Genomic DNA, 56,981 nt, shown 5'->3' on the forward strand with positions numbered 1-56,981 from the left:
GAACAAGTACTGCTCAACCTGCTGAAAAACGCCGCACAAGCGATTCACCAGCGTGAAGATGACAGCGAGCCGGGGCGCATTATTCTGCGCACCAAACTCAATCCGCCGTGGGCCGAGATTCAGGTCGAGGACAACGGCATCGGCATGAGCGAGAGTGTGCGCAAACGCACCTTCGAGCCGTTCTTCACCACCAAGGAAATCGGTCAGGGCACCGGGCTTGGCTTGTCGGTGTCGTACTTCATCATCACCAACAATCACAAAGGCCAGATGGAAGTGCAGTCGGCGCCCGGTCAGGGCACATGCTTCACCCTGCGCCTGCCGCTGGCGCCACCACCGGCCATCGCGGCTGAAATCAATCAACTACCGAGGTAACCCATGGGCTTTCGCTTGTCGAAGATTTACACGCGCACCGGCGACAAAGGCGAAACCGGCCTGGGCGACGGCCGCCGCGTACCGAAGGATCACCCGCGCATCGAAGCGATTGGTGAAGTCGATACGCTGAACAGTCAGGTCGGCGTGTTGCTGGCCGGGCTACTTGCCGAGCGCGAGGCCACTCCGGGGCTGAATGAATTGATCGAGGTGTTGGCGCCTTGTCAGCATCGCTTGTTTGATTTGGGCGGGGAGTTGGCGATGCCGCAATATCAGGCGCTGAACGCGGCGGAAATCGAGCGTCTGGAAGCGGCGATCGACGTCTGGAATGAGGAGTTGGGGCCGCTGGAGAATTTCATTCTGCCGGGTGGTTCGATGCTGATTGCGCAGGCGCATGTGTGCCGCAGCCTGGCGCGGAGTGCCGAGCGGCGCTGTCAGCATCTGAATGCGATCGAGCCATTGGACGGGGTTGGCCTGGCGTATATCAATCGGTTGTCGGATTTGTTGTTTGTGGCGGCGCGGTTGATTGCGCGGCGACAGGGGATTGCGGAGATTTTGTGGCAACCGGCGGCTAAACCTTAGCTTTGCAGTGATTGGAAGGACGCCTTCGCGAGCAAGCCCGCTCCCACATTTGATTGCATTCCAAATGAAGGAACACGATCAACTGTGGGAGCGGGCTTGCTCGCGAAGAGGCCAGTAGCCTCAATACACAATCAGGCCTCAGGCCAGAACGCGCGAATCCCCGCCACACCCTGCGCCCCAACACCCCAAGCCTTCTCGCGCTCCGCCGGGCCAACCCCGCCCAACAGAAACACCGGCTTACTGAAGCCTTCGATCAACGCCCCAGCCTGCTCCCAACCCAACGGCTGCGCATCCGGGTGCGTCAACGTCGGCTGCACCGGCGACAGCGTCACAAAATCCACGCCCATCTGCTCCGCCAACGCCAATTCCTCAGCGTTGTGGCACGACGCCGCCAACCAGCGCTCAGCCGGCAACGGCCGCCCCGCCGCTGCGTATTTACGCAATTGCGCTGAAGTGATGTGCCAACCCGCCGACGGGAAATCACCGAGCCATTCAAATGGCCCTTTGATCATCAATTGCGCCTTGCCAGCGCAGAGACCGGCGGCGTCCACCGCCAGATCACGGTACTTCGGGTCGTAACCGTTCGGTGCGCGCAGCTGGATGAGCTTGATCCCGCCAGCAATCGCCTTCTGAATCCCGCGCAGCAAGGCCGGGGTTTCCAGGTCTTCCGGGGTGATCAGGTATTCGCCCGGCAAACGCGCGGCGGCGACGATGGGCTGGTTGGCGGCCGGGAACTCGTAGTTCGGCAAATCTTTCGCGGTCACCCAGGCCAATGGCTGGCCTTCGGCACCGTGCGGTTCGCCGGTGAACGCCGAGACTTCCCAGACATCCAGCGACACCTGCTTGTCCGGGTAATCGTGACGCACTTTGATCAGCGGTCGGACGGCGCCAACGACGATGCCCAGCTCTTCTTTCAGCTCACGGGCCAGTGCGCTTTCGACGGTTTCGTCCGCCTCGACCTTGCCGCCGGGAAACTCCCACAGCCCACCCTGATGCTGGGAGTCAGCGCGGCGGGCGATGAGGATTTTGCCGCTGTCGTCACGGATGACGGCGGCGGCGACGTGTACACGTTTCACGGATTCAACTCCTCCAGTCCAGCCTGTTGCCACGCTTTGAAGGCGGGCCATTGGTAGACGGTTTCAACATAGGCTTCGTCGGCGGCCGGCAGTTTTACCTGATAGGTGCGCAGGCGCACGGCGATCGGTGCAAAAAAGGCATCAGCCAGACTGACGCGACCGAACAGGTACGGCCCGCTCTCGGTGGCGGCGTCACGGCATTCGGCCCACAGCGCGAGCATGCGTTCGATATCGACCTTCACTTCTGGCGGCACCGGGTTGAGCGGCGCGTCATGACTGAGGTTGAACGGCATGTGATTGCGCATGGCGAAGAAGCCGCTGTGCATTTGTGCGCAGGCGGATCGGGCCTGAGCGCGGGCGAAAATGTCGCTCGGCCAGAGTTGCTCGGACGGGAACTGTTCGGCCAGGTATTCGGCGATGGCCAACGAATCGGCAACCGTGCCGCGTGAGGTTTGCAGCAGCGGCACTTTGGCGGTCGGCGAATGCTTGAGCAGCCGCTCGCGGGTGTCGGGCTTGCCGAGCTTGATCAGTTCTTCGGTGTAAGGAGCGCCGGTCAGTTCAAGCGCCAAGGCAGCGCGCAGAGACCAGGAGGAAAGCAGTTTGTCGCCGATGATCAGGTGCAAGGACATGGTGTGGCGCCTTTTCGTCAGAGGAAAGCTTCAAAACTTGCTGTGTCTGAACCATCGCTTTCGCGGGCAAGCCCGCTCCCACAGTGATTGAGGTCGTTCACAAACGTTGTGTACACCCCAAAACCTGTGGGAGCGGGCTTGCTCGCGAAGAGGTCGGCCCATTCAACATTGATGTTGCCTGACAGGTCGCCATCGCGAACAGGCTCACTCCTACAGGGGATCTGTGGCGTTCACAAAACTACTGTGGGAGCCAGCCTGCTGGCGATGCAGGCGACTCGGTCTCAGGTTAGATCAAGTGCGGTATTCAGCGTTGATCTTCACATACTCATGCGACAGGTCAGTGGTCCAGATGGTTTCGCTGCATTCGCCGCGACCCAGTTCGATGCGGATGGTGATTTCTTCCTGTTGCATCACTGCCGAGCCTTGCGCCTCAGTGTAGGTCGCCGCGCGCGCGCCACGGCTGGCGATGCACACGTCGCCGAGGAACACGTCGATTTTGCTCACGTCCAGATCCGGCACGCCGGCACGACCGACGGCCGCCAGAATACGGCCCCAGTTCGGGTCGGAGGCGAACAGTGCAGTCTTGATCAACGGCGAGTGCGCCACGGTGTAGCCAACGTCCAGGCATTCCTGATGATTGCCACCGCCATTCACTTCAACAGTGACAAACTTGGTCGCGCCTTCGCCGTCACGCACGATGGCTTGGGCCACGTCCATGCACACTTCGAACACCGCTTGCTTCAACTTGGCGAACAGCTCGCCTTCGGCACGGGTGATTTCCGGCAGTGCAGCCTTGCCGGTAGCGATCAGCATGCAGCAGTCGTTGGTCGAGGTGTCGCCGTCGATGGTGATGCGATTGAACGACTTGTTGGCGCCGTCGAGCATCAGGTTGTGCAGCACGTCGCGGGAGACTTTGGCGTCAGTGGCGATGTAACCGAGCATGGTCGCCATGTTCGGACGGATCATGCCCGCGCCTTTGCTGATGCCGGTGACGGTGATGGTCACGCCGTCATGCTGGAACTGGCGGCTGGCACCTTTTGGCAAGGTGTCAGTGGTCATGATGCCGGTGGCAGCGGCTTCCCAGTTGTTTTCCGAGAGATCGTCCAGCGCAGCTTGCAGCGCGCCTTCGATCTTCTCGACCGGCAGCGGCTCGCCGATCACACCGGTGGAGTACGGCAGAATCTGGCTGGCATCGACGCCAGTCAGCTCAGCCAGTCTGGCGGTGGTGCGCTCGGCAGCGGCCAGGCCCGGCTCGCCGGTGCCCGCGTTGGCGTTGCCGGTGTTGGTCAGCAGATAACGCACGGCGTTCTGTACGCGTTGCTTCGCCAGAATCACCGGCGCGGCACAAAAGGCGTTCAACGTGAACACGCCGGCCACGGTCGAACCTTCAGCGCAGCGCATCACAACGACATCTTTGCGCCCAGGGCGCTTGATGCCGGCCGAGGCAATACCGAGTTCAAAACCGGCAACCGGGTGCAACGTTGGCAAAGGACCAAGACCAACAGCCATGAATGCGCTCCTTACTCAATGATGTCAGCACCGCCACGCGCAGCGACGGTGGTTTAAATGGCAAAACGCCGCGACGGCATAAGCCGGTCGCGGCGCGGGTATTTCAGCAGTGATAACGGGTTTTACTGGATCTGCCCGTGGCAATGCTTGAATTTCTTGCCCGAACCGCAGTAGCACAGTTCGTTGCGGCCCAGCTTCTGTTCGTTGCGAACCGGGGCGGCGGCGAGGGCCACATCGACCTCTTCACCGAGCAGTTCCGGTTGCTCCAGACCTGGCGCTTCAGCGTGTTCGAACTGCATGCGGGCGGCCAGTGCTTCGGCTTCCTGACGCAGACGTTGCTCTTCGGCTTCCGGATCTTCGCGGCGAACCTGAACGTGCGAGAGCACACGGATCGAGTCGCGCTTGATCGAATCGAGCAGCTCGGAGAACAGCGTGAACGACTCCCGCTTGTACTCTTGCTTCGGGTTCTTCTGGGCGTAGCCACGCAGGTGGATACCGTGACGCAGGTGATCCATGGTCGACAGGTGGTCTTTCCACAGGTCATCCAGCACGCGCAGAACGATTTGCTTCTCGAAGGAGCGCAGTGCATCGGCACCGGCCTGATCTTCTTTCTCGTTGTACGCCGCCATCAGCTCGGTCATGAGCTTCTCGCGCAGGGTTTCTTCGTAGAGGTGATCGTCTTCGTCGAGCCATTGCTGAATCGGCAGTGTCACGCCGAAATCGCTGGCAATCGACGCTTCCAGACCGGCAACGTCCCACTGTTCCGGCAGCGATTGCGGCGGAATGTGTGCGCTGACGGTGGCGTTGAGCACGTCCTGACGGAAGTCGGCGATGGTTTCACCGATGTTGTCAGCGGCCAGCAACGTGTTACGCATGTGATAAATCACTTTACGCTGTTCGTTGTTGACGTCGTCGAACTCGAGCAGTTGCTTACGAATGTCGAAGTTACGGCCTTCAACCTTGCGCTGCGCCTTCTCGATCGCGTTGGTCACCATACGGTGCTCGATCGCTTCGCCCGGCTGCATGCCCAGGGCTTTCATGAAGTTCTTCACCCGGTCAGAGGCGAAGATACGCATCAGGCTGTCTTCCAGCGACAGGTAGAAGCGGCTGGAACCGGCATCACCCTGACGACCGGCACGACCACGCAACTGGTTGTCGATACGGCGCGATTCGTGACGCTCGGAAGCAATCACCTGCAGACCACCGGATTCCAGCACTTGCTGGTGACGCTTCTGCCAGTCGGCCTTGATCTGGGCAATTTGCTCAGGGGTCGGGTCTTCCAGCGAAGCGACTTCCACTTCCCAGTTGCCGCCCAACAGAATGTCGGTACCACGACCGGCCATGTTGGTGGCGATGGTCAGCGCGCCCGGACGACCGGCCTGCGCAATGATTTCAGCTTCTTTTTCGTGGAACTTGGCGTTGAGAACCTTGTGTTCGATGCCTTCCTTCTCGAGCAATGCAGACATGTGCTCGGAGGTTTCGATGGTGGCAGTACCCACCAGCACCGGACGACCGGCAGCCATGCTTTCTTTGATGTCTGCAACGATTGCCGTGTACTTCTCTTCGGCAGTCAGGAACACCAGGTCGTTGTAGTCCTTGCGCGCCAATGGCTTGTTCGGCGGAATGACCATGACCGACAGACCGTAGATCTGATGGAATTCGAACGCTTCGGTGTCAGCGGTACCGGTCATGCCGGACAGCTTGGTGTACAGACGGAAGTAGTTCTGGAACGTGGTCGAGGCCAGGGTCTGGCTCTCGGCCTGAATGTTCAGACCTTCTTTGGCTTCGATGGCCTGGTGCAGACCTTCGGACAGACGGCGACCCGGCATGGTACGACCGGTGTGTTCGTCGACCAGTACGACCTGGCCGTCCTGCACGATGTATTCGATGTTGCGGTTGAACAGTTTGTGCGCACGCAGACCAGCATAGACGTGGGTCAGCAGGCCCAGGTTATGCGCCGAGTACAGGCTCTCGCCTTCAGCCAGCAGGCCGACGCCGGTGAGCATGTCTTCGATGTACTGGTGACCGGCTTCGTTGAGTTCGACCTGACGGGTCTTCTCGTCAACGGTGTAGTGACCAGCCTTGGTGACTTCGCCTTCAACTTCTTCAACGTGCAGTTCCAGCTGCGGGATCAGTTTATTGATCTCCATGTACAGCTTGGAGCTATCCTCGGCCTGACCGGAAATGATCAGCGGGGTACGCGCTTCGTCGATGAGGATGGAGTCGACTTCGTCGATCACGGCAAAATTGAGTTCGCGCTGGAATTTTTCTTCCATGCTGAACGCCATGTTGTCGCGCAGGTAGTCGAAACCGAATTCGTTGTTGGTGCCGTAGGTGATGTCGGCAGCGTAGGCGATGCGCTTCTCTTCCGGCGGCTGGAACGGCGTCACGACGCCGACGGTCAGGCCGAGGAATTCATACAGCGGACGCATCCAGTTGGCGTCACGGCGGGCCAGGTAGTCGTTCACCGTCACAACGTGCACGCCCTTGCCGGACAGTGCGTTGAGGTAAACGCCCAGTGTTGCCACCAGGGTCTTGCCTTCACCGGTACGCATTTCCGCGATCTGACCTTCATGCAAGGTCATGCCGCCGATCAGCTGAACGTCGAAGTGACGCATACCCATGACACGCTTACCGGCTTCGCGGGCGACCGCAAAGGCTTCTGGTAGCAGTTTGTCGAGGGTTTCCCCTTTGGCGATGCGGGCCTTGAACTCGTCGGTCTTGGCGCGCAATTGATCGTCCGAAAGGGCCACCATTTGCTCTTCGAAGGCATTGACGAGCTGCACCGTCTTGAGCATGCGTTTGACTTCACGCTCGTTCTTGCTTCCAAAAAGTTTCTTTAACAAAGGCGCAAACATATCGGCAGGATCTTCCACACTAAAGGGATGGAGGGCGGCCCCGTGAGTCGCCCGAGCAGCCCTCATGGCCGCATGCGAACGAGCATTCTACCCGGAAACGGTGGTGAGGAAAGTGGCGATGTTCCACGATGCTGGCACTGCGCTTTGACGGGGCTCACTTAAAATAGGGGCGTTTTGCTCAACTTCAAGTCGTACGGAAAAGAAGTTAGTTGTTGATTTAATGGGTAAAGCAGGGGCAATTGCAATGGGCGAGTGAAAAGTCCGCTTTCTGCTACCATGGCGTTTCTGTTACTTCAGGTGTTCGATCATGGCATTTCGCCCTCTTACGGCCAGAGCACCCGCCGTTCTGCTTCGCGAAGCCAAACCGCTCAAGGCCATCCTCGGCCATGCCCAACGACTGGGGCATTTGCAACGCCTGCTCGAAAGCCAACTGCAACCCGCCGCCCGCGAGCATTGCCATGTGGCGTCGTGGCGTGAGGGCAGTCTGTTGCTGATTGTCACCGATGGTCATTGGGCCACGCGTCTGCGTTACCAGCAAAAGCGTTTGCAGCGCCAGTTACAGATGTTTGATGAGTTCGCCAGTTTGACGCGGATTCTGTTCAAGGTGCAGCCGCCGACGATTCAGCGCGCGGTGGTGGGTAATACCATGGATTTGTCGACGGATGCCGCGGCGACGATTCAGGCGACGGCGGACGGGATCAGTGATCCGGGGTTGCGCGCGGCGCTGGAACGGCTGGCGGCACACGCTAAAGACAAATCCTGACTTCTATTCTGAATCTTCATGCAATTCCAATGTGGGAGCGGGCTTGCTCGCGAAAGCGGTGTGTCATTCAACCTATGTGGCGTCTGACACGACCTCTTCGCGAGCAAGCCCGCTCCCACATTTAGATCTCCAACAGTTCAGGATCAGCGGCGTTTGCTGCCGCCTAATAAAGAGCCCATCAGGCCGCGCACCAGTTGTTTGCCGAGGTTGTTCGCGGCTTGGCGCATGGCGGATTTCAGTGCTTGCCCGGCGGCGGTGCCGAGGAATTCTCCGGCTCTGTCGGCGAGGCTTGGCTCTTCAGCCGCAGGTTTTCCGGCAGGTGTCTCAGCCTCCGGCGCCAGGCCTTTGCGACCCATGAGGATTTCATACGCCGACTCGCGATCAATCGGCTTGTCATACCGTCCCTTGAAAGGCGAGCCGGCGATCAGCGTGGTGCGTTCGGTCTCAGTCAACGGCCCGATCCGCGATTGCGGAGGTGCTACCAGCACACGCTGCACCATCTCTGGCGTGCCCTTCTCCGCCAGCGTGCCGACCAGCGCCTCGCCGATCCCCAGCTCCGTCAGCACCGACAACGTATCGAACGCCGGATTCGGCCGGAAGCCGTCCGCCACCGCGCGCAGGGATTTCTGTTCCTTGGCGGTGAACGCGCGCAAGCCGTGCTGGATGCGCAAACCGAGCTGCGCCAACACGTCATCGGGCAAATCCGCCGGCGACTGCGTGACGAAATACACGCCAACGCCTTTCGAACGGATCAAGCGCACCACCTGCTCCAGCCGCTCCTGCAAAGCCTTCGGCGTATCGCCAAACAACAAATGCGCCTCATCGAAAAACAGCGCCAGCAGCGGTTTGTCGGCGTCACCGCGCTCTGGCAACTGCTCGAACAGTTCGGCCAGCAGCCACAGCAGGAACGTCGCGTAAACCTTCGGCGCTTCATGCACCAGACGACTGGCGTCGAGCAAATGAATACGCCCTCGGCCATCAGCGGCCGGTTGCAGGATGTCTTCGAGTTGCAGCGCCGGCTCACCGAACAAGGCCTCCGCGCCTTGCTGCTCGAGAGTCGCCAAACGGCGCAACAGCGCCTGACTGGAACCGGTGGTCATCAGCGCGGCGTCTTCGCCCAACAGCTGCGGATTTTCCTTGAGGTGATTGAGCAGCGCTTTCAGATCTTTCAGATCCAGCAACAACAACCCTTCGCGGTCAGCGACCTTGAACGCCGCGTACAGCGCCGACTGCTGACTGTCGGTGAGTTCCAGCAGGCTGCCGATCAGCAGCGGGCCCATTTCACTCAGCGTGGTGCGCAGTGGATGACCGGATTCACCGTGGATATCCCACAAGGTCACTGGATAAGCCTGCGGCGTGTAATTGAGCCACGGCATACCGGCGATGCGCTCGGCGATCTTGCCCTGCGGGTTGGCGGCGGCACCGAGGCCGCACAGATCGCCCTTGATGTCAGCGGCGAACACCGCCACGCCGGCGTCACTGAACGCTTCAGCCAGACGCTGCAAGGTCACGGTTTTACCGGTACCAGTCGCGCCGGCGATCAGCCCGTGACGGTTCGCCAGGCGCATGGCCTGGCCAATCGGTTGCCCGGTGAGATCGGCGCCGATTACGAGTTGCGATGAGTCAGGCATTTTGTCACCCATGGTTAATCTTTGATTCGCTTTGGCCGATAGATAAAACGTGAACCTGGCTGAAAAGTCGGTAGGACATTTCCCTAAGGAGAGACGGAAATATTCACGTGTACTCACCCTTGCCCATAGTGCGCGCCTTTATAAAAGCACGCCCAGGACATTAAGACCTTAGCGGAACCCCAAGCCATGAACAAAAATCTGCGCTTCAGCCATAAAATTTTGCTTGCCGCCGCCCTCATCGTCATCGCCGCTTTCGCCTCGTTTACGCTGTACAACGACTGGTTGCAGCGCAACGCGATCCGCGATGACCTGAACAACTATCTCAACGAGATGGGCGAAGTCACTGCCGGAAACATTCAAACCTGGCTCAACGGTCGCATCCTGCTGATCGAAAACGCCGCCCAGAACATCTCGATCAACCCCGAGCCCGCCAACGTCGCCAGCCTGCTGGAACAGAAAACCCTGACCTCGACGTTCATGGCCACCTACCTCGGCGACGCCACCGGCCACTTCACCATCCGCCCGGACACGAAGATGCCAGAGGGTTTCGATCCACGGGTGCGCCCTTGGTATAAAGGTGCCGAAGGCAGCAGCACCTCGACCCTGACCGAACCGTACATCGATGCGGCCACAGGCCAGTTGATCATCTCCATCGCCACCGCCTCGAAAAAGGCCGGCCAAAGCGTCGGCGTGGTCGGCGGCGATCTGAGCCTGCAATCGCTCATCGACACCCTCGCCGCCCGAGATTTTGACGGCATGGGTTATGTGTTTTTGGTCAGCGCCGACGGCAAGATCCTCGTGCACCCGGACAAGGCCTTGGTGATGAAATCACTGAAAGACGCCTTCCCGCAGGACACCCCGCGCATCAGCGGCGACTTCAGCGAAGTCACCGTCGATGGCAAAACCCGCATCGTCACTTTCGCGCCGATCAAAGGTTTGCCGTCGGTGAACTGGTACATCGGCCTGTCGGTAGACAAAGATCAAGCGTTCGCCATGCTCAGCGAATTCCGCACCTCGGCGGTGATTGCGACGGTGATCGCCGTGGCAATCATCCTCGCCCTGCTCGGCATGCTCATCCGCATTCTGATCCAGCCGCTGCACGTGATGACCCGCGCCATGGAAGACATCGCCGACGGCGAAGGCGACCTGACCAAGCGCCTGACCATCGTCAATAACGATGAGTTTGGTGTGTTGGGGACTGCGTTCAACCGTTTCGTCGAGCGCATTCATGGCTCGATCCGCGAAGTGTCGTCGGCCACTGGGCAGGTCAATGAAGTTGCGTTGCGCGTGGTCGCCGCGTCGAACTCGTCGATGTACAACTCGGATCAACAAGCCTCGCGCACCAGCAGCGTCGCCGCGGCGATCAATCAACTGGGTGCCGCCGCTCAGGAAATCGCCCGCAATGCCGCGCAGGCTTCGAACCAGGCCAGCGATGCGCGTGGCCTCGCCGAAGACGGCCAGCAAGTGGTGGATCGCAGCATCAAGGCGATGAATCAGCTGTCGAGCATGCTCAGTGCCTCGAGCAGCAATATCGAATCGCTGAACAGCAAAACCGTGAACATCGGCCAGATCCTTGAAGTGATCACCAGCATTTCCCAGCAAACCAACCTGCTGGCGCTCAACGCGGCGATCGAAGCGGCGCGTGCCGGTGAGGCCGGGCGTGGCTTTGCGGTGGTGGCGGATGAAGTGCGCAACCTCGCGCATCGCACGCAGGAATCGGCGCAGCAGGTGCAGACGATGATCGAGGAGCTGCAAGTCGGCGCCCGAGAGTCGGTGAGCACCATGAGCGAGAGTCAGCGTCACAGTCAGGACAGCGTCGAGATTGCCAACCTTGCCGGCGAGCGTTTGAACAGCGTGACCTTGCGGATTGGCGAGATCGACGGGATGAACCAGTCAGTGGCGACGGCGACAGAAGAGCAGACGGCGGTGGTTGAGTCGATCAACGTTGATATCACCGAGATCAATACGCTGAACCAGGAAGGGGTGGAAAACCTGCAGGCGACGTTGCGGGCGTGCTCGGATCTGGAACAGCAGGCTTCGCGGTTGAAGCAGTTGGTGGGTAGTTTCAGGATTTAAGATCAAGAGCTTACCCCCTCACCCCAACCCTCTCCCCCAGGGGGGCGAGGGGGAAAGGGAGCAGATCTTCAAGCCTTTCAAAACCTGAGCTCGACTCAGGTCTCTCACGTCGGCGTACCTCCAACATCCACCCCAATCAGTCCCCTCTCCCTCCGGGAGGGGTGAGGGGCTCTTCAAAACCTGAGTTCACCTCAGGTCTCTCAAGTCGGCGTACCTCCAGCATCCACCTCGGTCAGTCCCCTCTCCCTCGGGAGAGGGTTAGGGTGAGGGGCCGCTTCAGCGCGGATTCCGACCGAACCATCCATTGCGCACATAGGTCAACCAAGGGAGTACCACGCAGCGGAGGGTTGTTCACCGTGCACATCGCCGACATCACCATGTTTTACGCCCCGGCCAGCGGTGGCGTGCGCACGTATCTGGATGCCAAACATCGTCGTTTGGGCTTCAAACCCGGCATTCGCCACAGCCTGCTGATCCCCGGCGCCCGCTTCGGCGAACACGACGGCGTTTACACGGTTCCCGCCCCCGCCCTGCCCTTCGGCAAAGGCTATCGCTTCCCGCTGCGCCTCGCGCCGTGGCGAAACGTCCTGCAGGATTTGCAACCCGATCTGATCGAAGTCGGCGATCCCTACCTCACCGCATGGGCCGCACTGGATGCCCGACGGCAACTGGATGTGCCGGTGATCGGCTTTTATCACTCGGATCTGCCGCTGCTGGTCGGCAATCGCATGGGCCATTGGGTTACGCCGAATGTCGAAGCGTATGTCACCAAGCTTTACGGCAACTTCGACCGCGTGCTCGCGCCAAGTCAGGTAATGGCCGACAAGCTCACCGGCCTCGGCGTGCGCAATGTCTTCGTGCAACCGCTGGGCGTCGATCTGCAAACCTTTTACCCCGAGGCCCGCGACCCGAATCTGCGCGCAGAACTGGGCATCGCCGACGACACCCACCTGCTGATCTACGCCGGGCGCGGTTCAAAAGAGAAAAACCTGCCAGTGCTGCTCAAATGCATGCAACGCCTCGGCCCGCGCTATCACTTGCTGCTGGTCGGCTCGTCGATGCCCGCCGTGGTGCCGGACAATGTCAGCGTGATTGATCAATTCTGCCCGGCACCTCGCGTCGCACAATTGATGGCCAGCGCCGATGCGCTGATCCATGCCGGCGATCAGGAAACCTTCGGCCTGGTGATTCTCGAAGCCATGGCCTGCGGCATTCCGGTGGTGGCGGTGGCGGCCGGGGCATTTGAAGAGATCGTCAACGAATCCTGCGGTTTGCTCTGCACACCGAATAATCCACAGGCGATGGCCAATGCCGTGCGCGAAGTGTTCAGTCGCGGCACTGTGAAACTGGGCGAGCAAGCGCGACAGCACGTTGAACAGCATTACGCGTGGGACACGGTGGTCGACAGTCTGCTCGGCCACTATCATGCCGTCCTCGGCCATGCGCTGCCCAAGGTGGCCAATGGCTGAAGCGCTGAATCGCCCCGCCGTGTTGTTGGTGCTGCATGACGTGGCACCGTCGACGTGGGCGGATTACCAACCGTTTGTCGAAGCCGTCGACGCACTGGGCAGCGTGCCGATGACCTGGCTGGTCGTCCCCGATTTCCATCGGCGCAACGCCCTCAACGAACATCCGGCGTTTTGCCGACTGCTCGATGAGCGTGTTGCCCGAGGCGATGAGTTGGCCTTGCACGGTTTTTTCCATGACGATCAGGAACCCGGCCCAACCAGTCCGCGCGACTGGTTCATGCGCCGCGTTTACACCCACGAAGGCGAGTTCTATCGTTTATCCCGCGAAACCGCCCTCGCCCGTCTGCGCGATGGCATCGAAGTGTTCCAGCGCCACGACTGGCCGTTGCACGGTTTCGTCGCCCCGGCGTGGTTGATGAGCGACGGCACCCGCCAAGCCCTGCGTGAATTACCGCTGAGCTACACCAGTGATCCACAGCATCTTTATCACTTGCCGGGTTTCTCCGCCATCGACGCGCCGGGGCTGGTCTGGAGTGCCCGCAGCGCCTGGCGTCGCGGTTTATCGAAGATTGTCAGCGAACAGCGGCAACAGCGTTGGCGCCAGGCGCCGGTGATTCGGCTAGGCTTGCACCCAGTGGACATGCGCCACGGTTTTTCCCGCGATTACTGGCTGCACACCTTGCAGCGACTACTGAATGAAGGACGCGTACCGATGACCAAAATCCACTGGCTCGCCCAACAGCGCGGTCAATCGGGATCCGCTGCATGAGTCGCGGCATTCTGTTGTTGATCGGCCTGCTCGCGGCGGTGCTGATTCCGGTGGTGCTCGGTGGCGGCGAAACCTGGGCGCGCCTGCAAAGTTTTCCACTGTTATGGCTGTTGATCATGTTCGGCATGATCCTGCTCTGCTGGGGCATCAATACCCTGCGCCTGCGCTTGTTACTCGGCGATCAGCGCGACCGCGTCACGCCGCTGAAAAGCCTCGGCGTGGTGATGGCCGCCGAGTTCGCTTATTGCGCCACGCCCGGAGGCAGCGGTGGGCCGCTGACCATCATGGCGTTGCTCGCCCGCTGCGGTGTGCGTCCGGCCCGTGGTAGCGCGGTGTTTGCCATGGATCAACTCAGCGATTTGCTGTTCTTTCTCTGCGCCCTCAGTGGAATTCTGATTTATGCGTTGTTTCAACATCTGAGTGATCGCCTGGAGTGGTTGCTGACAGTCAGCGCGATTTCGTTGTTTGGCGGGTTGTTCAGTTGCGTGTTGATTGCGCGTTATCACCGCGCGTTGATTCGCTTGAGTGGCCGCTTGTTGGTGAGGATGAACGTTAAACCGGGCACTCGCCGCCGCTGGGCGCGCAAGTTGCTGCACTTTCTCGCGGCGTTTACCGATACGTTGAAGTTGCCCTGGCAAACCCTGATCAAAGTGTTCGCGCTGACATGTGTGCATTGGTTGCTGCGTTACAGCGTGCTGTATCTGGCGTTGCGCGGACTGGGCGCAGACTTGCAGTGGGCCTGGAGTTTTCTGGTGCAGATGCTGTCGCTGGGGGCCGGGCAGTTCAGTTTATTGCCGGGTGGCGCGGGGGCGGCGGAATTGACTTCGGCGGCACTGTTGGCGCCGATGGTGGGGAAATCCACCGCAGCGGCGGCGATTCTGATTTGGCGGGTGGTGACGTATTACTTTTATCTGCTGGTGGGGGGGCCGGTGTTTTTGATGATGTTGGGGCGGCCGTTGTTGCGCAAATTGATGAAAGTGCCGCAGACGTAAAAAGATCGTCCGATCGCGGCCCGAGCCTGCGGCAGCTCCTACAGGGATCGGGTTTCAAACATCGTTTTGTTTATCGTCGGACTCTTGCAACTGTTCCCACAACTCGGCCGCACCGGGAAACTCGGTGCCATCTTCCGGGGTCATGTCCTCGGGGTCGTAGCGACTCAAACAACCTTCGCCCAACGTCGCCGGCGCTTTGGAAGTGGCTTTGTCCAGTGGATCACTCATGTAAGTTTCCTCGGGGCTTAAACGACAAAGGGTCTGAGCGATTGAACGCCCAGACCCTTGGTTTTTCAAGCCTGCGTGTGTTCGATCAGAACACCACAGTCTTGTTGCCGTGCACCAGCACGCGATCTTCGAGGTGATAACGCAGGCCGCGGGCCAGCACCATCTTCTCGACGTCACGGCCGAAACGCACCATGTCTTCGATGCTGTCGCTGTGGCTGACGCGCACCACGTCCTGCTCGATGATCGGGCCGGCGTCCAGCTCTTCGGTCACGTAGTGGCAGGTCGCGCCAATCAGTTTCACGCCGCGCAGCGACGCCTGGTGGTACGGCTTGGCACCGACGAACGACGGCAGGAAGCTGTGGTGAATGTTGATCACCTTGTGCGCGTATTCGCGGCACATGTCCGGCGGCAGGATTTGCATGTAGCGCGCCAGCACCACTACTTCAGCGTCGTGCTGTTTGACCAGACGCGACACTTCGTCGAACGCCGGTTGCTTGTCCTGCGGATTGACCGGGACGTGGTAATACGGGATGCCGTGCCACTCGACCATGCTGCGCAGGTCGTCGTGGTTGGAAATCACGCAGGAGATTTCGCAATCCAGCTCATCGCTGTGCCAGCGGTGCAGCAAGTCCGCCAGGCAGTGCGATTCGCGGCTGGCCATCAGCACTACGCGCTTCTTCTGCTCGGTGTCGGTGATGCGCCAGTCCATCGAGAACTCTTCGGCGATCGGCGCAAACTTCTCGCGCAATACTTCAATACCGAATGGCAGCGAATCGGCACGAATTTCGTGACGCATGAAGAACCAACCCACCTGATTATCCGAGTGGTGGCTCGCTTCGGTGATCCAGCCATTGTGGGCTGCCAGAAAATTACTGACTTTGGCAACGATGCCAACGCGGTCCGGGCAAGAAATCACCAGACGAAAAGTGCGCATGAGGGGAAGACTCCAGAACTTCGCAAAGGCCGCCATTCTAGCGACTGCGCTGGAAAACTGCAGTATTGATGAACGCTGGCGTGGCCGGCGGCGGATACCCACACTTTTTTGACGGAAACAAACGCCAGAGGGATGGCGCTTTGCTGGCACTGTTAAACAGACAATTGTGAATATCTGTGCTGACGGCTTCACACTATTTAACTGAACAATCAATTTGCGGCTATTTCTCGTAACTAATTTAAATAAAAACCCCGGTTAAATGTTTACTTGATGAAACAGCCTGACTATTATTGCGCCACTGTCCCCTGTCATTCAGCATTCTACTAAGGTAGTAATCATGTCCTTGATCAACGAATATCGCGCCACCGAAGAAGCTATCAAAGAGCTGCAAGCCCGTTTGAAGAACCTGTCGCAAGACGACAAACTGCAAACCGAGCTGGAATTCGAAGGAAAACTGCGCACCCTGATGGGCGAATACTCCAAGTCGCTGCGTGACATCATCGCGCTGCTGGACCCAGAGTCGAAAACCAAAGCACCACGCGGCGGCGCAGTAAAAACTACCGGCACCAAGCGTGCTCGCAAAGTTAAACAATACAAAAACCCGCACAACGGCGAAGTCATCGAAACCAAAGGTGGCAACCACAAAACTCTGAAAGAGTGGAAAGCCAAGTGGGGCGGCGACGTGGTTGAAGGCTGGGCTACCCTGCTGGGCTAAGCCGCAACGCCTTCGCAGAGCGATCCGCGAAAAAAGAAACGCCAGCGAATGCTGGCGTTTTTTTATGCCTGACGTTTAGTAACAAACATGTTCGATTTCAAAGACCCAAACGTTTGCGCAATGCCTGGACATAACTCTGCCATTCATTGAGCACTGCGCTCTGCTCTGGCGTAGCACTAAGCAACCATTGCTCGGCCGCCTCGCTAAAAGATTTCAAGGTATTCGGCGCGCCGAATTCCGGGGCCGACAAACGTTGCTGACACAATAATTTCCAGCGTGCCTGTTCTTCAGAATTCAACGTATCGGCAAAGTTACGTGCGCGATATCGAAAGAGTAATTCAGGCAAACGTTCATCATCGAACGGCCATTGCTCTTGCGCCAAATGTGCCGGGTCAGCGTTTCTCACTTGCTCACACAGACGCCGATCACGATCACCGATAAATCCGTCGTACAACTGTTGTTCCGGATCTTCACTCGGGGTGAAATCTTCGCTGGCATAAATAGCCGCGATTTTATCTTTCCAAACTTGTTGTGCGTCAGTTAGCCGCAGCGCGCGCTCCTGATAAAGCGCCATGTCCAGACCCAATCGTTGTTGATCGTCGGCGCGCAGTACCGATAACGGCGCGACGACCGGGCAACGGTTGATGTGAATAATCTTCAGCGGCACCGGCAATTCGCCTTCAAGTAAATCGTCACGGCGCGTGTACAGACGCTGGCGCAGGGTTTGTGCATCGAGATCGAGCAAGCCCTGTGGATCGAGGTGCAAGTCGCAAACAATCAGCGCGTTGCGGTTTTTCGGGTGCCAGGCCAGCGGCATGACCACGCCGACATAACTGCGCGCCGCCGAGAAGCGTCCGGAGATGTGCACCAGCGGCTGCAACAGGCGAATCTGATCCATCACCTTCTGTTTGCTGCGCAACTGGAACAGCCAGTCATAGAGCTTGGGCTGTTTCTCGCGGATCAGTTTCGCCAGCGCAATGGTCGCGCGTACGTCCGACAACGCTTCGTGGGCATGGCCGTGATCGATGTTATTGGCGGCGGTCAGGCGTTCGAGTTTGAGGGTCACGCGACCCTCGTCATCGGTCGGCCACACCAGCCCGTCCGGGCGCAAGGCGTAAGCAGCGCGCACTACATCGATCAAATCCCAGCGACTGTTGCCGCCCTGCCATTCGCGGGCGTAGGGATCGAAGAAATTGCGATACAGGCTGTAACGGGTCATCTCGTCGTCGAAACGCAAGGAGTTGTAACCCGCGCCGCACGTACCGGGCGCGGCCAATTGCGCGTGAACCCGGGTCATGAAATCGGCTTCGCTCAAACCTTTTTCGGCGAGCTGACTGGGGGTGATGCCGGTGATTGCGCACGCCGCCGGGTGCGGCAGGATGTCTTCGCTGGGCTGGCAGTAAAGGTTGACCGGCTCGTCGATTTCGTTGAGCTCGTGGTCGGTGCGAATCCCGGCGACCTGCAGCGGGCGGTCGTTACGCGGATTGATTCCAGTGGTTTCGTAGTCGTACCAGAAGATTGAAGTCACGGGCGGATCCTGAACTGAAGATCGGCAAAGTCTAGGCGCTCAACCGCCGTCGCGGCCAGTCTCGAAACATTCAAACACCTGGCGACACATGCTGTGCAATACATAGTTATGTCGTTTCCCCCCGAGAGGCTGCTAGCATCGGACGCACTTGCACTCAGAACAGGCGACATCAGGTAGCCCATGCTCGAGCCCACAGCACCGCCAAGGAAAGCACCGCTGGCCCCGCCGCTGGATACGCGGCATCAGGTCGAAACGCCGGAAGGCATCGACCTGCCCCTGCGCCCTGCCGGGTTGATGGTGCGGGCCGTGGCGTTCGCCATCGATCTGGGCATTCGCGGTGTGATCATGGGCGTGTTGTTTATCGCGTTGGCGTTTCTCGGCAAGCTCGGCATGGGCCTCGGCTCGCTGCTGCTGTTTGCGATCAGTTGGTGGTACATGGTGCTGTTCGAAGTGCTGCGGCAGGGACGCTCGCCGGGCAAACAGTGGATGGGCCTGCGCGTGGTGCACGATGACGGCACGCCGGTTGGCTGGTCGGCCTCGTTGTTGCGCAATCTGCTGCGCTTCGTTGATCTGCTGCCGTTCGGCTACTTCCTCGGCAGCCTCAGTTGCCTGCAACACCCGACCTTCAAACGCCTCGGCGACATCGCTGCCGGCACGCTGGTGGTTTACAGCGAACGCCCGCTGACGCGCCCGCAATTGCCTGACGCCGAACCCCGGCGCTCGCCCGTGCCGCTGTCGCTAAGCGAACAACGTGCAGTGCTCGGTTTTGCCGAACGCCAAGGCGAACTGTCACCGGCGCGGGTCAATGAACTGGCCGCCCTGCTCGCCCAGCCGCTGCATATCTCCGCGCCCAAAGCCGTTGCCGAACTCAATGGCATCGCGCGCGGTTTACTGGGCCCGACATGAAGCAGAGCCTTTTCGAAAGTCGCCACAAGGCCGAATGGGAGCGTTTTGCGCTGGCCCTCGAACGCCTTGAACGCGGCAAGGACACCTCGCAAATCGCCGGATTCCCGAGAACCTATCGACGTCTTTGCCAGCATCTGGCGTTGGCGCAGGAGCGCGGCTACAGCAGTTTCCTCATCGACTCGTTGCAGCAACACGTGCTGCGCGGCCATCAACAGCTGTACCGCCATCGCAGTCGCCTCGGCGCCAACCTGCTCAGTTTTATCCTCGCCGATTTCCCGCGACTGGTGCGCGCCGAATGGCCGTTTGTGCTGGTCGCCGCGCTGCTGTTTTTCGGCAGCCTGATCGGCGTAGGGGTGTTGGTGTATGTGTTTCCCGACCTCATTTACAACCTGATTCCCGCCGATCAAGTGCGCGAGATGCAAGGCATGTACGACCCGGTCGCCGGCCACCTCGGGCGTCCCGCCGAACGCGCGGCCAGCGAAGACTGGGTGATGTTTGGTTACTACGTGATGCACAACATCGGCATCGCCTTTCAGACCTTCGCCAGCGGATTGTTGATGGGCGTGGGCAGCGCATTCTTTCTGTTCTACAACGGCCTGGTCATCGGCGCGGTGGCCGGGCATCTGACCGAGATCGGTTTCGGCGAGACCTTCTGGTCGTTCGTCATCGCCCATGGCGCTTTCGAACTGACGGCGATTGCTCTCGCCGGCGCGGCCGGTCTGGAACTCGGCTGGGCGTTGATCGCGCCCGGGCGCCTGACCCGCGCCGAGGCCTTGAAACGCGCGGCGCGCAAAAGCGTGTTGCTGGTCTGCGGGGTGATGTTGTTCCTGCTGATCGCGGCGTTCATCGAAGCCTATTGGTCGTCGAAAACCAGTGTCGCGCCGCTGACTAAATACCTGGTGGGCGCCGGACTCTGGACGTTGGTCGCGTGCTACCTGCTGTTCGCCGGAAAGACACGCCATGCGCCTGAGTGACGCCACCGTGGTGATCCGCCCGCGCACGACTTGGGAAGCCATGGATCTGGGCGTGCTCATGTGTCAGCAACATCGACGCTTGCTGATGACCAGTTGGGCGATCGTCACCTTGCCGCTGTTCGCCCTGCTCAGCCTGGTGTTTTGGGATTCGCCGACGCTGGCCGTGTTTATATTCTGGTGGCTGAAACCGGCGTACGAACGCCTGCCGTTGTACATCCTGTCCAAAGCGCTGTTCGGCGAAACGCCCACCCTCAAACAAGCGCTGCGCGAATGGCCGCGCCTGCTCAAACCGCAACTGTTGGCCAGCCTGACCTGGCGCCGCTTGAGCTTCAGCCGCAGCTTTCTGCTGCCGGTGGTGCAACTCGAAGGCCTCGACGGCAATGCTCGCCAACAACGCCTGCAAGTGCTGTTGCAGCGCAACGCCGGCGCGGCGCAATGGTTGACCATCATTGGCGTGCATCTGGAGACTGCGCTGTGGATCGGCTTGATGGTGCTGTTCTATCTGTTGCTGCCGCAGCAAGTGGAAACCGATTGGGACTGGCAGTCGCTGATTCTCTCGGCCGATCACGAATGGCGCTGGCTAGAACACCTGACCAACGCTTTTTATGCGCTGGTGCTGGTGGTGTGGGAACCGATCTACGCCGCCTGCGGATTCAGCCTCTATCTGAACCGCCGCACGCAACTGGAAGCGTGGGACATCGAACTGGTGTTCCGGCGTTTGCGCCAGCGCCTGAACAACGGCGTGCTCGGTCTGTTGCTGGCGATCTGTCTGGTGCTGCCGAATGTGCCCTCGGTCTGGGCGGCTGAACCCGACACCCGTCCGGATGCACCGCGCTTGTTAAATCAGCCGCTGACCAGTCAGGCCTCCCACGACAGCATCAAGGCCTTGCTCGAACAACCACCGTTCAAGAACAAGGAATCGGTCACCCGCTACCGTTTTGGCGACGACCCGGCAACGCCGGCCAAAGACGCAAAACCCGGCGACGCACCGCAGTGGCTTAAAACCTTGCTGGGCTGGCTCGACGGTCGACACTTCAATGGGCTGGCCAAGCTGATCGAGGTGCTGTTGTGGGGTGTGCTGATTGCCTTGATCGGTTGGCTGATCTGGCGTTACCGCGAGTTTCTCCGGGCCTTCGTCAGTCGCCGGCCGAAACTGCCAGCGCTGCCAAAACGAGCGGTGCCGCAGCAAGCGTTCGGTCTGGATTTGAACCGCGACACCTTGCCCGACGACATCGCCGCCAGCGCCGAACAACTCTGGCTCAGCCAACCGCGCGCGGCGTTGAGCCTGCTCTATCGCGGTCTGCTCAGCCATCTGCTGCATGACTTCGATCTGACGCTGAAACCTGCCGACACCGAAAATCAGGTGCTGGCGCGTGTAGAACAACTGCAGCGACCGGAGTTGCTCGCGTTTAGTCGCAACCTCACTGTGCACTGGCAGAACATGGCCTACGGGCATCGAGTCCCGGCAGCGCATCTGCAACAGGAATTGTGCGACGGCTGGCGCGCCTTGTTTGGCCACGGAGCTGCCCGTTGAATCGCCGCGCCGCGTGGTGGGTCGGCGCAGTGCTCGTCGCACTGCTGATCGCATTGAGCGTGTTTCTGGTTCTCAAGGCCAAGCCTTATCAGGAAGAAGTCGATCACGGCCCGTCCCCTGCTGCCCAAGCCAATCCGTATCTGGCGGCGGAAATGTTTTTGCGTGAGCGCGGCCTCAAAGTCAGTCATGCCGAAAGCCTTTCCGTACTGCCGGATATCGACCCACGCCGACACACGCTGCTGCTGTTCAACGACCGTTCACGCATGACCCCACGTCAGGTCGAGCAAGTGTTGAACTGGACGCGGGCCGGCGGGCGACTGGTGTTTGTCGCTGAATCGTTATGGGACGAACAGACCAAACAGAGCAACGACCTGTTGCTCGATCGCGTGCAACTGCATCAATCCCTGAGCAAGGATCTCAAGGATCCGCCCAAAGACCTTGAGCAAGACCCCTTCCCGAAATTGACCAAGCTCTATGTGGAGGATGAAGACGCGCCGGCCTATGCCGGGTTCGACACGGACTTCCACCTCGACGACCCGAAAAACCTCGCGCAAGCCTGGGCCAACAGCGGCAAAGCCACGCACATGATGCAACTGCCTTACAGCCTCGGCTCGATCACCGTGGTCACTGACGCCGAGCTGTGGAAAAGCCAGACCATCGCTCAATACGACAATGCCTGGCTGCTCTGGTACCTGAGCGCCGACACCGACGTCACGCTGATCTACAACAGCGAACACGACGGTTTGCTGACCTTGCTCTGGCGCTACTTCCCGCAGGCCATCGTCGCCCTGCTCGCCTTGATCGGCCTGTGGTTGTGGCATGTCGGTGTGCGCCACGGCCCGCTTCAGGCACCGGCGCCGAGCGGCCGCCGACAATTGCAGGAACACCTGCGTGCCAGCGCGGATTTCCTGCTGCGCCACAACGGTCAGCAAGCGCTGCTGCAAGCCTTGCAACAAGACGTGTTGCGTCGCGCGCGCCGTCGCCATCCCGGTTTTGATCGATTGAACGTTGCCGAACAATGGCTGGCACTGTCACGCCTGACCCGCCAGCCCACCCGCGCCATCAGCCAGGCCCTGAGCCCGGTTCCGAACCAGCGTTTGTCCAGCGCCGAGTTCTGCCGTCAGGTCGCCCACCTGCAAACCTTGAGGAACACGCTATGAGTGAACAGACCGAGCCCGGCAGCGCCAGCCACGCCGCCCAGCAACGCCAGCGCGCCAGCCAACTGGCGCAAGCGGTTCGCAGCGAATTGCAGAAAGCTTTGATTGGCCAGAATCAGGTAATCGACGACGTGCTGACCGCGCTGATCGCCGGTGGCCACGTGCTGCTCGAAGGTGTGCCGGGGCTGGGTAAAACCTTGCTGGTGCGTGCATTGGCGCGCTGCTTCGGTGGCGAGTTCGCGCGTATCCAGTTCACCCCGGATCTGATGCCCAGCGACGTCACCGGTCATGCCGTCTATGACCTGCAAACCGAGCAGTTCAAATTGCGCAAAGGCCCACTGTTCACCAATTTGCTGCTGGCCGACGAGATCAACCGCGCCCCGGCGAAAACCCAGGCGGCGCTGCTCGAAGCGATGCAAGAAAGGCAAGTCACCCTCGAAGGCCGCGCCCTGCCCATCGCTCAGCCGTTCATGGTGCTGGCCACGCAAAACCCGATTGAACAGGAAGGCACTTACCCGCTGCCCGAAGCCGAACTCGACCGCTTCATGCTCAAGGTGCGCATGGATTACCCCGACGCCGATCAGGAGTTGAACATGGTGCGTCAGGTCAGTCGCTCGACCCGCGCCGACATGCTTGATGTGCAACCGTTGCGCACCGTGCTGCAAGCCAAAGACGTGCAAGCGCTGCAACGCATTGCCAGTGATTTGCCGCTGGACGATCAAGTCCTCGATTACGCCGTACGACTGGCGCGCAGCACCCGCAGTTGGCCGGGGCTGACCCTCGGCGCCGGGCCTCGCGCCTCGATTGCCCTGGTGCGCTGCGCCCGCGCCCGCGCCCTGTTACGCGGCGGCGAATTCGTCATCCCCGACGACATCAAAGGCTGCGCGCTGGCCGTGCTGCGCCACCGCGTACGCATCGCCCCGGAACTGGACATCGAAGGCCTGCAAGTCGATCAGGTATTGCAGCAACTGCTCGACCAGATCCCGGCGCCGCGCCTGTGAAATCCGTTTTGGGCAGAAAAGATCGCAGCCTCCGGCAGCTCCTACACATCACTCATGCAGGAGCTGCCGAAGGCTGCGATCTTTGCAACAAACAGCCCGGTGCCAAGCCATGAAACCATCAAAACTCTTACTAATCTGGCTAACACTGCTCATGGCCATCGGCATCGCCCTCGGCACCTTGCAAGCACTGCAAATCGCCCTCCCGCCCAGCCTGCCGGCGATCAATTGGGGCTTGCTCCTCGCTCTGCTGGCCCTGGCCGCCATCGATGCCCTGCGCCTCAAACGCCTGCCCGACATCCGCGTCAAACGGCACATGCCCGGCAGCCTCGCACTTGGTCGCTGGAGCGAAATCCGCCTGGACGTCGAACACCCCTTCAGCGAGCCCCTGCACCTGCACATCTTCGATCATGTCCCGGAAGGCCTGAGCTTCGAAAACCTGCCGCTCAGCGTCGAACTGCAGCCCGGCAAAATCAGCCATGTCGGCTACCGCCTGCGCCCGCTCCAGCGCGGTCATTTCAGCTTTGAACACTGCGAAATCAACCTGCCCAGCCCGCTGGGTTTATGGACAGGCAAACGCCTGCTCGACGTCACCGATCACACCCGCGTCTACCCGGACTTCGCCCGCCTCTACGGCGGTGAACTGCTGGCCGTGGACAACTGGCTCAGTCAGCTCGGCGTGCGGCAAAAGCAGCGCCGTGGTCAGGGTCTGGAATTTCATCAACTGCGCGAATTTCGCGAAGGCGACAGCCTGCGCCAGATCGACTGGAAAGCCACCGCCCGCCAGCGCACACCGATTGCCCGTGAATATCAGGACGAACGCGATCAGCAGATCATCTTCATGCTCGATTGTGGCCGCCGCATGCGTAGCCAGGACGACGAACTCTCGCACTTCGACCATGCGCTGAATGCTTGTTTACTGCTCAGCTACGTGGCCCTGCGTCAGGGCGATGCGGTGGGTTTGTGTACCCTGGCCAATGCCCAGCCGCATTACCTCGCACCGATTAAAGGTGCGGGTCAGCTCAATATCGTTCTCAACAGTGTCTACGACCTGCAAAGCACTCAGCGCACGGCGGACTATCAAGCGGCCGTCAGCCAACTGCTGTCGCGGCAAAAGCGTCGGGCGCTGGTGATACTGGTCACCAACCTGCGCGATGACGACGACGAGGAACTGCTCACCGCCGTCAAACGCTTGAGCCAGCAGCATCGAGTGTTGGTGGCGAGCCTGCGTGAAGGCGTACTTGATCAAGTGCCGCAGAGCACCGTTCAGACACTGGATGAAGCGTTGACCTATTGCGGCACCGTGGACTATCTGAATGCGCGCAATGAATGCCATGAAAGGTTGACCGCACATGGCGTTCATACGCTGGATTTGCGGCCACAGTCGTTAGGGACTGAGTTGGTGACGCGTTACTTGAGCTGGAAGAAGGCTGGTACGTTTTGAAGGTGGTTTATTCCCACGCAGCATTTTCAACGGACTACTGATCCGATCTACAGCCTGTTCAATAGAAAGACGTAAACAATTTTCAAAGCGCTACACCCGAAAACCGTTGCTATGCTTGTCTTTTCTCGAACGGAGTCGAACCAATGCCAGATGAATATTCGCTGTCTGATTTATTGGAAAGGATGTATCAGAATCAATTGGGTCTAGAGGCCGCCATCATGGAATTGACGCTGCACGCAGAGAAGGAGGGTTTAAATGAGGTTGGTGAAAACATCCGAGGTGCACTGAGTATAATTGGTGAAAATGCCGGCTACATTAAACAGGGCTTCGCCAAACTCAGAGGAAAAAAATGACAACGCTTATTGCAACAGAAGCATGAAAGGTTTTTAAAATCACTCAAGTCACACCCAAACAAGACCTGCCACTAATAATTTAATACCAAGTAGCTATACAGCTACTTGGCACCCTCCCTAAAACTTCCGAACTGATTTAAAAAAGCATAGCTCTCCATGATTCGGAGCATGTCTTGCCGGGGGATTCGGACTACAACGCTTGGCGCCGTTCCCTACACTCCCATCAGAACTGACTGACTTACACGCTAGGTGCCGCCCATTAAATTGATGCATGTCGCTGACGACCAGCGATCGGGTTTAGTCGCCCGGTGGATTAACAAGGTGCATCACATCATCTCGTAGGGTTTTCATACCCGCACTTGATGGTGGCTATGTGCAGGGCGCCCTAGGGCGCGCCGGAAAAGCCTTGTTTCCACCGGTCGACTAACCTGCGCATAGCCGCCACCCTTCCCTTAGTCGCGAAGCGTGTGGTGTCATCAAACAAGGAAACAAGGCAATGTTTAAAATTACACCAAATCCACCTGAAATAGATCCTACTGATACTTCCCCGTATGCTTCACAAGACTCAAGAAAACTCCACGAAGCAGCTGAACGCGCTTTAGACCACTATTTAAAACCTGATATACCTTCCCGTAACTCCGTAGACCGAGGTATGCAAATGTTTATGGTTTCTCCAGAAATCAATTCCGAAGCTATCGCTATCCAGACCTATGAAACGTTTTCGTCTGTGAGTATTCTTTTGCTGGATCTAGCGGACAGTTTGGAAGATAAGCCCCGCCATTTGGCAATGGCAATATATCAATTGAGCGAGATGGGATTGTTGCTAGCTGAAAAAACATTGGATAGTGAACGAGCGATTGCTAATAAAACTTAGAATTTGCAGTCTGCGGCAGCCACATTTATGCGCACTGCCCTGAGCTACCGCAGGCTGAATTTCCCCATTATCAGGCAGACGCCGGCAACGGCTGAAAACTGAAGTACTGCTTCAACGCTCGCACCAGTTGCCCATACTCGGCAGGCGGTCGGTGCAAACTGAAACCAGCATCGTAATGTTGCGGGGTTGCATCCTCGTGACACCACAAACAGCACGCCGAAAAGTCGATGACCTGGTGGCAACCATCACCCATGGGGATTTTCAGACGTAGCGCGAAATCAACTCCGATCATCATCGGTAACTGGCTGATAAGCATCAGCCCGTCTTCTGAAACGTTGCCGAGAAAGCCAATCGGTTTGTCGGTGACGCTGTTGAATACTCTCAAGAAGTACGGCAGTTGGTGCCGTTCAATCCGGCGGTCGGTAAACATGCGCAGTTCGCCATGCAGGGCTCCGTCACAGAGCCGCACCTTTGCTTCGGAACGAACCTGTTCGGCAGGCCCGCTCTCCCCGCTTCCGGTGTGACGGTCGCTACGTCGCCGTCACTTGACCACTTGCCAGTCGCAGGTGTTGCCCCGGATCAGAGACAGCGCTCTAAATCAGGATCATTCGACTATAGCTCAGCCTGTACGCACGGCCAGATTTTGTATGACAACTGTCATCAGAAACGCGTTGGACGTACCACGGCTGCGGCGCTGCGCGTTGGGTAATGACCCAGACTTTGCAGGGTCTCCAAACGGGCGCGGGCACGGTAGGCGTATTCGCTGTTGGGGTACGAGGCGATGATGAACTGATAGGTCTGCGCGGCATCGACAAACATACTTTGCCGTTCCAGGCACTGACCGCGCATCATCGACACTTCCGGCCACACGTACGGGCGGGCACGGCTGGCGCGTTCGACCTTGGACAGTTCGAGCATGACCTGCTCGCAATTGCCACGATCGTAGGCGCTGTAGGCGTTGTTCAAATGGTGGTTCATCGACCAACGGGTGCAGCCCGTGACGGCGAGGACGCTGAGGGCAAGGGCGGCAATGGGCAACAATCGCATGGGGGTTCTCCTGTCTTGTGCTCTGTATCGACCTTGCGTCGAAAATCTTCAGAACGGTTTGTGCCGATTGTCGCGTTGATGGCGTTCAATAAAGAAAGTAATAACAAAGCCCTTCACAAAAAGTAGTGCATTCGAACAATGACTACACCCCAAGAGCATAGTAGCCTTCGCTTGCGCTTGAACTCAGGAGTCTTTGCATGTCCGTCCGTCGTACCAAAATCGTCGCTACCCTTGGCCCGGCCAGTAACTCGCCGGAAGTTCTCGAACAGCTGATTCTGGCTGGCCTGGACGTTGCCCGTCTGAACTTCTCCCACGGCACCCCCGACGAGCACAAGGCTCGCGCGAAACTGGTGCGTGACATTGCCGCCAAGCACGGTCGCTTCGTCGCCCTGCTGGGTGACCTGCAAGGCCCGAAAATCCGTATCGCCAAATTCGCCAACAAGAAGATCGAGCTGAAGATCGGTGACAAGTTCACCTTCTCCACCAGCCATCCGTTGACCGAAGGCAACCAGCAAGTGGTCGGCATCGACTACCCGGATCTGGTCAAGGACTGCGGCGTAGGCGACGAGCTGCTGCTCGACGACGGCCGTGTGGTGATGCGCGTTGATACCCAAACTGACGATGCATTGCATTGCACCGTGACCATCGGCGGCCCGCTGTCCGACCACAAAGGCATCAACCGTCGCGGTGGCGGCCTGACCGCGCCGGCCCTGACTGAAAAAGACAAGGCCGACATCAAGCTCGCCGCTGAAATGGAAGTCGACTACCTCGCGGTATCCTTCCCGCGTGACGCTGCCGACATGGAATACGCCCGTCAACTGCGCGACGAAGCCGGCGGCACCGCTTGGCTGGTGGCGAAGATCGAACGTGCTGAAGCCGTCGCAGACGACGAAACCCTCGACGGCCTGATCAAGGCTTCCGATGCGGTGATGGTTGCCCGCGGTGACCTCGGTGTGGAAATCGGCGACGCCGAGCTGGTGGGCATTCAGAAGAAAATCATTCTGCACGCACGCCGCCACAACAAGGCTGTGATCGTCGCGACCCAGATGATGGAGTCGATGATCCAGAACCCGATGCCGACTCGCGCCGAAGTGTCCGACGTGGCCAACGCCGTGCTCGACTACACCGACGCCGTGATGTTGTCTGCTGAATCCGCTGCAGGTCTGTATCCGCTGGAAGCGGTTCAAGCGATGGCGCGCATCTGCGTCGGCGCTGAAAAGCACCCGACCGGCAAGACTTCCAGCCACCGTATCGGCAAGGAATTCACCCGTTGCGACGAAAGCATCGCACTGGCGACCATGTACACCGCCAACCACTTCCCGGGCGTTAAAGCGATCATCGCGCTGACCGAAAGTGGCTACACCCCGCTGATCATGTCGCGCATCCGTTCCTCGGTGCCGATCTACGCGTTCTCGCCGCACCGTGAAACTCAGGCGCGTGCAGCCATGTTCCGTGGCGTGTACACCGTACCGTTCGATCCGGCTTCGCTGGAACCGCACGAAGTCAGCCAGAAGGCGATCGACGAGCTGGTTAAACGCGGCGTTGTGGAAAAAGGCGACTGGGTCATCCTGACCAAGGGCGACAGCTACCACACCACCGGCGGCACCAACGGCATGAAGATCCTGCACGTGGGCGACCCACAGGTCTGATTGATCGGTTGTTGAAAAGCGAAAGCTCCGCCATGTGAATGGCGGAGCTTTTTGTTTTCTGCTCCTGAAGATGTGGTGCCTATTCGGTCCTCATCGCTGGCAAGCCAGGTCACCGACAATTTCAATGCCGTTTGATAAACCCTGTCAACGCCGCCAATGCCTCTGGCGACTTCAGGCGCTGGGTGAACAACACGCCCTCCTCTTCGATCACTTTGCGGATCAACTCACGGTCCGGCGCCTTCATCAGTTGCTTGCTGATGCGTACCGCATCTGCCGGCAAATCATCGAAACGTAGCGCCATTTCCCGCGCCTTGCTCAACGCAGCATCGCCATTGTCCAAAGCTTCAGTGGCAATGCCCCATTGCGCCGCTTGTTCACCGGTAAAGCCTTCGCCCAGCAACAGCAACTCCGATGCTTTTGCTTGGCCGAGCAAGCGCGGAAGGATCAGGCTGGAGCCGAACTCCGGGCACAAACCAAGGTTGACGAATGGCATGCGCAGACGAGCATCGCGGGCCACGTAAACCAGATCGCAATGCAGCAATAACGTGGTGCCGATGCCCACCGCCGCGCCGGCCACTGCGGCGATTACCGGTTTGCGGCATTCGAGCAGGTTGAGCATGAAGTGAAACACGGGGCTGTCGAGGTCGGAGGGCGGTTGCTGGATGAAGTCGGCGATGTCGTTGCCGGCGGTGAAGCACTCGGCGCTGCCGGTGATCAGCACGGCGTTGATTTCGGGGTCGCTGTCGGCAAGTTTCAGGGCCTCGGCGAGGCGGCTGTACATGGCGCGAGTGAGGGCGTTCTTCTTGTCCGGGCGGTTGAGGCGCAGGGTGAGCAAACCGCGTTCACGTTCCAGCAGGATGGCTTCGGTCATGGTGGGTCTCGGCGATAGTCGGGTTTGCGAAGGTCAAGCGGGGATAGTGCTTTCTGTGGCTAGGGGACTTTCTGTGGCCAGGGGGGCTTTTGTGGCCTGGGGATTATGTGGCGAGGGGATTTATCCCCGCTGGGCTGCGCAGCGGCCCCAAAATCTTGTGAGCGCTACGCACTCAAACGGGGATAAATCCCCTCGCCACATATTCCCCAGGCCACAAAATCCCCTTGCCACAAAAAATCCACTGACCATAAAGACTTGGCCACAAAGAACCTATGAAACCCGATAAGCATTAGCGCTCAACCGCGGGACAGGAACACATCGGCCAGCAGTTGATTGCGCGGCAGTCCGGCCAGATACAGGCGCCGGGCGAAGGCGTCGACACTGGCAGTCGAGCCGCAGACTAAAGCCAGGGTTTGTCTGGAGACAAGGCGCAGTTGCGCCAAAGCGGCGGCTGACTCGGCCGCCGTCCACAGTTCTACACTGAGGTTTTCACGCTGCGCAGCAAGCGCCGCAAGGGGTTTGGCCAGATAGTGTTCGCGATCGTCATGGGCCAGGTGAATGACACGGATTGCGCCTTGGTGATCCTGGCGCAACGCTTCACGCAGCACGCCGAACAGCGGGCCTAAACCAGTGCCTGCCGCGAGCAGCCACAGCGGCCGGTCATGCCAGTCGGCGTCGTAATGCAAAGCGCCGCCGCGCAGTTCGCCGAGGCGGATCGCATCGCCAATCTGCAAACGCCGGACGGCGTCGCTGAATTCGCCGGGCTGGCGGCAATCAAGGTGGAATTCGAGAAAACGATCTTCCTCCGGCAGGCTCGCCAGCGAATACGGTCGGGCGATGTGATTGATCCACAGCACCAGATGTTGCCCGGCGCTGTAGCGCAATGGACGTTGCGGGGTCAGGCGCAGGCGCAGCACGCTGTCGCTGAGCCAGTCCAGCGCTTCGACCACGGCCGGGCGACCGTCGGCAATCGGGTCAAAGGTGTGCACCTGCAAATCTTCAGTCACCTGACATTGGCAGGCCAGTCGCCAGCCCTCTTGCCGTTGTTCGGCACTCAAGGCATCCGGGCGACTGTCGGCAGGCAAACCTTGTACGCATTGCACCAGACACGCATGGCAGCTGCCGGCGCGGCAGCTGTAAGGCACGGCAACGCCATTCTGGTTGAGAGCGTCGAGCAGATTGGTGCCCGGCGCCACCGACCACTGCCGTTCACCGACGCGAAGTTCAGGCATCGACGTTCTCCCACGCCGCCGCACAGCGATTACGCCCGTCGCGCTTGGCCCGATAGAGTGCCTGATCGGCGCGATGCAACGCGTCGTCCAGATCATCGCCCATTTCCAACAAAGTCATACCGACCGAAAGACTCAGGTTGCGCACATTCAAGCCCACCAGTTCGACATCGGCGAACGCAACGCGCAGACGTTCGCAGCACGCGGTCAACTGTTCGGCATCGCAGTTGGGCAGCAACACCACGAACTCTTCACCCCCGTAGCGCGCCAGCACATCACCGTCGCGCAAGCACGCTTGAGCAACGCCGGCGAACGCCTGCAACACTTGATCGCCGGCGGCATGGCCGTGCATGTCGTTGATGCGTTTGAAGTGATCGAGGTCGATCAGCGCCAAGCCGTGCGCCACGTCTTCGTCCATTTCATTCAGTTCGCGCGAGGCCAGACGCAGGAAGTGACGACGGTTGAACAACCCGGTCAGCTCATCGGTGGCGACCAGATCTTCCAACTGCCGCATCATCCCGCGCAGGGTGTCCTGGTGCGCCTGCAAGGCAAACCGGCGCTGACGCTGGCGTTGTCGCGAGACCTGAACGAAGCGTGCGTAGAGCACCAGCCACGCCAGCACCATCGCCAGAATGCACACTTGCAACGCGGCCAGTGCGGGCTCGGCCAAGCGGAAGTTGTAACCGTCCCACAAGGTGATGGCGCAGAAACTGAAGAACACCAGCAGCGCCGTTCGAATGAACGCGCGTCGACTGAGATGGAACAGCCCGAACAGCAGGATCAGCACGTAAAAAACCAGAAAGGCGCCACGCGCCTCATCCAGATGGGCGATCAGCCAGGTTTGCCAGCCGAGGCCGAGCAGCACCTGCACTTCGGTCATGCTCGGATCGTCGAAGCGCTGGTTGCGCCCGGTCCAGAACAAGACGAACAGGGTTGCCTGACTGATCACCACGAGGGCGCTGCCGACGGCCACAGTATTGAGGGATTGTTGGTAATGCCCGGTAAAAAACGCCAGCCACAGTAGCAGCAGAGCCAATCCATAGGTGGCTGCAGCGAGGGCAAAACGTTTGAGCAAAAGACGTTGTATGGCGTTATGGGTCAATCGTTGACTCACCGTGCGATAGGAGGCTGACTGAGTGTCCTACTCTACAGACCGGCTGCCACTTTAGAGGCGTAGTCGATAAATGACCACCGATTTTCGGGCCCGAAAATTGACGTCAAATGGATGACCTGCCTACCTCGCATCTACGTCACGGCGAGCCCCCTGTGGCGAGGGGATTCATCCCCGTTGGGCTGCGAAGCGGCCCCCTGCGGTGTTCCAGTTAAATCAAGTGTTCAGGTTTAGCGACTGCTGCGCAATCGAGCGGGGATAAATCCCCTCGCCACAAGGGTATGGTGGTGGCAGTCAGTGTGCGGTATGCGACCAACGAATGACTGCCGACGCGTGTATGCCCCTTTGATGCGCGGTATACTGCCGCGCCTTTTTAGCGTCGCGCCAGCAGCCCCGGCGTGCCCGGCCCAAAGGGCCAGCTTCAAGTTGCAAGCTTCAAGCCGCAAGCGCAGGCAGTCCGCGTACTGTCGTAACTTGTCGCTCAAAGCTCGAAGCTCAAAGCTGCCCTATTAAAATGTTCCCGTCTTTTAGAGGAGCGCGACTCATGACCGTGATCAAGCAAGACGACCTGATTCAGAGCGTTGCCGACGCCCTGCAATTCATTTCCTATTACCACCCCGTGGATTTCATCCAGGCGATGCACGAAGCCTACCTGCGCGAAGAATCGCCAGCGGCCCGTGACTCGATGGCGCAGATCCTGATCAACTCGCGCATGTGCGCCACCGGCCACCGCCCGATCTGCCAGGACACCGGCATCGTCACCGTGTTCGTGCGCGTCGGCATGGACGTACGTTGGGATGGCGCCACCATGGGCCTGGACGACATGATCAACGAAGGCGTGCGTCGCGCCTACAACCTGCCGGAAAACGTCCTGCGTGCCTCGATCCTCGCCGACCCGGCGGGCGCTCGTAAAAACACCAAGGACAACACCCCGGCCGTAATTCACTACTCCATCGTCCCGGGCAACACCGTGGAAGTGGACGTGGCGGCCAAGGGCGGCGGTTCCGAGAACAAGTCGAAAATGGCCATGCTCAACCCGTCCGACTCGATCGTTGACTGGGTGCTCAAGACCGTTCCGACCATGGGCGCCGGCTGGTGCCCACCGGGCATGCTCGGTATTGGCATCGGCGGCACCGCCGAGAAAGCTGCGGTGATGGCCAAAGAAGTGTTGATGGAATCCATCGACATCCACGAGCTGAAAGCCCGTGGCCCACAGAACCGCATCGAAGAAATGCGTCTGGAGCTGTTCGAGAAGGTCAACCAGTTGGGTATCGGCGCCCAGGGGCTCGGTGGCCTGACCACCGTGCTCGACGTGAAAATCATGGACTACCCGACCCACGCAGCCTCGCTGCCGGTGTGCATGATCCCGAACTGCGCCGCCACCCGTCACGCACACTTCGTGCTCGACGGTACAGGTCCGGCCTCGCTGGAAGCGCCACCGCTGGACGCCTACCCGGAAATCGTCTGGGAAGCCGGCCCGTCGGCCCGTCGCGTCAACCTCGACACCCTGACCCCGGAAGACGTGCAGAGCTGGAAGCCGGGCGAAACCGTCCTGCTCAACGGCAAAATGCTCACCGGGCGCGACGCCGCGCACAAGCGCATGGTCGAGATGCTCAACAAGGGTGAAACACTGCCGGTCGACCTCAAAGGTCGCTTCATCTACTACGTTGGCCCGGTTGATCCGGTCGGTGACGAAGTGGTTGGCCCGGCTGGCCCGACCACCGCGACGCGGATGGACAAGTTCACCCGTCAGATCCTTGAGCAAACCGGCCTGTTGGGCATGATCGGCAAATCCGAGCGCGGCCCTACCGCAATCGAAGCGATCAAGGACAACAAAGCGGTGTACCTGATGGCCGTTGGCGGCGCTGCTTACCTGGTGGCTCAGGCGATCAAGAAGTCGCAAGTACTGGCGTTTGCCGAACTGGGCATGGAAGCGATCTACGAGTTCGAAGTCAAAGACATGCCGGTCACCGTTGCGGTAGACAGCAAAGGTGAGTCGGTACACATCACCGGCCCTGCGATCTGGCAACAGAAGATTAGCGAAAGCCTGGCGGTAGAAGTGCAGTAAGTTTTTTTGCAGCACTGAAAAGGCCGGTTCATCTGCGAGGATGAACCGGCCTTTTGCATTTCGTGATAAAAATCTTGTGCAAGCATATAAATTGATCTTGCGCACCTGTCAGTCCAACTACGCATCACCACCGGGACGCCGGTAGGTGAATCGGTGAGAGAGTTTCTCGAACGGTTCGTAGACTTGAAAAAACCATGCTCAGCGCAACTGCTGACGTGGTCGAACCTGTGAATAATGAAAGTCTGGGAGCCAGATCCTCGATCAGTGGCTCGCTGAACGACTTCGCATCCGCAGCCGGTGATAGCGTTCAAGCAGATAACTCCTGGTGGACACAATTCAAAGGCTTCTTCAAAAGAGACAAGACCCCGAACCCAATCCCAATGGATTCCTTTGCGTAACCGAAGAAATCCGAGGTCACCGTACGATTACCTGCGCACTCATGGGCCGCCATGCCCGCCCATGCTATCTTTCCCGCCCGACCTGCCACCCATCTGCCCAGCATGCTGCCGACTTCCCGTACCCTGCGCCTGTCGTTGTATTCCCTGCTGATCGTCGCCGGGGCGGCCGTTGCCGCGACCCTTGCCATCCGCCACGCCGAACGTCAGGCGCTGGAGGAAGATGCGGCGCGTGCCAATCAGCAACTGGCGCTGTACGCCAACTCGTTGCACACCCTGATCGACCGTTATCGCGCCTTGCCCGCCGTGCTGGCGCTGGATCCGCAATTGCGCTCGGCGCTGGCAGGTTCAGTCGATGCCGAAGAGCAGGCGACGCTGAATCTGAAGCTGGAAAAGATCAACGGTGCGGCGCAGTCCTCGACCCTTGAACTGCTCGATCGCACGGGGCTCGCCGTGGCCGCGAGCAACTGGCGACTGCCGAGCAGTTACGTCGGCCACAACTACGGCTTCCGCCCCTATTTCAGTCAGACCCGCACGCAGGGCACCGGGCGTTTTTATGCGGTGGGCGTGACCAGCGGCATTCCCGGTTACTTCCTGTCCAGCGCGGTGCTGGGCGACAAGGACGAGTTTCTCGGGGCGATGGTGGTCAAGCTGGAATTCCCCGAACTGGAACGTGAATGGAGCCAAGGCAGCGACACGCTGCTGGTCAGCGATGCGCGCGGGATCATCTTCATCGCCAATCAGCCGGGCTGGCGCTATCGCTCGCTGCGAGCGCTGAGTTCCAGCGACATGGCCGAGATCAAAGCCACCCGCCAATACGACAAGCAAGCGCTGGTGCCGCTGACGCATCTGGCACTGCGCAGTTTTGACGACAACAGCGATCTACGCCGGGTAGAAGGCCCGCAAGGCACGGCGGATTATCTGTGGGAATCGCTGCCGCTGGCCGCCGAAGGCTGGACGTTGCATCTGCTGCGTCACCCGCAGGTGGCCTTCGAAGATTTGCGCAACGCCGGGCTCGCCGCTGCCGGGGTGTGGCTGGCGCTGGTGTTTTTGTTGCTGTTCCTCAATCAGCGCTGGCGTCTGGCGAAAATGCGCCAGCGCAGCCGCGAAGAACTCGAACAATTGGTCGAAGAACGCACCCGCGATTTGCGTACCGCGCAGGACGGTCTGGTGCAGTCGGCCAAACTCGCGGCGCTGGGGCAGATGTCGGCGGCGCTGGCCCACGAAATCAATCAACCGCTGACCGCTCAGCGCATGCAACTGGCGACTCTGCGGCTGCTGCTCGACCATGGCCGCGTCGACGATGCATACAAAGCGTTGAAACCGGTGGACGAGATGCTCACGCGCATGGCGGCGCTCACGGGCCATCTGAAGACGTTTGCACGCAAGAGCCCGAGTGGTTTGCGCGAGCGGCTGGATCTGGCCACGGTGGTCGATCAGGCGCTGCAATTGCTCGATGCGCGTCTGCGTGACGAACAGGTCAGTCTGGTGCTGCACCTGACGCGGCCGGCGTGGGTGCGCGGCGATGCGATCCGCCTCGAACAAGTGCTGATCAATCTGCTGCGCAACGCCCTTGATGCGATGCAAGGGAAAACCTGCAAGCGTCTGGAGATTCGTCTGGAAGTCGACGAACAATTGTGGCGCCTGAGCGTCATCGACAATGGCGGCGGCATTGCCGAAGAGCATCTGAGCCAGGTGTTCGATCCGTTCTTCACCACCAAACCGGTAGGCGACGGTTTGGGTCTGGGGTTGGCGGTTTCCTTCGCCATCGTGCATGAATCCGGCGGTCGCCTGAGCGCCGACAATGGCGAGAGCGGCGCGGTGTTCAGCCTGACGCTGCCAATCGATCTGGAGGCGCATATCTAATGCTCAATTCGGTGATGGTGGTCGATGACGAAAGCAGTATTCGCAACGCAGTCGAGCAGTGGCTGAGCCTGTCGGGGTTCGAGGTGCAGTTGTTCAGCCGCGCCGAAGAATGCCTCGCCGCCCTGCCCGCGCATTTCCCCGGGGTGATCCTCAGCGACGTGCGCATGCCCGGCATCGGTGGCTTGGCGTTGTTGGCTGAAGTGCAAAAGCGCGACGCGGATCTGCCGGTAATTTTGCTCACCGGCCATGGCGATGTGCCGATGGCGGTCGAAGCCATGCGCGATGGTGCGTACGACTTTCTGGAGAAACCGTTCAGCCCGGAAACGCTGTTGGGCAGCCTGCGCCGGGCGCTGGATAAACGCCGCCTGGTACTGGAAAACCGCGCGCTGCACGAGCAAGCCGACAACCGCGCCAAACTCGATACGACCTTGCTCGGGGTGTCGCGTGGTTTGCAGACACTGCGTCGGCAAGTGCTCGATCTGGCGGCGCTGCCGGTCAACGTGTTGATCCGCGGTGAAACCGGCAGTGGCAAGGAACTGGTTGCGCGTTGCCTGCATGATTTCGGCCCGCGTGCGGACAAGCCGTTTGTGGCGCTGAACTGCGCGGCGATCCCCGAGCAGTTGTTTGAAGCCGAGTTGTTCGGACATGAGAGCGGCGCGTTTACCGGTGCTTCGGGCAAGCGCATCGGCAAGCTGGAATACGCGTCTGGCGGCACGTTGTTTCTCGATGAAATCGAAAGCATGCCGCTGGCCCAGCAGGTGAAATTGCTGCGGGTGTTGCAGGAGCAGAAGCTCGAGCGCTTGGGTTCGAATCAGAGTATTCGCGTGGATTTGCGCATCGTTGCGGCGACCAAACCGGATCTGCTCGACGAGGCTCGCGCCGGGCGTTTTCGTGAGGATCTGGCGTATCGCTTGAACGTCGCGGAGTTGCGCCTGCCGCCGCTGCGTGATCGTCGTGAAGACATTCCGTTGCTGTTTGAAACCTTTGCGCAGAGTGCGGCTGAACGCTTGGGCCGGACTTTTCCGCCGTTGAGCGGCGCGCAGTTGAGTCATCTGCTCAGCCACGACTGGCCGGGCAATGTGCGGGAACTGGCGAACGTCGCCGAGCGACAAGTGCTGGGGCTGGATGAACCGGCGCCGGGGATTGATCCGGGGCAATCGCTGGCGGCGCAGCAGGAAGCGTTTGAAGCGCAGTGTTTGCGCGCGGCGCTGACACGGCACAAGGGTGATGTGAAAGCGGTGCTTGAAGAACTGCAACTGCCAAGACGGACGTTTAATGAAAAGATGCAGCGGCATGGGTTGAGTCGGGAGATGTTTCTGTAGCGCATGTACTTGATCGTTCCCACGCTCCGCGTGGGAATGCAGCCCAGGACGCTCTGCGTCCCCACCAGAGCCGAACGCAGAGCGTCCGTTGAGGCATTCCCACGCAGAGCGTGGGAATGATCGGAGTGAGCGATATTCCGCTCATAGATCCTCTGCGATGAGCGGATTTCCGCTCACCCGATCCCGTCAACCCCTCTAAACCGCCCCTCCCCCCGTTGGCACACCTCCTGCTATAGCCCACGCAGGCTGCGTTTTAACGCGCTCCACAAAAACAATTAAACGAAGGATCCTTCAATGGATAACTCCAACGCCCTGCCACTTGGGTCGGCTGCCGTGCCCGCCAAAGAAAGAACCACCGCCAGCCGGATCAAATCGATCTTCAGCGGTTCCGTCGGCAACATGGTCGAGTGGTACGACTGGTATGTGTATGCCGCCTTCTCGCTGTACTTCGCTAAATCCTTCTTCCCTGCCGGTTCCTCCACTGCACAACTGATGAACACCGCTGCGATCTTCGCCGTCGGCTTTCTGATGCGTCCGATCGGTGGCTGGCTGATGGGCCTCTACGCTGACAAGGTCGGGCGCAAGAAAGCGCTGATGGCCTCGGTCTATCTGATGTGTTTCGGCTCGCTGCTGATCGCGCTCAGCCCGAACTACGAAACCATCGGCATCGGCGCGCCGATCCTGCTGATCTTCGCCCGTCTGCTGCAAGGCCTGTCGGTGGGTGGCGAGTACGGCACCTCGGCGACATACCTGTCCGAGATGGCGACCAAGCAACGTCGCGGCTTCTTCTCCAGCTTCCAGTACGTGACCCTGATCTCCGGCCAGCTCATCGCGCTCGGCGTGTTGATCGTCCTGCAAAACGTACTGACCACTGAACAGCTGTACGCGTGGGGCTGGCGTATTCCGTTCGCCATCGGCGCACTGTGCGCAGTCGTTGCGCTGTACCTGCGTCGCGGCATGGAAGAAACCGAGTCGTTCACCAAAAAAGAGAAGTCGAAGGAAAGCGCGATGCGCACCTTGATGCGTCATCCAAAGGAATTGATGACCGTGGTCGGCCTGACCATGGGCGGTACGCTGGCGTTCTACACCTACACCACCTACATGCAGAAATATCTGGTGAACACCGTCGGCATGAGCATCTCCGACTCGACCACTATTTCGGCAGCCACGCTGTTCCTGTTCATGTGTCTGCAACCGATCATTGGTGGCCTCTCGGACAAGATCGGCCGTCGTCCGATCCTGATCGCTTTCGGCGTGCTGGGCACGATCTTCACCGTGCCGATCCTGATGACCCTGCACACCATTCAAACCTGGTGGGGCGCATTCTTCCTGATCATGGCGGCGCTGATCATCGTCAGCGGCTACACCTCGATCAACGCGGTGGTGAAGGCCGAACTGTTCCCGACTGAAATCCGCGCGCTGGGCGTCGGCCTGCCGTACGCACTGACCGTGTCGATCTTCGGCGGCACTGCTGAATACATCGCGCTGTGGTTCAAGAGCATTGGTATGGAAACCGGTTACTACTGGTACGTGACGGCGTGCATTGCCGTGTCGCTGCTGGTGTACGTGACCATGAAAGATACCCAGAAGCATTCGCGGATCGTGACTGACTGATTGGGGATTCACAGCCACTGCAATGGTGGCTGTGATGGCTTTATCGCGAGCAGGCTCGCTCCTACATTTGGAATGCGTTCCCCTGTAGGAGTGAGCCTGCTCGCGATTGGAGTCGACACGCTCTCCAGCCCTGTATGAAAAATCTGTCACCCGCCCCCACCCGCCATTAATCGCTAATTAATACTGGCGCGACATCCTGCCCCTACCTGATCGATGACCTGCGCGACGTTCGCTTCGACGACGTAAGCGATTTAAATGCGCCGCCCTTAACATCAGGTTAATCGATAGTTTTTAGCATTATTTTGCGCTTTTTAATCGAATTGATCGGCGTAGTATTAAACCCAGGCAAGACACACACCCCAACGCATTCGGAGCACACGACCATGAAAACCAAACTGATCCTCGCTTTCGCCCTGTCTGTACTGGCTGCCAACACCTTCGCCGCCGACGGTTACGACCGCACCGGTTCTGCTGTGGCTGCTGATGGTTATGACCGCACGGGTTCTGCCGCTGTCGCTGCTGATGGTTACGACCGCACCGGTTCGGCGACTGTTGCTGAAGATGGCTACGACCGCACCGGCTCCGCGACTTTCGCAGCCGACGGTTATGACCGCACCCAATCCGCTGCCATCAGCTAATCGCTGCCGCACAGCGCACAGCCCGGCTTCGGCCGGGCTTAGTTATTTCTGGGGGCTGACAAATTTTCTGTAGGAGCTGCCGAAGGCTGCGATCTTTTGACTTTCAGAAGCAAAATCAAAAGATCGCAGCCTTCGGCAGCTCCTACATGGGATTTTTGTTTGGCTGGAAATATGTGGTGCTGCCTTGCACTATGGGTTCATTCAAAACCTAGCCTCAGGATCCTCCGCCATGCCCGATGACATCCATTTCTACGAACCCGTCCATGGCCACGGCCTGCCGCACGATCCATTCAACGCTATCGTCGGCCCGCGCCCGATCGGCTGGATTTCCTCGCAGGATGCCAACGGCCAACTCAATCTGGCGCCGTACAGTTTCTTCAACGCGTTCAACTACATTCCGCCGATCATTGGCTTCTCCAGCGTCGGGCGCAAAGACAGCCTGAACAACATCGAGCAGACCGGCGAATTCGTCTGGAACCTCGCCACCCGCCCATTGGCCGAGCAGATGAACCAGAGCTGCGCGATGGTCGCGCCTGAGGTCAACGAGTTTGAATTGGCGGGACTGACGACTGTTGCGTCGAAGGTGATTTCGGTGCCGCGCGTAGCCGAAAGCCCAGTGTCCTTCGAGTGCAAGGTCACGCAGATCATTCAGTTGCAGCGTGCTGATGGCGAAACGGTGCCGAGCTGGCTGATCCTCGGCGAAGTGGTCGCCGTGCATATCGCCAAATGGCTGCTGAAGGACGGCATCTACGACACCGCCGCGGCAGAACCGATTCTGCGCGGCGGCGGGCCGGCGGATTACTTCCAGTTGGGGCCTGAGGCCCTGTTCAAGATGTGGCGTCCGGGCGCAAACAAGTAACGCGTTACCAGATCAACTCGGCCTCTCCGGTGACGCCTTTGAGGTTATCCAGCTCATTGATAGCAGCCTCATCGGCGGCGATGGCGCCGGGGAAGACCTGGTCATTCAGCAGTTTGTGAAAGCGTGGTGCACCGCCATCGACCAGGGCCTTGACCGCGATTGCCGCGTAATAGCCCTTGTTGCCACCCAGTTCGACGGGGACGACTGCGGATACTGCTTCGAAGTGTTCGAACTCTTTACGTGCCATGTCGCAAGTCCTGGCTCAGTCAATTAAGCCGGACATTAAACCCTCAACCGACGAGTTTGTGTACCGCTGCCGGAGATTGGCCGAGCGCTTGTGCCGCCGAGACGTCTTTGAAGGTGTGGAAATCCAGACTGTTGACCACCAGTTCCTGCACCAGCTCGGCGAAGATACCCATCGACGGGCTGTTGAAATATGCGGTCATCATTTGCTGATTACTCCAGAACCCGGAGACCAGCCACAACTCGGGATCACACTGCGAATGCTGCAAGGCAAAGCTCAGGCAACCGGGGGCTGCGCGGGACGGCTCGATCAACGCGCTCAGGCGTACACCGAGTTCCGCCGAACGCCCGGCGCGCGCCCGGACGAAGGCCATATGACTGACGGGAATCTGCTTGGACATGTTCAACCCTCCCAGGGAGTCGCGTGGCAGCCGGGGGACGGGCTGCGACAGGATCAAAGGTTAAGGGCCAGACGCTGAGTGCCGTTAGTCGATTCCTGCCGCCGCGTTGCACAATCCTGCGAGACTTGCCAAAAGCATCGCAGATGCCCGCTCCCCTATAGGAGCTGCCGCAGGCTGCGATCTTTTGACCTTAAAGACAACAATCAAAAGATCGCAGCCTTCGCCAGCTCCTACAGTCCGGCGTCGCGTCGTGGTTGAGGAATATCGCGGTGCAGAATCAGGCAAGCATTTCGCAGGATGTGTCTACCGTTCGCGCTTGCACAAACATATGCTCTGCTCCATTCCACCTCCCTTGCCGAGGATGCCGTGCATGACGTCATTCGATCGTTTTCAAGCCGAACCCAGCGCTGACATGGAAAAACAGCGTGCGGAACTGGCGGCGATCATCCGCCGCAACACCAAGGACGATGGCAGCTACGAGACCGCCATCGGTTCGCTGTTTATGTCACGCCACACCAAATCCCACGACTTTGCACCGGTGCTCGCGCAGCCGGCGCTGTGCATCATGGCGCAGGGACGTAAAGAGGTGCGGCTGGCCGACGAGTACTTCAATTACGACCCGCTGAATTATCTGGTGGTGTCGGTTTCGATGCCGCTGAGCGGGCGCGTGGTTAACGTGTCGCCGGAGGAACCGATTCTTGCCGTGCGCCTTGATATTGATCCGGCGGAAATCACCGCACTGATCGCCGACGCCGGGCCGATGGGCGTCCCGACGCGGCCAACCGGACGTGGCTTGTACGTGGAAAAAATCGACAGTTCGATGCTCGACGCGGTGCTGCGTCTGGCACGTTTGCTCGACGCACCGAAAGACATCGCCATGCTCGCGCCGCTGATTCGCCGGGAGATTTTGTATCGCCTGCTGCGCAGTCCGCAGGGTCATCGGCTGTATGAGATTGCGATTGCCAACAGCCAGAGCCATCGCATCAGCCAGGCGATCAAATGGCTTAACGGCAATTTTGAGCAGCCGTTGCGCATTGATGATCTGGCCAAAGAAGTGAACCTGAGCGTGTCGACCTTGCATCACCGGTTTAAGGCGATGACGGCGATGAGTCCGCTGCAGTATCAGAAGCAGTTACGCTTGCAGGAAGCGCGACGGTTGATGCTGGCGGAGGGGCTGGAAGCTTCGGCGGCGGGGTATCGGGTGGGGTATGAGAGTCCGTCGCAATTTAGCCGCGAGTACAGTCGGTTGTTTGGGGCGCCGCCGCTGAGGGATTTGGCGCGGTTGCGGCTGTCGGTGTGACCGTTGAAAGCCCCTCACCCTAGCCCTCTCCCAGAGGGAGAGGGGACTGATTGGGGGATATTGAGGAAATACACCGAACTGAAAATGCTTCACCGAATCCATAATCGACTCGATTTTTCAGGTCGGCGAACATCGCCAGACACCTCGGTCAGCCCCCTCTCCCTCCGGGAGAGGGCTGGGGTGAGGGTAGGCTTTTAAACCGCCCGAATCACATGCTTGATCTCTTGAAACGCCGCCAATCCCCAAGGCCCTAACTCGCGGCCAATACTGCTCTGCTTGTACCCGCCCCACGCCGCCTGCGGGAAGATCACTTGCGGTGCATTGATCCACACCATCCCCGCCTGCAACGCATTGGCCACACGATCCGCCGCTACAGCATCCGCCGTCACCACACTCGCGACCAAACCAAACGGCGTGTCATTGGCCAGCGCAATCGCCTCGACCTCACTGCTGAAACTGCGCACACACAGCACCGGCCCGAAAATCTCTTCACACCACAATGCGCTGTCCAGCGGCACGTCGGTAAACACCGTCGGCTGCAAGAAATAACCACGCGGCAGATCCGCCGGACGATTACCGCCGCAGACCAATCGCGCACCCGCGCTCAGCCCACGATCGATGTGCCCGAGCACGCGCTGGTACTGCGCCTGATTGACCAGCGCGCCCATTTCCACCTCAGGATCAAATGGATCCGCCACACGAATCGCCTGCGCACGCTTATGCAAACGAGCGAGAAATTCCTCTTCCAACTCCTCAGCCACCAACACACGACTGGTGGCCGAACACATCTGCCCGGCATTGAAAAACGCGCCGCCACAGGCCAGCTCAACCGCCAGATCGAGATCAGCATCCGCCAACACCAGCAGCGAAGATTTGCCGCCCAATTCCAGGCTGACGCCCTTCACCGTTTCCGCCGCGCGTTGCATGACCTGCACGCCGACCGCGTTGCTGCCGGTAAAGGAAATCTTGGCGATACGCGGATCTGCCGACAACGGCGCACCGACCGCCAATCCAGTCCCGCAAACCAGGTTGAACACGCCGTTCGGCAGTCCCGATTCAGCAATGATCGCCGCCAGTTCCAGCTCCGGCAGCGGCGTCACTTCCGACGGCTTGAGCACCACGCAGCAACCCGCCGCCAACGCCGGTGCAAGCTTCCATGCCGTGGTGACCATCGGGAAATTCCACGGCACGATCAGCCCGACCACGCCGCACGGTTCGCGGCGCAAACGTGCGCTGAAATCATCGCTCGGCAGCGGCACGTTGCTGTCCTGCTTCGCGTCGAGGCCTTCAGCGAGTTCGGCGTAATACTCGAACGTGGCGATCACGTCATCGACGTCGATGGCCGCTTCGAATTGCGGTTTGCCGTTGTTGCTCGATTGCAACTTCATCAAATGCTCGCGACCATTGCGCACGCCGTTGGCGATGTTGCGCAGGATCGCACCGCGCTCGACGCCAGTGGTTTGCGACCAGCTCTTGAACGCTTCGCTGGCAGCGGCGACGGCTTGATCGACCGCGTGCTCGTCACCGCCATTGACCGTGGTCAGCAGCGCTTCGGTGGCCGGGTTGATCACGCGCAGATGTTCGCCACCCGCCGACCATTGGCCGTTGATGTAGAGGCCATAGAGTGTGGTTGGGAAACTGATCATTGCGCCACCGCCTTCATCCATTGGCTCTGGTCGATTTCAATCAGGGTCGGGCCCTGACGATCGCTTGCACAACGCAACGCGCTGCGCAGTTGTTCGATGCTGCTGATGGCTTCAGCCGCGCAGCCGAGGCCCTTGGCCACCGCGACAAAATCCGGGGTGTAGATGTCCACGCCGACCGGCTCGATGGCGCGGTTGACCATGTATTTCTTGATCTCTTCGTAGCCCTGGTTATTCCACAACAGGACGATCACCGGCACCCGCGCTTCGACCGCGCTGGCCAGTTCCGGCAGGGTGAATTGCAGCCCGCCGTCGCCGATCAGGCACACCACGGGAGGGCGCGCACCTTTGTCGAGTTGGCCGCCGAGCCACGCACCAATCGCGGCCGGCAAGGCGTAGCCAAGAGTGCCGTAACCGGTCGAGGCGTTGAACCAGCGGCGCGGGTGATCGGGGTTGAACGTCAAGTTGCCGGTGTACACCGGTTGCGTCGAGTCGCCGACGAACACCGCGTTCGGCAATTCATCGAGCACGGTGTCGAGGAAACGGGTTTGCGCGAGGGTCGGCGCATCCCAGCTCGCGGCCAGTTCGGCGCGCAGTTTGCCGGCGCGGGCCTGACCCCAGTCGCTGCTGCGCTCGTCGAGTTTTTCCTGCGACAGCGAGTTCAATAACGCTTGCGCGGCGTTGCGTGCGTCGGCCACCAGCGCCAGGTGCGGCGAGTAGTTGCGCACGGTCTGGTCGGCGTCGATATCGATGCGCAGCAGTTTGCCGGGAATCTCGAAACCGCCTGCGAAGGTCACGTCGTAATCGGTCTCGGCGAGTTCGGTGCCGATGGCCAATACCACATCGGCATCGGCGACCAGCGCGCGGGTGGCGACCAGCGTCTGGGTCGAACCGATCAGCAGCGGATGGTTGCCCGGCAGCATGCCTTTGGCGTTGATGGTCAGCGCCACTGGAGCGTCGAGCAACTCGGCAAGTTTGGTCAGTTCCGGCGCGGCGTCGATGGCCCCACCACCGGCGAGAATCAGCGGACGTTTGGCACCGGCGAGCAATTCGCTCATGCGCTTGACTGCACTTGGCGCAGCACCGGCGCGGTCGATATTGACCGGCACACTGGCGAGCAAGTCATCGGCGTTTTCGACCAGCACGTCCAACGGAATTTCGATGTGTACCGGACGCGGACGACCGGCCTGGAACAAGGCAAATGCACGTGCCAGCACCACCGGCAATTCAGCGGCGGACATCAACGTGTGCGAGAACGCCGCAACTCCCGAGACCAATGCACTCTGGTTCGGCAGCTCATGCAGCTTGCCGCGCCCGCCGCCCAATTGGCTGCGCGATTGCACGCTGGAAATCACCAGCATCGGGATCGAATCGGCGTAGGCCTGGCCCATGGCGGTGGTGATGTTAGTCATGCCCGGGCCGGTGATGATAAAGCACACACCCGGTTTGCCAGCGGTGCGCGCGTAGCCGTCAGCCATGAAACCGGCGCCCTGCTCATGGCGAGGGGTGACGTGACGAATGCTCGAACGCGCCAGCCCGCGATACAGCTCCACGGTGTGCACCCCGGGAATGCCGAACACCTGCTCGACCCCATAACCTTCGAGTAACTTGACCAGTACTTCGCCACACGTCGCCATGTCGATTGCCCTTCTTGTTCGATTGAAACACCGAACCCATGTGGGAGCGGGCTTGCTCGCGAAAGAGGTGTGTCATTCAACGCTGATGTCGGCTGACAGGACGCCTTCGCGAGCAAGCCCGCTCCCACAATGATCCGTGGAATGGCTTCATTGAACGGTCGGCAGGTAGCCGCAACAATCGATTAAAAGTCATACTAGCCATGTCCTCACGTCATACCTTGGATCCACATGAAACGCATGCCTCCCCTGCCCGCCCTGCACACGTTTTTGATCACCGCGCAGTGCTGCAATTTCACCCGCGCCGCCGAGCAGTTGCACATCACCCAAGGCGCGGTGAGCCGGCAGATCGCCGGGCTGGAAGAGCATCTCGGTTATCCGCTGTTCATCCGTCTGGCCCGAGGTTTGGCGCTGACCGCCGAGGGACGCGAATGGCTACCGCGTGTGGAAAAAGTCTTCGGCCTGATCAGCGAAGCCACCGAGCAGATCGGTCTGCAGCGTGAAACCCTGCAACTCAAGGCGCCGAGTTGCGTGATGCGCTGGCTGCTGCCGCGCTTGCTGCAATGGCAGAAAGAACGCCCGGATGTGCCGGTGAAACTCACCGCGTCGTTGCAGCACGGGGTGGATTTTCAGCGTGAGCAATTTGATGCGGCGGTGATCTACGGGCCGCCACCGGATAACTCGCCGGGCGCTCTGCACCTGTTCGATGAGCAACTGACGCCGGTGTGTTCGCCGCTGCTGCTCAAGGGTTCACCGGCACTAAATGCGCCGGCCGATCTGCAACAACATCTGCTACTGCACCCGACGCACGATATTCAGGATTGGTCGGTATGGCTGAACGCCGCGCAACTGAATTTGAACAACGTCAGCAGCGGCCAGCATTTCGAAACGCTTGATCAGGCGATGTCGATGGCGTCGCATGGCACGGGGGTGGCGATCGGGGATTGGTCGTTGATCGGCGATGACTTGCGCGCGGGACGGCTGGTGATGCCGTTTGAATTGAAGGTGAAAACGGGGTTGGCGTATTACGTGGTGTTGCCGCCAGGAACCGAACCGTCGCCACCGCTCGAAGAACTGATGATCTGGTTGGTTGAGCAGGCGCATTTGCGGTGAGGCTGTTTTCCCTCACCCTAGCCCTCTCCCAGAGGGAGAGGGGACTGACCGGGGGATATTGAGGAAGTTCAGCGACCTGAACGATTGGCTTTGAATCCATAATCGACTGGATTTTTCAGGTCGATGTACAACGCCAGACACCTCGGTCGGCCCCCTCTCCCTTCGGGAGAGGGCTGGGGTGAGGGTAAAGCCGTATATCAATAACCAACAGTAAAGCGCTTACGTGAATGCTTCGGTGTTTCTACTTCGTCGATCAGTGCAATCGCATAGTCGGCAAAGGTGATCCAGCTACGGCCCTCGGCGCTCACCAGCAAGTGATCCTGACCGACGCGAAATTTGCCCGTGCGCTCACCTTCCACAAACTCCGCCGACGGGGAGAGGAAAGTCCAGTCCAGTTCCTTCTCCTGACGCAGCGCATCCAAAAACGCCGCCCCCGCACTGGCCTCGGCCTTGTACTCGGCCGGGAAACCCGCGCTGTCGACCACGCGTGTATCGTCCGGCAGCAACAGCGAACCGGCACCGCCGACCACCAACAGCCGCTTCACCCCCGCCTGCTTCACCGGCCCGACAATCGCCGATGCCGGCACCGTGGCGAAATGTGCGGCGGTGATCACCACATCGTTGCCGGCCACGGCGTCTTGCAGCGCCGCCGAATCCAGCACATCGACATTCTTGCTGACGACACCGGCGCGCGCGCCGATCTTCGACGTATCGCGGGCGATGGCGGTGACGCTATGACCGCGACGCAGGGCTTCTTCCAGCAGTTGGCTACCGGCACGGCCGGTGGCACCAATGATTGCGATCTTGCTCATGACGTTCTCCAGTTGGCTTGAGTGTATGTGCATTGAAAATTGCGTTTCAAATTCTGCTTTAACAACCTTCCCTTGTGTGGAGGGCTTACTGTGGTGAGGTTTTTTGTGGCGAGGGGATTTATCCCCGCTCGGCTGCGCAGCAGTCGTAAATCCTGACAACTCGGTGTAACTGAAAAAATGCTGGGGAGCGCTTCGCACTCCAACGGGGCGGTGCGACGTTTCGCTAAATCCCCTCGCCACAAAAAGCAGTGCTAAATCCTTGAGACCTCAGTATTCAGATGGAGCGGGTTACCACTTCATCTCGCCCTTCGCGACTTTCGCGCTCAGCTCCAGCGAGCTCTCTTCGCCCAGCGTCGGGTAGCGTTTTTTCATCGCGGCGATCAGCGCAGCAGCATCCTTGGCCTTCGCCGTTTCTTCGTCGAAAGCTTTAATGTAGTCCGCAGTAAATTTCACGCTGGCCAGCGAGCGGCTGCTTTCCCCCAGATAGTGACCCGGCACCACGGTTGTCGGCTTCAGCGTTTCAATCGAATGCAGCGTTTCCAGCCAATCCGCATGAGATTGCGCGGTCTGCGTATCAGCCATCCACACATGAATGTTCTCGGCCACCACGACGCCACCGACCACAGCCTTGAGCGACGGAATCCACACGAAACTGCGATCCGGTTGGTTGCCGTCGAGCCCGACCACCTGCAATTTCTGCCCTTCAAGCATCAGGCTGTCGCCCTTGAGCACACCCGGCACGATGGTTTTCGCTGGCACATCGGCGCCCATTTTCGGGCCCCAGAACGCGAGTTTGCCGGCGATGGTTTGCTTGATGTGATCGACGGTCGGTTGCGAGGCCAGCACCTTGGCATTCGGGAACGCTTTGGTCAGCGTATCGAGGCCGAAGTAGTAATCCGGGTCGCCGTGGCTGATGTAAATGGTGGTCAGTTGTTTGCCGCTGGCGCGGATCTTTTCTACCACTTGCTCGGCCTGGGATTTGCCGAACTGTGCGTCGACGAGGATCGCGTCTTTCTCGCCGCTGACCAGCACCGAGGTCACCGGGAAAATCGCATTGGCGCCGGGGTTGTACACATCCAGCATCAAATTGGCAGCCGCGGCATGCGCAGCGAAACCCAGCGAGGCGGTGGCGAGTAGAACGCGTATGAGGGTGGTGAAGCCGATCATCTGTTGCTCCGGTGTTCGAATGCCTTGCTTGGCGATGGAACAGAGCTTAGTTGCCAGACTCAGTACAAAAAATGCGATGCTGGGACATAGTTTGTTTCTGAAAGCGGGCAAATCATGGATCGTCTCCAGGCAATGCGGGTGTTCGTCACGGTGGTGGATCTCGGTAGCCAGTCGGCCGCTGCGGATCATCTGGATCTCTCGCGGCCGGTGGTTTCACGCTACCTGGCGGAGCTCGAAGATTGGGTCGGCGCGCGCCTGATGCACCGCACCACGCGCAAGTTGAGCCTAACCGCGGCCGGCAGTGAAATCCTCCCGCGTTGTCGACAGATGATTGAGTTGTCGAGCGACATGCAGGCCGCCGTCAGCGAACCCCATGACGCGCCGCGCGGATTGCTGCGGATCAGCGTCAGCACCTCGTTCGGTCAGGCGCAATTGGCCGATGCGATGGCCGCGTACGTCAAACGTTATCCGGGGGTGAGCATCGATTTGCAGATGCTTGATCGCACGGTGAACCTGGTGGACGAACGCATCGACCTGGCGATTCGCACCAGCAACGATCTCGATCCCAACCTGATCGCTCGACGCCTGACTGTGTGCCGTTCGGTGGTGTGCGCGGCGCCGGCTTATCTGCAAGAACAGCCGATGCCTTTACGGGTGGAAGACCTGAGCCGCCACAACTGCCTGACGCACTCGTATTTCGGCAAGAGCCTGTGGCATTTCGAAGAGGATGGCGAACCGGTGTCGGTGCCGGTGCAGGGCAATATCAGCGCCAACGAGGCCAGCACATTATTGCGCGCAACGCTGGCCGGCGCCGGGGTGGCGATGCTGCCGACGTATCAGGCCGGCGTGCATGTTCACAGCGGCGAACTGGTACGCCTGCTGCCCCACGCCGAACCACGCCAGATGAACATCTACGCGGTGTACGCCTCACGCAAACACATGCCGGCGGCGCTGCGCAGCATGCTGGATTTTCTGGTGCTCAGATTCCCCGAAAACCCGCAATGGGATGCTGATTTGTAAACCACCCCGCCCCTTGTAGGAGCAGAGCTTGCTCGCGAAAGCGGTGTATCAGTCCCATATGTTTTGAATGACGCACCGCTTTCGCGAGCAAGCTCTGCTCCTACAAGGGTTTATCAGTGTGCTGAATGGCGGGTTACAACCACGAGCGCACTGGCTGGCAACTCCCCGGCGCTGACCTATGCTGAAAGTAATACCGCAGGGTATTTCGTTCAGAGGTGAACGCCATGAACATCAAAACAAGAAGGTACGCCGCGATTTTCATTACCTGCGCTGCCACGCTGGCGCTGTACGGCACCGCGGCCTGGCGGGTCGAGCAGTTGCGACAGCTGCCGCGTGAATACACGAGCTGCAATTTCGAGCGCTGCATTCCGCACAATGCGTCGCTGAACGCCTTGCGCTGACCTTGCGGCTGACACAAAACCTGTGGGAGCGGGCTTGCTCGCGAAAGCGGTGTGTCATTCAACAATGATGTCGGCTGACAGAACGCCTTCGCGAGCAAGCCCGCTCCCACAGGGGGTTGTGGTGATTTCGGTTTACTGCTCGGTCTTCAAGCGATCGCGGAAGGCCTTTGGCGATATCCCCACCCGGCGCCGGAACAGGCGCGTGAAGTTGGTCGGATCGGAGAACCCCAACAACTCCGACATCTCATAAATGGTCATGCTGGTGTACGTCAGCAAGCGCTTGGCTTCCAGCAACTGACGCTCGTGCATGATCTGCAACGCCGGTTGCCCCGCCAATTCACGGCACGTGCCATTAAGGTGCGACACCGAAATCCCCAGCCGATGCGCCAGATCCTCGACCTTCACGTGCTGACGGTAAGTCTCTTCCACCAACTGAATAAACCCGTTCAGGTATTCGCGTTGACGCTGCGGCCGTTGACTCGCGTTATGCCTCACGATTGCCTGGCGACTGACCCAGACCATGATCACGCTGACCAGCGAATGCATGAGCATTTCCCGCGCCGGTTGATGGCCGTTGTACTCGGCCTGCAACGCGGTGAATAAACTGTTGAGGTAGTCGCCGTCCTTGCCCGCCGGATAATTCTCGGTCTGCGCCAATGCGTGCACCGAGTCGCCCAGTTGCGCCTGCAAATGGTTGATCAGCGGTGTGGCGAGGGTGACGATAAAGCCTTCAACGTCCTCGGAAAAACGAAAGCCATGCACCGATAACGGCGGCAGAACCTGGATTGCCGGGGTCTGCAACTGCGTGCGATGGCCTTCGATTTCAAGCTCTGCCTGACCTTTGAAAACGAAGAGCAACTGGCACAAATCGGCGTGGCGGTGGGGTTTGATTTCCCATTGATGTTCGCGGCTGCGGGAGGAAATGGTTTCACAGTGCAGCAAGTCAGGGGTCGGCCAATCCAGGCTTTCACCATAGAGCTTGAACACTGGAATCGAAGGCAGGTCAGGCTTGTTCATCACTTCAATCCAGGCCTCGAGGTTTGCGGGCGATAATCGCACCGATTGGCAGAATGTACAGGTATCGGCTCAGTTTTCACCTTCAATTGACAGACCCGCAAGGGAAAAATGCAAGCACTCGATCCATAAAAATAAATCAGCGGCGATTGTCGCGCGAAGCTTGCGAGTCATAAAAACAATGAAAACGCTGAAAACCCAAGTTGCCATCATCGGCGCCGGCCCGTCCGGTTTGCTCCTCGGCCAGTTGCTGCACAACGCCGGCATCGACACCCTCATCCTCGAACGCCAGACACCCGATTATGTGCTCGGCCGCATCCGCGCCGGCGTGCTTGAACAAGGCATGGTAGAGCTGTTGCGTCAGGCTGGGGTGAGTCAGCGCATGGACGCTGAAGGACTGGTTCACGGCGGCTTCGAACTGGCGCTCGACGGGCGTCAGGTGCACATCGATCTGCACGCGTTGACCGGCGGCAAGACCGTGATGATCTACGGCCAGACCGAAGTCACTCGCGACCTGATGGCCGCTCGTCGGGAGGCTGGCGCGCAGACGATTTATTCTGCGAGCAATGTCGTTCCCCACGGCATGAAAAGCGACGAAGCTTTTGTCACCTTCGAAAAGGACGGAGAAACCTGGCGCGTCGATTGCGATTACATCGCCGGCTGCGATGGCTTCCATGGGGTGGCTCGGCAGTCGATTCCTGAGGATTGTCTGAAGGTGTTCGAACGGGTTTATCCGTTTGGCTGGCTGGGCATTCTCGCCGACACGCCGCCGGTGCATGACGAGTTGGTCTACGCCCGCCACGAACGCGGTTTCGCCTTGTGCAGCATGCGTTCGGCGACGCGCACGCGGTACTACTTGCAGGTGCCGACGGAAGAAAACGTCGCGGACTGGAGCGACCAGCGCTTCTGGGATGAACTGAAAAACCGCCTGCCAGTTGCACTGGCCGAAAAACTGGTCACCGGCCCTTCGATCGAAAAAAGCATCGCGCCGCTGCGCAGTTTTGTCGTTGAACCAATGCAATACGGGCGGATGTTTCTGGTCGGCGACGCCGCGCACATCGTCCCGCCCACCGGCGCCAAAGGTCTGAATCTGGCGGCAAGCGATGTCAGCACGCTGTTCAATATTCTGCTGAAGGTTTACCGCGAGGGGCGTAACGACCTGCTGGAGAAATACTCGGAGATCTGCCTGCGCCGCGTGTGGAAAGCCGAGCGGTTTTCCTGGTGGATGACTTCGATGTTGCACCGTTTTGATGATCACGATGCGTTCAGTCAGCGCATCAGTGCCTCCGAACTGGACTACTTTGTCAGTTCAGAAGCGGGCCGAAAAACTATTGCAGAAAATTACGTCGGACTTCCTTATGAGGCTATCGAATAGCCTGCTACCGACTTACACTGGCGAGCATACCCGCTCGCCTGACGAACTGCGGGACTCTCACTGCCCGCAGGTTTTGCCCGTGACCAATCTCAATCACCCCGAAACGCCCAAACCGGCCATTCGCAGCGTGCTGGTGGCGCTGATGATGGCGATCTTTCTCGGTGCGCTGGATCAGACCATCGTCGCCGTGTCGATGCCGGCCATCTCCGCCCAATTCAAAGACGTCAGCCTGCTGGCCTGGGTGATTTCCGGGTACATGGTGGCGATGACTGTGGCGGTGCCGATCTACGGCAAGCTCGGCGATCTGTACGGGCGACGCAAGCTGATGCTGTTCGGTATGGGCATGTTCACCCTGGCCTCGCTGTTCTGCGGCATGGCGCAAAGCATGGAACAACTGGTGCTGGCGCGAATCCTCCAGGGCATCGGCGCCGGCGGGATGATTTCGGTGAGCCAGGCGATCATCGGCGACATCGTCCCGCCGCGCGAACGCGGACGTTATCAGGGGTATTTCAGCAGCATGTACGCGGTGGCCAGCGTTGCCGGGCCGGTGCTTGGCGGCTACATGACCGAATACCTGTCATGGCGTTGGGTGTTTCTGATCAACCTGCCGTTGGGACTTGGCGCTTACTGGGTCGCGCACCGCAACTTGCGCGGGCTGCCGATTCCGCAACGCAAACCGATCATCGATTATGTCGGCACCGTGCTGATGATCATCGGCCTGACCGCGCTGCTGTTGGGCATCACTCAGGTGGGTCAGGGTCATGCGTGGCGCAGCGCTGAAGTGCTCGGGTTGTTTGCCTGCGCGGTAGTGGTGCTGGCGATTTTCGTCTGGCACGAACGTCGGGCACGAGAGCCGTTGCTGCCGATGCACCTGTTTGCCAACCGTAATGCGCTGCTGTGCTGGTGCACGATTTTCTTCACCAGTTTCCAGGCGATTTCCTTGATCGTGCTGATGCCGTTGCGCTTTCAAAGCGTCACCGGCGCCGGCGCGGACAGTGCGGCGTTGCACTTGCTGCCGCTGGCGATGGGCCTGCCGATCGGTGCGTACTTCGCCGGTCGCCGCACTTCGGTGACCGGGCGCTATAAACCGCAAATTCTGACCGGCGCGATTCTGATGCCGATTGCCGTGCTGGGCATGGCGGTCAGTCCGCCGGAAGCCACATTGATCAGTGGATTGTTCATGTTGCTCTGCGGAATCGCCAGCGGCATGCAGTTCCCGACCTCGCTGGTCGGCACGCAGAACTCGGTGGAACAACGCGACATCGGCGTGGCCACCAGCACCACCAACCTGTTCCGCTCGCTGGGCGGCGCGGTAGGAGTGGCGTTGATGTCGGCGCTGCTGTTGGCGTTGTTGCAGGATTCCAGTTTCGCGCATTTGGCGAGCAGTTCGCTGATGAGTGAGGGGCACTCCGGGAATGTCTTGCTGGACGGTCTCAACGCGGCACCGGGGGATGCGCAGAATGCCTTGCGCGCGGAGTTGCTGGTGACGTTCCGGCATTTGTTGTGGGTGAGTGCGGCGGTGTCGTTGCTCGGGCTGGCGGCGGCGATTGCCATGCCGAACAACCTGCTGCGCGGGCGTGAGCACGGCGCAAAATAACCTTTTCACACGATCGTTCCCATGCTCTGCGTGGGAATGCAGCCTGGGACGCTCCGCGTCCCATCCAGAGCCGAACGCAGAGCGCTCGTTGAGGCATTCCCACGCGGAGCGTGGGAACGATCGCGCTGAGATTCAAGGGCTGTAGTAACCGACCGCGACGAGGAAATGCCCGACCTTTTTCAGGTAGGCATGCTTATCTTCGATCTTGCCGGTCACCGGGTTTTTCCAGCGGTACTCATACTCGCCGTCATCCTGCTTGCCGATCAGCGCCAGAATCGGCTCGCCCACCGGTTTGCCCTCCGGATCCTTGACCTTGCCGAAGTCGGTATTGATCAGTCGCAGATTGGTGCCGTGGGCAACGTAGCGCTGGGTATTCAAATCGACCACGAAGACATACAGGTCATCCTGCAAATACCCGCCCTTGAGCGAGTTGATCGCCGTCAGCGTGCCCTTCTCGTCTTTGCTCAGATCCGTCGCAGCTTTATCCAGCAGGGCTTTGGCTTGTTCAGCGGAGGCGCGAGGCATGTAGTAACCGACCGCGAGAATCCGCTGACCGATGCGCTGGTAAAACACGTGCTTGCGCTCGACTTTGCCGTCAGACCAATTCTGCCAGCGGTACTCCGCCTGCTGAATGCCATTGCCTTCCGGCACCAGCAACGCCTGTTTGAAAGCTTTCTGCAAATCCGGCCCGAGCACTTCGCTGACATCACGGCCAATCAGCGCTGACGACGGCCCACCGCTGGCGAGCATTACGCCTTTGGTGTCGACCACAAACACGTAGCGATCCTTGTCGACAAACTCGCCCTGACGACTGAAGGCCGCGAAGGCCTTGTCGCCGTTGTCGTGGTAGTAAGCCAGCGCTTTTTCCAGCAGGGCGATGGCCGCCTGGCTGTCATCTTTTGCGGCGGTCGCGGCGCTGGCCTGACCGAACCCGGCCAATACCAGCAAACAGAGCCAGGCGAATTTTTGCACAAACCCCATGACGCATCCCTCGTTCTTGTTGGTGTTTCAAGAGCGTAGACGGGTTGCGCGGATGTATGGATATTCAGAATGATGCAGGGGATTGCAAAGCCCTGTGGCTCAACGATCTCCTGTGGCGAGGGGATTTAGCGAAACGTCGCACCGCCCCGTTGGAGTGCGAAGCGCTCCCCTGCATTTCTAAAGTGACACCGAGTTCTCAGGCTTTGGGGCTGCTTCGCAACCCATCGGGGATAAATCCCCTCACCACAAAAGCCCACTCGACGAGGGATCGGCGTTTATGGCCGGGAATTGATCTGCTGCTGCAAGTTCTGGATCTGTGCCTGCAAGGTGTTGATGGTGCGCGTCATCTGCCCACGGAATGCGTCGAACTCGGCGGTGTTGCCGCCGCCCTGTGGCGCTGCCGGGCGATTGTCCTGCTCGCTCTTCAGCACAACGATGTCCTGTTCCAGACGTTCGATGGCCGCGCTCGGATTGCCTTGCTTCTTCAACGCCGCAATATCAGCGCTGAGGCTCTTGAACTGCGCATCGAAAGCCTTCAACTGCGTATCGACCTTGCCGGTGTCCGCCGGGGTGCTTTTCAGCGTCGCCAGTTCTGCGCTCAAGGCTTTGACCTGCGCCTGCAACTGGGTATTGGCGGTCTGCTGTTCGGTGGTCTGCGCGGTCATCTGCGCCAGACGCTTGTCCAGATCACTGGCCTGCCCCGCGACGCCTTGCTGCTGTTTGTTCTGATCGAGCAGCTTTTCTTCGAGTTGCTTGATCTGCAACTTCAAGGCTTCGCTGTCGCTGGTGACGTTGCTCTGGCTGGCGACGACTTTGCCGGAAATATCCTGCAAGCGCCCCGCCGCTTCTTCACTGATCCGCGCGAAGCTTTCCTGAGTCGCGACCAGTTGCTGCTCCATCAAGGAAATCTGCTGAAAGCTCCACCAGGCCAGGCCGATGAAAGCAAAAAACAACGCGCCGACCAAAGCCCAGAGCGGCCCGGTGCTGGCGGCTTTGACCTTGACCACTGGCGCTGTGCGCGAATGCACGGTGGTGCGGGCGGTGGTCGGAATGTCATCGTCGTCGAAGGTGTCGGCGCGCAGGCTCGGCACATCATCGAAATCGTCGTGGGCATCATTACGCATGGACATTGAGGCAACCTTTGTAAAACGCGGTGATGGCTAAATGCTGCGAAGTATAACCCGCTCAGCCGCAGGCATTGACCCTCGACCGAGGGCGCGGTTCAGTGCTGGCCGACCAAGTG

51 protein-coding genes and 1 pseudogene (1 of these 52 only partly in view) are annotated in these 56,981 nt (G+C 59.6%); 30 read left to right on the forward strand and 22 right to left on the reverse strand.

Annotation, left to right across the window (positions count from 1 at the left end):
• Positions 1 to 372, forward strand: the final stretch of a protein-coding gene (locus GVL50_RS08955; RefSeq protein WP_159812536.1) for a PAS domain-containing sensor histidine kinase. Its footprint begins 1,665 nt before the window's first position; only the last 372 of its 2,037 coding nucleotides appear in the window; the start codon falls outside the window, past its left edge; its stop codon occupies positions 370 to 372.
• Positions 373 to 375: 3 nt separating this feature from the next.
• Entirely contained in the window at positions 376 to 951 is a 576-nt protein-coding gene (locus tag GVL50_RS08960; RefSeq protein ID WP_159812537.1) for a cob(I)yrinic acid a,c-diamide adenosyltransferase, read from the forward strand.
• A 131-nt stretch (positions 952 to 1,082) separates the two neighbouring features.
• Here the strand turns inward: GVL50_RS08960 and GVL50_RS08965 are convergent, their stop codons facing one another.
• The 4 genes from GVL50_RS08965 to secA all read right to left on the reverse strand — a co-directional run bounded on the left by GVL50_RS08965 (position 1,083) and on the right by secA (position 7,023).
• Complete coding sequence (locus GVL50_RS08965; RefSeq protein ID WP_159812538.1) at positions 1,083 to 2,027, reverse strand: Nudix family hydrolase; 945 nt, start codon at positions 2,025 to 2,027, stop codon at positions 1,083 to 1,085.
• Complete coding sequence (locus GVL50_RS08970; RefSeq protein ID WP_159812539.1) at positions 2,024 to 2,656, reverse strand: glutathione S-transferase family protein; 633 nt, start codon at positions 2,654 to 2,656, stop codon at positions 2,024 to 2,026. The genes GVL50_RS08965 and GVL50_RS08970 overlap by 4 nt, the downstream gene beginning before the upstream one ends.
• Positions 2,657 to 2,947: 291 nt before the next feature.
• Positions 2,948 to 4,165: a bifunctional glutamate N-acetyltransferase/amino-acid acetyltransferase ArgJ gene (gene argJ, locus GVL50_RS08975; protein ID WP_053123110.1), complete on the reverse strand. Its 1,218-nt coding sequence runs from the start codon at positions 4,163 to 4,165 to the stop codon at positions 2,948 to 2,950.
• A gap of 122 nt (positions 4,166 to 4,287) precedes the next feature.
• Positions 4,288 to 7,023: a preprotein translocase subunit SecA gene (gene secA / locus GVL50_RS08980; RefSeq protein ID WP_053123112.1), complete on the reverse strand. Its 2,736-nt coding sequence runs from the start codon at positions 7,021 to 7,023 to the stop codon at positions 4,288 to 4,290.
• A gap of 307 nt (positions 7,024 to 7,330) precedes the next feature.
• Between secA and GVL50_RS08985 the strand changes: the two genes are divergently transcribed.
• Complete coding sequence (locus GVL50_RS08985; RefSeq protein ID WP_053123114.1) at positions 7,331 to 7,786, forward strand: DUF721 domain-containing protein; 456 nt, start codon at positions 7,331 to 7,333, stop codon at positions 7,784 to 7,786.
• 143 nt (positions 7,787 to 7,929) lie between these two features.
• On the opposite strand, the gene GVL50_RS08990 is transcribed toward GVL50_RS08985, so the two are convergent.
• The gene (locus tag GVL50_RS08990) at positions 7,930 to 9,417 is read right to left on the reverse strand and encodes a helicase HerA-like domain-containing protein (protein WP_159812540.1); all 1,488 of its coding nucleotides are present in this window, start codon (positions 9,415 to 9,417) and stop codon (positions 7,930 to 7,932) included.
• A gap of 186 nt (positions 9,418 to 9,603) precedes the next feature.
• On the opposite strand from GVL50_RS08990, the pseudogene GVL50_RS29410 reads away from it, so the two are divergent.
• The 5 genes and pseudogenes from GVL50_RS29410 to GVL50_RS09010 all read left to right on the forward strand — a co-directional run.
• A pseudogene (locus GVL50_RS29410) lies at positions 9,604 to 10,635 on the forward strand (cache domain-containing protein); the annotation flags it as partial.
• Between the two features lie 93 nt (positions 10,636 to 10,728).
• Positions 10,729 to 11,493: a methyl-accepting chemotaxis protein gene (locus tag GVL50_RS29415; protein WP_371262383.1), complete on the forward strand. Its 765-nt coding sequence runs from the start codon at positions 10,729 to 10,731 to the stop codon at positions 11,491 to 11,493.
• A 377-nt stretch (positions 11,494 to 11,870) separates the two neighbouring features.
• Entirely contained in the window at positions 11,871 to 12,962 is a 1,092-nt protein-coding gene (locus GVL50_RS09000; protein ID WP_178124169.1) for a glycosyltransferase family 1 protein, read from the forward strand.
• Entirely contained in the window at positions 12,955 to 13,731 is a 777-nt protein-coding gene (locus tag GVL50_RS09005) for a DUF2334 domain-containing protein (RefSeq protein WP_159812542.1), read from the forward strand. The genes GVL50_RS09000 and GVL50_RS09005 overlap by 8 nt, the downstream gene beginning before the upstream one ends.
• Complete coding sequence (locus GVL50_RS09010; protein ID WP_159812543.1) at positions 13,728 to 14,723, forward strand: lysylphosphatidylglycerol synthase transmembrane domain-containing protein; 996 nt, start codon at positions 13,728 to 13,730, stop codon at positions 14,721 to 14,723. Before GVL50_RS09005 ends, GVL50_RS09010 begins: the two co-directional genes overlap by 4 nt.
• A 54-nt stretch (positions 14,724 to 14,777) precedes the next feature.
• On the opposite strand, the gene GVL50_RS28740 is transcribed toward GVL50_RS09010, so the two are convergent.
• On the reverse strand, positions 14,778 to 14,951 hold the full coding sequence (locus tag GVL50_RS28740) for a hypothetical protein (protein WP_178124167.1): 174 nt from the start codon (positions 14,949 to 14,951) through the stop codon (positions 14,778 to 14,780).
• Positions 14,952 to 15,036: 85 nt separating this feature from the next.
• Complete coding sequence (gene purU / locus GVL50_RS09015) at positions 15,037 to 15,885, reverse strand: formyltetrahydrofolate deformylase (RefSeq protein ID WP_007912774.1); 849 nt, start codon at positions 15,883 to 15,885, stop codon at positions 15,037 to 15,039.
• A 337-nt stretch (positions 15,886 to 16,222) separates the two neighbouring features.
• Between purU and mvaT the strand changes: the two genes are divergently transcribed.
• Positions 16,223 to 16,600, forward strand: a complete 378-nt coding sequence (gene mvaT, locus GVL50_RS09020) for a histone-like nucleoid-structuring protein MvaT (RefSeq protein WP_007933316.1) — start codon at positions 16,223 to 16,225, stop codon at positions 16,598 to 16,600.
• Between the two features lie 97 nt (positions 16,601 to 16,697).
• Here mvaT and sbcB read toward each other — a convergent pair whose 3' ends face one another.
• A complete protein-coding gene (gene sbcB / locus GVL50_RS09025; RefSeq protein ID WP_159812544.1) occupies positions 16,698 to 18,128 on the reverse strand; it encodes an exodeoxyribonuclease I in 1,431 nt (476 codons plus the stop codon).
• Between the two features lie 180 nt (positions 18,129 to 18,308).
• Between sbcB and GVL50_RS09030 the strand changes: the two genes are divergently transcribed.
• From GVL50_RS09030 to GVL50_RS09065, 8 genes are all read left to right on the forward strand, one after another.
• A complete protein-coding gene (locus GVL50_RS09030) occupies positions 18,309 to 19,034 on the forward strand; it encodes an RDD family protein (protein ID WP_159812545.1) in 726 nt (241 codons plus the stop codon).
• Positions 19,031 to 20,008, forward strand: a complete 978-nt coding sequence (locus GVL50_RS09035; RefSeq protein WP_159812546.1) for a stage II sporulation protein M — start codon at positions 19,031 to 19,033, stop codon at positions 20,006 to 20,008. Before GVL50_RS09030 ends, GVL50_RS09035 begins: the two co-directional genes overlap by 4 nt.
• A complete protein-coding gene (locus GVL50_RS09040; RefSeq protein WP_159812547.1) occupies positions 19,995 to 21,542 on the forward strand; it encodes a DUF4129 domain-containing protein in 1,548 nt (515 codons plus the stop codon). Before GVL50_RS09035 ends, GVL50_RS09040 begins: the two co-directional genes overlap by 14 nt.
• Entirely contained in the window at positions 21,539 to 22,702 is a 1,164-nt protein-coding gene (locus GVL50_RS09045; RefSeq protein WP_159812548.1) for a DUF4350 domain-containing protein, read from the forward strand. Before GVL50_RS09040 ends, GVL50_RS09045 begins: the two co-directional genes overlap by 4 nt.
• Positions 22,699 to 23,700: a MoxR family ATPase gene (locus GVL50_RS09050; protein WP_053123333.1), complete on the forward strand. Its 1,002-nt coding sequence runs from the start codon at positions 22,699 to 22,701 to the stop codon at positions 23,698 to 23,700. The genes GVL50_RS09045 and GVL50_RS09050 overlap by 4 nt, the downstream gene beginning before the upstream one ends.
• 109 nt (positions 23,701 to 23,809) lie before the next feature.
• Positions 23,810 to 25,141: a DUF58 domain-containing protein gene (locus GVL50_RS09055; protein ID WP_159812549.1), complete on the forward strand. Its 1,332-nt coding sequence runs from the start codon at positions 23,810 to 23,812 to the stop codon at positions 25,139 to 25,141.
• Positions 25,142 to 25,284: 143 nt separating this feature from the next.
• Positions 25,285 to 25,494 (forward strand): hypothetical protein, encoded by a 210-nt coding sequence (locus GVL50_RS09060; RefSeq protein ID WP_159812550.1) that lies wholly within the window; start codon positions 25,285 to 25,287, stop codon positions 25,492 to 25,494.
• Positions 25,495 to 25,990: 496 nt separating this feature from the next.
• Positions 25,991 to 26,368 carry a DUF6124 family protein gene (locus GVL50_RS09065; RefSeq protein WP_053123253.1) on the forward strand — a complete coding sequence of 126 codons (378 nt, stop codon included), beginning with the start codon at positions 25,991 to 25,993 and terminating at the stop codon, positions 26,366 to 26,368.
• A 70-nt stretch (positions 26,369 to 26,438) separates the two neighbouring features.
• On the opposite strand, the gene GVL50_RS09070 is transcribed toward GVL50_RS09065, so the two are convergent.
• On the reverse strand, positions 26,439 to 26,798 hold the full coding sequence (locus GVL50_RS09070) for a PilZ domain-containing protein (protein WP_053123255.1): 360 nt from the start codon (positions 26,796 to 26,798) through the stop codon (positions 26,439 to 26,441).
• A gap of 230 nt (positions 26,799 to 27,028) precedes the next feature.
• Positions 27,029 to 27,415, reverse strand: coding sequence for a tol-pal system YbgF family protein (locus tag GVL50_RS09075; protein WP_053123257.1), 387 nt, complete (start codon positions 27,413 to 27,415; stop codon positions 27,029 to 27,031).
• A gap of 197 nt (positions 27,416 to 27,612) precedes the next feature.
• Here GVL50_RS09075 and pyk point away from each other — a divergent pair, with 197 nt between their 5' ends.
• Complete coding sequence (pyk, locus tag GVL50_RS09080) at positions 27,613 to 29,064, forward strand: pyruvate kinase (RefSeq protein ID WP_008080434.1); 1,452 nt, start codon at positions 27,613 to 27,615, stop codon at positions 29,062 to 29,064.
• A 121-nt stretch (positions 29,065 to 29,185) separates the two neighbouring features.
• Here the strand turns inward: pyk and GVL50_RS09085 are convergent, their stop codons facing one another.
• The 3 genes from GVL50_RS09085 to GVL50_RS09095 all read right to left on the reverse strand — a co-directional run bounded on the left by GVL50_RS09085 (position 29,186) and on the right by GVL50_RS09095 (position 32,266).
• The gene (locus GVL50_RS09085) at positions 29,186 to 29,935 is read right to left on the reverse strand and encodes an enoyl-CoA hydratase-related protein (RefSeq protein ID WP_159812551.1); all 750 of its coding nucleotides are present in this window, start codon (positions 29,933 to 29,935) and stop codon (positions 29,186 to 29,188) included.
• Positions 29,936 to 30,231: 296 nt separating this feature from the next.
• Positions 30,232 to 31,167 (reverse strand): iron-sulfur-binding ferredoxin reductase, encoded by a 936-nt coding sequence (locus GVL50_RS09090; protein WP_159812552.1) that lies wholly within the window; start codon positions 31,165 to 31,167, stop codon positions 30,232 to 30,234.
• Positions 31,160 to 32,266, reverse strand: a complete 1,107-nt coding sequence (locus GVL50_RS09095; RefSeq protein WP_159812553.1) for a diguanylate cyclase — start codon at positions 32,264 to 32,266, stop codon at positions 31,160 to 31,162. Before GVL50_RS09095 ends, GVL50_RS09090 begins: the two co-directional genes overlap by 8 nt.
• Before the next feature lie 553 nt (positions 32,267 to 32,819).
• Here GVL50_RS09095 and GVL50_RS09100 point away from each other — a divergent pair.
• From GVL50_RS09100 to GVL50_RS09125, 6 genes are all read left to right on the forward strand, one after another.
• Positions 32,820 to 34,343: a fumarate hydratase gene (locus GVL50_RS09100; protein ID WP_008080438.1), complete on the forward strand. Its 1,524-nt coding sequence runs from the start codon at positions 32,820 to 32,822 to the stop codon at positions 34,341 to 34,343.
• Positions 34,344 to 34,843: 500 nt separating this feature from the next.
• Positions 34,844 to 36,604 (forward strand): ATP-binding protein, encoded by a 1,761-nt coding sequence (locus GVL50_RS09105; RefSeq protein ID WP_159812577.1) that lies wholly within the window; start codon positions 34,844 to 34,846, stop codon positions 36,602 to 36,604.
• On the forward strand, positions 36,604 to 37,926 hold the full coding sequence (locus GVL50_RS09110) for a sigma-54 dependent transcriptional regulator (protein ID WP_159812554.1): 1,323 nt from the start codon (positions 36,604 to 36,606) through the stop codon (positions 37,924 to 37,926). Before GVL50_RS09105 ends, GVL50_RS09110 begins: the two co-directional genes overlap by 1 nt.
• A 294-nt stretch (positions 37,927 to 38,220) precedes the next feature.
• On the forward strand, positions 38,221 to 39,540 hold the full coding sequence (locus tag GVL50_RS09115) for an MFS transporter (protein ID WP_159812555.1): 1,320 nt from the start codon (positions 38,221 to 38,223) through the stop codon (positions 39,538 to 39,540).
• Between the two features lie 383 nt (positions 39,541 to 39,923).
• Complete coding sequence (locus GVL50_RS09120; RefSeq protein WP_159812556.1) at positions 39,924 to 40,178, forward strand: hypothetical protein; 255 nt, start codon at positions 39,924 to 39,926, stop codon at positions 40,176 to 40,178.
• A gap of 229 nt (positions 40,179 to 40,407) precedes the next feature.
• Positions 40,408 to 41,037 carry a flavin reductase family protein gene (locus GVL50_RS09125; protein WP_159812557.1) on the forward strand — a complete coding sequence of 210 codons (630 nt, stop codon included), beginning with the start codon at positions 40,408 to 40,410 and terminating at the stop codon, positions 41,035 to 41,037.
• A gap of 4 nt (positions 41,038 to 41,041) precedes the next feature.
• Here GVL50_RS09125 and GVL50_RS09130 read toward each other — a convergent pair whose 3' ends face one another.
• The gene (locus tag GVL50_RS09130; RefSeq protein ID WP_159812558.1) at positions 41,042 to 41,284 is read right to left on the reverse strand and encodes a hypothetical protein; all 243 of its coding nucleotides are present in this window, start codon (positions 41,282 to 41,284) and stop codon (positions 41,042 to 41,044) included.
• 43 nt (positions 41,285 to 41,327) lie between these two features.
• The gene (locus GVL50_RS09135) at positions 41,328 to 41,681 is read right to left on the reverse strand and encodes an antibiotic biosynthesis monooxygenase family protein (RefSeq protein ID WP_159812559.1); all 354 of its coding nucleotides are present in this window, start codon (positions 41,679 to 41,681) and stop codon (positions 41,328 to 41,330) included.
• Positions 41,682 to 42,051: 370 nt separating this feature from the next.
• Between GVL50_RS09135 and GVL50_RS09140 the strand changes: the two genes are divergently transcribed.
• Positions 42,052 to 42,981 carry an AraC family transcriptional regulator gene (locus GVL50_RS09140; protein WP_159812560.1) on the forward strand — a complete coding sequence of 310 codons (930 nt, stop codon included), beginning with the start codon at positions 42,052 to 42,054 and terminating at the stop codon, positions 42,979 to 42,981.
• 194 nt (positions 42,982 to 43,175) lie between these two features.
• Here GVL50_RS09140 and GVL50_RS09145 read toward each other — a convergent pair whose 3' ends face one another.
• Together GVL50_RS09145 and GVL50_RS09150 are read right to left on the reverse strand one after the other, a co-directional pair.
• Entirely contained in the window at positions 43,176 to 44,624 is a 1,449-nt protein-coding gene (locus GVL50_RS09145) for an aldehyde dehydrogenase family protein (protein ID WP_178124170.1), read from the reverse strand.
• Positions 44,624 to 46,261, reverse strand: a complete 1,638-nt coding sequence (locus GVL50_RS09150) for a 5-guanidino-2-oxopentanoate decarboxylase (protein WP_159812562.1) — start codon at positions 46,259 to 46,261, stop codon at positions 44,624 to 44,626. The genes GVL50_RS09145 and GVL50_RS09150 overlap by 1 nt, the downstream gene beginning before the upstream one ends.
• Before the next feature lie 228 nt (positions 46,262 to 46,489).
• On the opposite strand from GVL50_RS09150, the gene GVL50_RS09155 reads away from it, so the two are divergent.
• A complete protein-coding gene (locus GVL50_RS09155; protein ID WP_159812563.1) occupies positions 46,490 to 47,371 on the forward strand; it encodes a LysR substrate-binding domain-containing protein in 882 nt (293 codons plus the stop codon).
• 197 nt (positions 47,372 to 47,568) lie between these two features.
• Here the strand turns inward: GVL50_RS09155 and GVL50_RS09160 are convergent, their stop codons facing one another.
• Both GVL50_RS09160 and GVL50_RS09165 read right to left on the reverse strand, forming a co-directional pair.
• Complete coding sequence (locus tag GVL50_RS09160) at positions 47,569 to 48,183, reverse strand: NAD(P)-dependent oxidoreductase (protein WP_159812564.1); 615 nt, start codon at positions 48,181 to 48,183, stop codon at positions 47,569 to 47,571.
• Between the two features lie 288 nt (positions 48,184 to 48,471).
• Positions 48,472 to 49,350, reverse strand: coding sequence for an MBL fold metallo-hydrolase (locus GVL50_RS09165; RefSeq protein WP_159812565.1), 879 nt, complete (start codon positions 49,348 to 49,350; stop codon positions 48,472 to 48,474).
• Positions 49,351 to 49,464: 114 nt separating this feature from the next.
• On the opposite strand from GVL50_RS09165, the gene GVL50_RS09170 reads away from it, so the two are divergent.
• Positions 49,465 to 50,370 (forward strand): LysR family transcriptional regulator, encoded by a 906-nt coding sequence (locus tag GVL50_RS09170; protein WP_218586035.1) that lies wholly within the window; start codon positions 49,465 to 49,467, stop codon positions 50,368 to 50,370.
• A 224-nt stretch (positions 50,371 to 50,594) separates the two neighbouring features.
• Entirely contained in the window at positions 50,595 to 50,771 is a 177-nt protein-coding gene (locus tag GVL50_RS28745) for a hypothetical protein (protein ID WP_178124168.1), read from the forward strand.
• 132 nt (positions 50,772 to 50,903) lie between these two features.
• Here the strand turns inward: GVL50_RS28745 and GVL50_RS09175 are convergent, their stop codons facing one another.
• Positions 50,904 to 51,788, reverse strand: a complete 885-nt coding sequence (locus tag GVL50_RS09175) for a helix-turn-helix domain-containing protein (RefSeq protein WP_053123335.1) — start codon at positions 51,786 to 51,788, stop codon at positions 50,904 to 50,906.
• A gap of 187 nt (positions 51,789 to 51,975) precedes the next feature.
• Here GVL50_RS09175 and pobA point away from each other — a divergent pair, with 187 nt between their 5' ends.
• Together pobA and GVL50_RS09185 are read left to right on the forward strand one after the other, a co-directional pair.
• Positions 51,976 to 53,160, forward strand: coding sequence for a 4-hydroxybenzoate 3-monooxygenase (gene pobA, locus GVL50_RS09180; RefSeq protein ID WP_178124171.1), 1,185 nt, complete (start codon positions 51,976 to 51,978; stop codon positions 53,158 to 53,160).
• Positions 53,161 to 53,239: 79 nt separating this feature from the next.
• A complete protein-coding gene (locus GVL50_RS09185) occupies positions 53,240 to 54,757 on the forward strand; it encodes an MDR family MFS transporter (protein WP_159812567.1) in 1,518 nt (505 codons plus the stop codon).
• 132 nt (positions 54,758 to 54,889) lie between these two features.
• Here GVL50_RS09185 and GVL50_RS09190 read toward each other — a convergent pair whose 3' ends face one another.
• Positions 54,890 to 55,738, reverse strand: a complete 849-nt coding sequence (locus GVL50_RS09190) for a cache domain-containing protein (protein WP_159812568.1) — start codon at positions 55,736 to 55,738, stop codon at positions 54,890 to 54,892.
• 275 nt (positions 55,739 to 56,013) lie between these two features.
• A complete protein-coding gene (locus GVL50_RS09195; RefSeq protein WP_159812569.1) occupies positions 56,014 to 56,868 on the reverse strand; it encodes an ATPase in 855 nt (284 codons plus the stop codon).
• Between the last annotated feature and the right edge of the window lie 113 nt (positions 56,869 to 56,981).

Source organism: Pseudomonas sp. 18058 (assembly GCF_902706155.1).
Taxonomy (GTDB): Bacteria; Pseudomonadota; Gammaproteobacteria; order Pseudomonadales; family Pseudomonadaceae; genus Aquipseudomonas; species Aquipseudomonas rustica.

Excerpts from the sequence above, each read along its gene's own strand:
- GVL50_RS08960 (WP_159812537.1), top strand. The coding sequence starts at position 376 with ATGGGCTTTCGCTTGTCGAAGATTTACACGCGCACCGGCGACAAAGGC.
- GVL50_RS08970 (WP_159812539.1), bottom strand. The coding sequence starts at position 2,656 with ATGTCCTTGCACCTGATCATCGGCGACAAACTGCTTTCCTCCTGGTCT.
- argJ (WP_053123110.1), bottom strand. The coding sequence starts at position 4,165 with ATGGCTGTTGGTCTTGGTCCTTTGCCAACGTTGCACCCGGTTGCCGGT.
- secA (WP_053123112.1), bottom strand. The coding sequence starts at position 7,023 with ATGTTTGCGCCTTTGTTAAAGAAACTTTTTGGAAGCAAGAACGAGCGT.
- GVL50_RS08985 (WP_053123114.1), top strand. The coding sequence starts at position 7,331 with ATGGCATTTCGCCCTCTTACGGCCAGAGCACCCGCCGTTCTGCTTCGC.
- GVL50_RS08990 (WP_159812540.1), bottom strand. The coding sequence starts at position 9,417 with ATGCCTGACTCATCGCAACTCGTAATCGGCGCCGATCTCACCGGGCAA.
- GVL50_RS29415 (WP_371262383.1), top strand. The coding sequence starts at position 10,729 with ATGTACAACTCGGATCAACAAGCCTCGCGCACCAGCAGCGTCGCCGCG.
- GVL50_RS09000 (WP_178124169.1), top strand. The coding sequence starts at position 11,871 with ATGTTTTACGCCCCGGCCAGCGGTGGCGTGCGCACGTATCTGGATGCC.
- GVL50_RS09005 (WP_159812542.1), top strand. The coding sequence starts at position 12,955 with ATGGCTGAAGCGCTGAATCGCCCCGCCGTGTTGTTGGTGCTGCATGAC.
- GVL50_RS09010 (WP_159812543.1), top strand. The coding sequence starts at position 13,728 with ATGAGTCGCGGCATTCTGTTGTTGATCGGCCTGCTCGCGGCGGTGCTG.
- GVL50_RS28740 (WP_178124167.1), bottom strand. The coding sequence starts at position 14,951 with ATGAGTGATCCACTGGACAAAGCCACTTCCAAAGCGCCGGCGACGTTG.
- purU (WP_007912774.1), bottom strand. The coding sequence starts at position 15,885 with ATGCGCACTTTTCGTCTGGTGATTTCTTGCCCGGACCGCGTTGGCATC.
- mvaT (WP_007933316.1), top strand. The coding sequence starts at position 16,223 with ATGTCCTTGATCAACGAATATCGCGCCACCGAAGAAGCTATCAAAGAG.
- GVL50_RS09030 (WP_159812545.1), top strand. The coding sequence starts at position 18,309 with ATGCTCGAGCCCACAGCACCGCCAAGGAAAGCACCGCTGGCCCCGCCG.
- GVL50_RS09035 (WP_159812546.1), top strand. The coding sequence starts at position 19,031 with ATGAAGCAGAGCCTTTTCGAAAGTCGCCACAAGGCCGAATGGGAGCGT.
- GVL50_RS09040 (WP_159812547.1), top strand. The coding sequence starts at position 19,995 with ATGCGCCTGAGTGACGCCACCGTGGTGATCCGCCCGCGCACGACTTGG.
- GVL50_RS09050 (WP_053123333.1), top strand. The coding sequence starts at position 22,699 with ATGAGTGAACAGACCGAGCCCGGCAGCGCCAGCCACGCCGCCCAGCAA.
- GVL50_RS09055 (WP_159812549.1), top strand. The coding sequence starts at position 23,810 with ATGAAACCATCAAAACTCTTACTAATCTGGCTAACACTGCTCATGGCC.
- GVL50_RS09060 (WP_159812550.1), top strand. The coding sequence starts at position 25,285 with ATGCCAGATGAATATTCGCTGTCTGATTTATTGGAAAGGATGTATCAG.
- GVL50_RS09065 (WP_053123253.1), top strand. The coding sequence starts at position 25,991 with ATGTTTAAAATTACACCAAATCCACCTGAAATAGATCCTACTGATACT.
- GVL50_RS09070 (WP_053123255.1), bottom strand. The coding sequence starts at position 26,798 with ATGTTTACCGACCGCCGGATTGAACGGCACCAACTGCCGTACTTCTTG.
- GVL50_RS09075 (WP_053123257.1), bottom strand. The coding sequence starts at position 27,415 with ATGCGATTGTTGCCCATTGCCGCCCTTGCCCTCAGCGTCCTCGCCGTC.
- pyk (WP_008080434.1), top strand. The coding sequence starts at position 27,613 with ATGTCCGTCCGTCGTACCAAAATCGTCGCTACCCTTGGCCCGGCCAGT.
- GVL50_RS09085 (WP_159812551.1), bottom strand. The coding sequence starts at position 29,935 with ATGACCGAAGCCATCCTGCTGGAACGTGAACGCGGTTTGCTCACCCTG.
- GVL50_RS09090 (WP_159812552.1), bottom strand. The coding sequence starts at position 31,167 with ATGCCTGAACTTCGCGTCGGTGAACGGCAGTGGTCGGTGGCGCCGGGC.
- GVL50_RS09100 (WP_008080438.1), top strand. The coding sequence starts at position 32,820 with ATGACCGTGATCAAGCAAGACGACCTGATTCAGAGCGTTGCCGACGCC.
- GVL50_RS09105 (WP_159812577.1), top strand. The coding sequence starts at position 34,844 with ATGCTGCCGACTTCCCGTACCCTGCGCCTGTCGTTGTATTCCCTGCTG.
- GVL50_RS09110 (WP_159812554.1), top strand. The coding sequence starts at position 36,604 with ATGCTCAATTCGGTGATGGTGGTCGATGACGAAAGCAGTATTCGCAAC.
- GVL50_RS09115 (WP_159812555.1), top strand. The coding sequence starts at position 38,221 with ATGGATAACTCCAACGCCCTGCCACTTGGGTCGGCTGCCGTGCCCGCC.
- GVL50_RS09120 (WP_159812556.1), top strand. The coding sequence starts at position 39,924 with ATGAAAACCAAACTGATCCTCGCTTTCGCCCTGTCTGTACTGGCTGCC.
- GVL50_RS09125 (WP_159812557.1), top strand. The coding sequence starts at position 40,408 with ATGCCCGATGACATCCATTTCTACGAACCCGTCCATGGCCACGGCCTG.
- GVL50_RS09130 (WP_159812558.1), bottom strand. The coding sequence starts at position 41,284 with ATGGCACGTAAAGAGTTCGAACACTTCGAAGCAGTATCCGCAGTCGTC.
- GVL50_RS09135 (WP_159812559.1), bottom strand. The coding sequence starts at position 41,681 with ATGTCCAAGCAGATTCCCGTCAGTCATATGGCCTTCGTCCGGGCGCGC.
- GVL50_RS09140 (WP_159812560.1), top strand. The coding sequence starts at position 42,052 with ATGACGTCATTCGATCGTTTTCAAGCCGAACCCAGCGCTGACATGGAA.
- GVL50_RS09150 (WP_159812562.1), bottom strand. The coding sequence starts at position 46,261 with ATGGCGACGTGTGGCGAAGTACTGGTCAAGTTACTCGAAGGTTATGGG.
- GVL50_RS09155 (WP_159812563.1), top strand. The coding sequence starts at position 46,490 with ATGAAACGCATGCCTCCCCTGCCCGCCCTGCACACGTTTTTGATCACC.
- GVL50_RS09160 (WP_159812564.1), bottom strand. The coding sequence starts at position 48,183 with ATGAGCAAGATCGCAATCATTGGTGCCACCGGCCGTGCCGGTAGCCAA.
- GVL50_RS09165 (WP_159812565.1), bottom strand. The coding sequence starts at position 49,350 with ATGATCGGCTTCACCACCCTCATACGCGTTCTACTCGCCACCGCCTCG.
- GVL50_RS09170 (WP_218586035.1), top strand. The coding sequence starts at position 49,465 with ATGGATCGTCTCCAGGCAATGCGGGTGTTCGTCACGGTGGTGGATCTC.
- GVL50_RS28745 (WP_178124168.1), top strand. The coding sequence starts at position 50,595 with ATGAACATCAAAACAAGAAGGTACGCCGCGATTTTCATTACCTGCGCT.
- GVL50_RS09175 (WP_053123335.1), bottom strand. The coding sequence starts at position 51,788 with ATGAACAAGCCTGACCTGCCTTCGATTCCAGTGTTCAAGCTCTATGGT.
- GVL50_RS09190 (WP_159812568.1), bottom strand. The coding sequence starts at position 55,738 with ATGGGGTTTGTGCAAAAATTCGCCTGGCTCTGTTTGCTGGTATTGGCC.
- GVL50_RS09195 (WP_159812569.1), bottom strand. The coding sequence starts at position 56,868 with ATGTCCATGCGTAATGATGCCCACGACGATTTCGATGATGTGCCGAGC.